This is a genomic window from Streptomyces siamensis, from assembly GCF_039543605.1.
In the GTDB taxonomy this organism is placed as follows: Bacteria; Actinomycetota; Actinomycetes; order Streptomycetales; family Streptomycetaceae; genus Streptomyces; species Streptomyces siamensis.
The window spans coordinates 115,344-171,631 of sequence record NZ_BAABKB010000027.1 but is presented as its reverse complement, the minus strand read 5'-3'; the positions used below and the strand labels follow the sequence as shown (position 1 = coordinate 171,631).

General features: G+C 72.0%; 48 protein-coding genes, 3 tRNA genes and 1 pseudogene (2 of these 52 cut by a window edge). 22 read left to right on the top strand and 30 right to left on the bottom strand.

Annotated elements, in window-relative coordinates; genetic code table 11:
• The 5 genes in view from ABEB03_RS29360 to ABEB03_RS29340 are tightly spaced (at most 8 nt apart) and all read right to left on the bottom strand, a layout consistent with a single transcriptional unit that may run on beyond the window.
• Positions 1–427 carry the start of a glycosyltransferase family 2 protein gene (locus tag ABEB03_RS29360; protein ID WP_425589319.1) on the bottom strand. The gene continues 446 nt to the left of window position 1, outside the view, so only the first 427 of its 873 coding nucleotides appear in the window; it begins with the start codon at positions 425–427; the stop codon falls past the left edge of the window.
• 8 nt (positions 428–435) lie between these two features.
• The gene (locus ABEB03_RS29355) at positions 436–1,215 is read right to left on the bottom strand and encodes a CDP-alcohol phosphatidyltransferase family protein (RefSeq protein WP_345655810.1); all 780 of its coding nucleotides are present in this window, start codon (positions 1,213–1,215) and stop codon (positions 436–438) included.
• On the bottom strand, positions 1,193–2,254 hold the full coding sequence (locus tag ABEB03_RS29350; protein WP_345655808.1) for an iron-containing alcohol dehydrogenase family protein: 1,062 nt from the start codon (positions 2,252–2,254) through the stop codon (positions 1,193–1,195). The genes ABEB03_RS29355 and ABEB03_RS29350 overlap by 23 nt, the downstream gene beginning before the upstream one ends.
• On the bottom strand, positions 2,242–2,994 hold the full coding sequence (locus ABEB03_RS29345; protein ID WP_345655806.1) for a phosphocholine cytidylyltransferase family protein: 753 nt from the start codon (positions 2,992–2,994) through the stop codon (positions 2,242–2,244). The genes ABEB03_RS29350 and ABEB03_RS29345 overlap by 13 nt, the downstream gene beginning before the upstream one ends.
• On the bottom strand, positions 2,991–4,787 hold the full coding sequence (locus tag ABEB03_RS29340; RefSeq protein ID WP_345655881.1) for a DUF5941 domain-containing protein: 1,797 nt from the start codon (positions 4,785–4,787) through the stop codon (positions 2,991–2,993). Before ABEB03_RS29340 ends, ABEB03_RS29345 begins: the two co-directional genes overlap by 4 nt.
• Positions 4,788–5,128: 341 nt before the next feature.
• Here ABEB03_RS29340 and galE point away from each other — a divergent pair, with 341 nt between their 5' ends.
• The 4 genes from galE (at position 5,129) to idi (ending at position 8,422) form a co-directional block, all read left to right on the top strand.
• Positions 5,129–6,109, top strand: a complete 981-nt coding sequence (galE, locus tag ABEB03_RS29335; protein ID WP_345655804.1) for a UDP-glucose 4-epimerase GalE — start codon at positions 5,129–5,131, stop codon at positions 6,107–6,109.
• A 133-nt stretch (positions 6,110–6,242) separates the two neighbouring features.
• The gene (locus ABEB03_RS29330) at positions 6,243–7,181 is read left to right on the top strand and encodes a cation diffusion facilitator family transporter (RefSeq protein ID WP_345655802.1); all 939 of its coding nucleotides are present in this window, start codon (positions 6,243–6,245) and stop codon (positions 7,179–7,181) included.
• Positions 7,178–7,705, top strand: coding sequence for a GNAT family N-acetyltransferase (locus ABEB03_RS29325; protein WP_345655800.1), 528 nt, complete (start codon positions 7,178–7,180; stop codon positions 7,703–7,705). The genes ABEB03_RS29330 and ABEB03_RS29325 overlap by 4 nt, the downstream gene beginning before the upstream one ends.
• A gap of 123 nt (positions 7,706–7,828) precedes the next feature.
• Complete coding sequence (gene idi / locus ABEB03_RS29320) at positions 7,829–8,422, top strand: isopentenyl-diphosphate Delta-isomerase (protein ID WP_345655798.1); 594 nt, start codon at positions 7,829–7,831, stop codon at positions 8,420–8,422.
• Positions 8,423–8,476: 54 nt separating this feature from the next.
• Here idi and ABEB03_RS29315 read toward each other — a convergent pair whose 3' ends face one another.
• Positions 8,477–8,983 carry an ATP-binding protein gene (locus ABEB03_RS29315; RefSeq protein ID WP_345655879.1) on the bottom strand — a complete coding sequence of 169 codons (507 nt, stop codon included), beginning with the start codon at positions 8,981–8,983 and terminating at the stop codon, positions 8,477–8,479.
• Positions 8,984–9,287: 304 nt separating this feature from the next.
• Here ABEB03_RS29315 and ABEB03_RS29310 point away from each other — a divergent pair, with 304 nt between their 5' ends.
• Positions 9,288–10,037, top strand: coding sequence for an enoyl-CoA hydratase/isomerase family protein (locus ABEB03_RS29310; protein ID WP_345655796.1), 750 nt, complete (start codon positions 9,288–9,290; stop codon positions 10,035–10,037).
• Between the two features lie 32 nt (positions 10,038–10,069).
• Here ABEB03_RS29310 and ABEB03_RS29305 read toward each other — a convergent pair whose 3' ends face one another.
• Both ABEB03_RS29305 and ABEB03_RS29300 read right to left on the bottom strand, forming a co-directional pair.
• Positions 10,070–10,705 carry a DJ-1/PfpI family protein gene (locus ABEB03_RS29305; protein WP_345655794.1) on the bottom strand — a complete coding sequence of 212 codons (636 nt, stop codon included), beginning with the start codon at positions 10,703–10,705 and terminating at the stop codon, positions 10,070–10,072.
• A 28-nt stretch (positions 10,706–10,733) separates the two neighbouring features.
• Positions 10,734–11,687: a GlxA family transcriptional regulator gene (locus ABEB03_RS29300; RefSeq protein ID WP_345655792.1), complete on the bottom strand. Its 954-nt coding sequence runs from the start codon at positions 11,685–11,687 to the stop codon at positions 10,734–10,736.
• 112 nt (positions 11,688–11,799) lie between these two features.
• On the opposite strand from ABEB03_RS29300, the gene ABEB03_RS29295 reads away from it, so the two are divergent.
• On the top strand, positions 11,800–12,666 hold the full coding sequence (locus ABEB03_RS29295; RefSeq protein WP_345655790.1) for an SCO6745 family protein: 867 nt from the start codon (positions 11,800–11,802) through the stop codon (positions 12,664–12,666).
• A 167-nt stretch (positions 12,667–12,833) separates the two neighbouring features.
• Entirely contained in the window at positions 12,834–15,215 is a 2,382-nt protein-coding gene (locus ABEB03_RS29290; RefSeq protein WP_345655788.1) for a Tex family protein, read from the top strand.
• Between the two features lie 776 nt (positions 15,216–15,991).
• Here ABEB03_RS29290 and ABEB03_RS29285 read toward each other — a convergent pair.
• Entirely contained in the window at positions 15,992–17,638 is a 1,647-nt protein-coding gene (locus tag ABEB03_RS29285; RefSeq protein ID WP_345655786.1) for an ABC-F family ATP-binding cassette domain-containing protein, read from the bottom strand.
• A 48-nt stretch (positions 17,639–17,686) separates the two neighbouring features.
• Positions 17,687–18,706 (bottom strand): oxidoreductase, encoded by a 1,020-nt coding sequence (locus tag ABEB03_RS29280; RefSeq protein WP_345655784.1) that lies wholly within the window; start codon positions 18,704–18,706, stop codon positions 17,687–17,689.
• A 66-nt stretch (positions 18,707–18,772) separates the two neighbouring features.
• Between ABEB03_RS29280 and ABEB03_RS29275 the strand changes: the two genes are divergently transcribed.
• A complete protein-coding gene (locus tag ABEB03_RS29275; RefSeq protein ID WP_345655782.1) occupies positions 18,773–19,738 on the top strand; it encodes an FAD-dependent oxidoreductase in 966 nt (321 codons plus the stop codon).
• A 211-nt stretch (positions 19,739–19,949) separates the two neighbouring features.
• On the opposite strand, the gene ABEB03_RS29270 is transcribed toward ABEB03_RS29275, so the two are convergent.
• Entirely contained in the window at positions 19,950–21,224 is a 1,275-nt protein-coding gene (locus ABEB03_RS29270) for a M14 family metallopeptidase (RefSeq protein ID WP_345655780.1), read from the bottom strand.
• Complete coding sequence (locus ABEB03_RS29265; RefSeq protein WP_345655778.1) at positions 21,221–23,185, bottom strand: Xaa-Pro dipeptidyl-peptidase; 1,965 nt, start codon at positions 23,183–23,185, stop codon at positions 21,221–21,223. Before ABEB03_RS29265 ends, ABEB03_RS29270 begins: the two co-directional genes overlap by 4 nt.
• A 181-nt stretch (positions 23,186–23,366) precedes the next feature.
• Here ABEB03_RS29265 and ABEB03_RS29260 point away from each other — a divergent pair, with 181 nt between their 5' ends.
• Entirely contained in the window at positions 23,367–24,857 is a 1,491-nt protein-coding gene (locus ABEB03_RS29260) for a M1 family metallopeptidase (RefSeq protein WP_345655776.1), read from the top strand.
• 299 nt (positions 24,858–25,156) lie between these two features.
• Here the strand turns inward: ABEB03_RS29260 and ABEB03_RS29255 are convergent, their stop codons facing one another.
• Both ABEB03_RS29255 and ABEB03_RS29250 read right to left on the bottom strand, forming a co-directional pair.
• Positions 25,157–26,107, bottom strand: coding sequence for an adenosine kinase (locus tag ABEB03_RS29255; RefSeq protein WP_345655774.1), 951 nt, complete (start codon positions 26,105–26,107; stop codon positions 25,157–25,159).
• Between the two features lie 301 nt (positions 26,108–26,408).
• A complete protein-coding gene (locus ABEB03_RS29250; protein WP_345655772.1) occupies positions 26,409–27,875 on the bottom strand; it encodes an amino acid permease in 1,467 nt (488 codons plus the stop codon).
• A gap of 309 nt (positions 27,876–28,184) precedes the next feature.
• On the opposite strand from ABEB03_RS29250, the gene ABEB03_RS29245 reads away from it, so the two are divergent.
• Positions 28,185–28,883, top strand: coding sequence for a MerR family transcriptional regulator (locus ABEB03_RS29245; protein WP_345655770.1), 699 nt, complete (start codon positions 28,185–28,187; stop codon positions 28,881–28,883).
• A 39-nt stretch (positions 28,884–28,922) separates the two neighbouring features.
• Here the strand turns inward: ABEB03_RS29245 and ABEB03_RS29240 are convergent.
• The 7 genes and pseudogenes from ABEB03_RS29240 to ABEB03_RS29210 form a co-directional block, all read right to left on the bottom strand.
• Positions 28,923–29,174: pseudogene (locus ABEB03_RS29240) on the bottom strand (SDR family oxidoreductase); the annotation flags it as partial.
• A gap of 133 nt (positions 29,175–29,307) precedes the next feature.
• Positions 29,308–31,482 (bottom strand): 3-hydroxyacyl-CoA dehydrogenase NAD-binding domain-containing protein, encoded by a 2,175-nt coding sequence (locus ABEB03_RS29235; RefSeq protein WP_345655768.1) that lies wholly within the window; start codon positions 31,480–31,482, stop codon positions 29,308–29,310.
• A gap of 47 nt (positions 31,483–31,529) precedes the next feature.
• A complete protein-coding gene (locus ABEB03_RS29230) occupies positions 31,530–32,744 on the bottom strand; it encodes an acetyl-CoA C-acetyltransferase (RefSeq protein ID WP_095937853.1) in 1,215 nt (404 codons plus the stop codon).
• 21 nt (positions 32,745–32,765) lie between these two features.
• Positions 32,766–33,908 carry an acyl-CoA dehydrogenase family protein gene (locus tag ABEB03_RS29225; protein WP_345655765.1) on the bottom strand — a complete coding sequence of 381 codons (1,143 nt, stop codon included), beginning with the start codon at positions 33,906–33,908 and terminating at the stop codon, positions 32,766–32,768.
• Between the two features lie 15 nt (positions 33,909–33,923).
• Positions 33,924–34,937: an LLM class F420-dependent oxidoreductase gene (locus ABEB03_RS29220; protein WP_345655763.1), complete on the bottom strand. Its 1,014-nt coding sequence runs from the start codon at positions 34,935–34,937 to the stop codon at positions 33,924–33,926.
• A complete protein-coding gene (locus ABEB03_RS29215; protein WP_345655761.1) occupies positions 34,937–36,073 on the bottom strand; it encodes a CaiB/BaiF CoA transferase family protein in 1,137 nt (378 codons plus the stop codon). The genes ABEB03_RS29220 and ABEB03_RS29215 overlap by 1 nt, the downstream gene beginning before the upstream one ends.
• 228 nt (positions 36,074–36,301) lie before the next feature.
• Positions 36,302–36,553: a hypothetical protein gene (locus ABEB03_RS29210; RefSeq protein ID WP_345655759.1), complete on the bottom strand. Its 252-nt coding sequence runs from the start codon at positions 36,551–36,553 to the stop codon at positions 36,302–36,304.
• A 138-nt stretch (positions 36,554–36,691) separates the two neighbouring features.
• On the opposite strand from ABEB03_RS29210, the gene ABEB03_RS29205 reads away from it, so the two are divergent.
• Complete coding sequence (locus tag ABEB03_RS29205; RefSeq protein ID WP_345655757.1) at positions 36,692–37,864, top strand: saccharopine dehydrogenase family protein; 1,173 nt, start codon at positions 36,692–36,694, stop codon at positions 37,862–37,864.
• A gap of 243 nt (positions 37,865–38,107) precedes the next feature.
• On the opposite strand, the gene mmpA is transcribed toward ABEB03_RS29205, so the two are convergent.
• The 3 genes from mmpA to ABEB03_RS29190 all read right to left on the bottom strand — a co-directional run bounded on the left by mmpA (position 38,108) and on the right by ABEB03_RS29190 (position 40,340).
• Positions 38,108–38,254, bottom strand: a complete 147-nt coding sequence (mmpA, locus tag ABEB03_RS29200) for a morphogenic membrane protein MmpA (protein WP_179332655.1) — start codon at positions 38,252–38,254, stop codon at positions 38,108–38,110.
• 138 nt (positions 38,255–38,392) lie between these two features.
• Positions 38,393–39,094, bottom strand: a complete 702-nt coding sequence (locus ABEB03_RS29195) for an endonuclease V (RefSeq protein ID WP_345655755.1) — start codon at positions 39,092–39,094, stop codon at positions 38,393–38,395.
• Positions 39,095–39,248: 154 nt separating this feature from the next.
• On the bottom strand, positions 39,249–40,340 hold the full coding sequence (locus ABEB03_RS29190; protein WP_345655753.1) for a WD40/YVTN/BNR-like repeat-containing protein: 1,092 nt from the start codon (positions 40,338–40,340) through the stop codon (positions 39,249–39,251).
• Positions 40,341–40,621: 281 nt separating this feature from the next.
• Between ABEB03_RS29190 and ssgD the strand changes: the two genes are divergently transcribed.
• On the top strand, positions 40,622–41,038 hold the full coding sequence (gene ssgD, locus ABEB03_RS29185) for a spore wall synthesis regulator SsgD (RefSeq protein ID WP_028798927.1): 417 nt from the start codon (positions 40,622–40,624) through the stop codon (positions 41,036–41,038).
• 48 nt (positions 41,039–41,086) lie between these two features.
• Here the strand turns inward: ssgD and ABEB03_RS29180 are convergent, their stop codons facing one another.
• Together ABEB03_RS29180 and ABEB03_RS29175 are read right to left on the bottom strand one after the other, a co-directional pair.
• Positions 41,087–41,941 (bottom strand): isocitrate lyase/PEP mutase family protein, encoded by an 855-nt coding sequence (locus tag ABEB03_RS29180; protein ID WP_345655750.1) that lies wholly within the window; start codon positions 41,939–41,941, stop codon positions 41,087–41,089.
• Between the two features lie 96 nt (positions 41,942–42,037).
• Positions 42,038–42,697: a GOLPH3/VPS74 family protein gene (locus ABEB03_RS29175; RefSeq protein ID WP_345655748.1), complete on the bottom strand. Its 660-nt coding sequence runs from the start codon at positions 42,695–42,697 to the stop codon at positions 42,038–42,040.
• 315 nt (positions 42,698–43,012) lie between these two features.
• Between ABEB03_RS29175 and ABEB03_RS29170 the strand changes: the two genes are divergently transcribed.
• The 4 genes from ABEB03_RS29170 (at position 43,013) to ABEB03_RS29155 (ending at position 47,779) form a co-directional block, all read left to right on the top strand.
• Positions 43,013–44,680 carry an ABC-F family ATP-binding cassette domain-containing protein gene (locus tag ABEB03_RS29170; RefSeq protein ID WP_345655746.1) on the top strand — a complete coding sequence of 556 codons (1,668 nt, stop codon included), beginning with the start codon at positions 43,013–43,015 and terminating at the stop codon, positions 44,678–44,680.
• A gap of 164 nt (positions 44,681–44,844) precedes the next feature.
• Positions 44,845–45,621, top strand: coding sequence for a dimethylargininase (gene ddaH, locus ABEB03_RS29165; RefSeq protein ID WP_345655744.1), 777 nt, complete (start codon positions 44,845–44,847; stop codon positions 45,619–45,621).
• 210 nt (positions 45,622–45,831) lie between these two features.
• Entirely contained in the window at positions 45,832–46,809 is a 978-nt protein-coding gene (locus ABEB03_RS29160) for an acyl-ACP desaturase (RefSeq protein ID WP_345655742.1), read from the top strand.
• Positions 46,810–46,915: 106 nt separating this feature from the next.
• Positions 46,916–47,779 (top strand): hypothetical protein, encoded by an 864-nt coding sequence (locus ABEB03_RS29155; RefSeq protein ID WP_345655740.1) that lies wholly within the window; start codon positions 46,916–46,918, stop codon positions 47,777–47,779.
• Between the two features lie 97 nt (positions 47,780–47,876).
• On the opposite strand, the gene ABEB03_RS29150 is transcribed toward ABEB03_RS29155, so the two are convergent.
• Positions 47,877–47,952, bottom strand: a tRNA-Trp gene (locus tag ABEB03_RS29150).
• Positions 47,953–48,040: 88 nt separating this feature from the next.
• On the opposite strand from ABEB03_RS29150, the gene ABEB03_RS29145 reads away from it, so the two are divergent.
• Both ABEB03_RS29145 and ABEB03_RS29140 read left to right on the top strand, forming a co-directional pair.
• A complete protein-coding gene (locus ABEB03_RS29145) occupies positions 48,041–49,438 on the top strand; it encodes a DUF2201 family putative metallopeptidase (protein WP_345655738.1) in 1,398 nt (465 codons plus the stop codon).
• A gap of 156 nt (positions 49,439–49,594) precedes the next feature.
• Positions 49,595–51,331, top strand: a complete 1,737-nt coding sequence (locus tag ABEB03_RS29140) for an AAA family ATPase (protein WP_345655877.1) — start codon at positions 49,595–49,597, stop codon at positions 51,329–51,331.
• A 19-nt stretch (positions 51,332–51,350) separates the two neighbouring features.
• Here ABEB03_RS29140 and ABEB03_RS29135 read toward each other — a convergent pair whose 3' ends face one another.
• From ABEB03_RS29135 to ABEB03_RS29125, 3 genes are all read right to left on the bottom strand, one after another.
• Positions 51,351–52,682 carry an SDR family oxidoreductase gene (locus ABEB03_RS29135; protein ID WP_345655736.1) on the bottom strand — a complete coding sequence of 444 codons (1,332 nt, stop codon included), beginning with the start codon at positions 52,680–52,682 and terminating at the stop codon, positions 51,351–51,353.
• A 34-nt stretch (positions 52,683–52,716) separates the two neighbouring features.
• Positions 52,717–52,788 (bottom strand) — tRNA-Gly (locus tag ABEB03_RS29130).
• Positions 52,789–52,875: 87 nt separating this feature from the next.
• Positions 52,876–52,947: transfer RNA gene (locus ABEB03_RS29125), tRNA-Ala, on the bottom strand.
• A gap of 490 nt (positions 52,948–53,437) precedes the next feature.
• Between ABEB03_RS29125 and ABEB03_RS29120 the strand changes: the two genes are divergently transcribed.
• The 4 genes from ABEB03_RS29120 to ABEB03_RS29105 form a co-directional block, all read left to right on the top strand.
• Positions 53,438–53,995, top strand: a complete 558-nt coding sequence (locus tag ABEB03_RS29120; protein WP_345655734.1) for a toxin-antitoxin system, toxin component — start codon at positions 53,438–53,440, stop codon at positions 53,993–53,995.
• A 3-nt stretch (positions 53,996–53,998) separates the two neighbouring features.
• On the top strand, positions 53,999–55,201 hold the full coding sequence (locus ABEB03_RS29115; RefSeq protein WP_345655732.1) for an MAB_1171c family putative transporter: 1,203 nt from the start codon (positions 53,999–54,001) through the stop codon (positions 55,199–55,201).
• The gene (locus tag ABEB03_RS29110; protein WP_345655730.1) at positions 55,198–55,617 is read left to right on the top strand and encodes a hypothetical protein; all 420 of its coding nucleotides are present in this window, start codon (positions 55,198–55,200) and stop codon (positions 55,615–55,617) included. The genes ABEB03_RS29115 and ABEB03_RS29110 overlap by 4 nt, the downstream gene beginning before the upstream one ends.
• 500 nt (positions 55,618–56,117) lie before the next feature.
• A protein-coding gene (locus ABEB03_RS29105) for an FAD-dependent oxidoreductase (RefSeq protein ID WP_345655728.1) crosses the window boundary here: on the top strand, positions 56,118–56,288 show its start. 1,227 nt of this gene lie beyond the right edge of the window; the window shows 171 of its 1,398 coding nt (coding positions 1–171); the start codon lies at positions 56,118–56,120; its stop codon lies off the right edge, out of view.

The following is a 56,288-nucleotide window of genomic DNA, read 5'->3' as shown; positions in this document are numbered from 1 at the left end:
GCGAGGAGCGCATCGGGTCGGAGGCGCGCAGCCGCGGCACGTGGCGGCGCTGCGTCCGGCCGGTGGCCGGGTCGGCGATGCGGAAGCTGATGATGCCGAGCTCGGGGTCGTCCGCGAAGGCCTGCCGGCACAGCTCGGCGGTGTCGTGCTGCGCCAGCAGGCCGTCGTCGTCGAGGAAGAGGATGACGTCCACGTCGGTGCCGCCGGGGCCGAAGGCCTCGATGCCGACGTTGCGGCCGCCGGGTATGCCGAGGTTCTCGGGCAGCTCGACCGTCCGTACGCCCGCGGGGACGTCGGGGACGGGCGAGCCGTTGCCGACGACGACGACCTCGACCCGGTCGCCGTCCTGCTTGGCGACGGAGTCCAGCAGGGCCCGGAGCTCGTCGGGGCGGTTGCCCATGGTGATGATGACCGCGCCGACCTTCATCGCCGTACTCACTTCAGCCTGCTGGAGGCGAGGATGGACACGAGGTGCAGCACGGTCTGCAGGAGCGCGATCCCGGCGAGCACGGCGGTGCCGAGGCGGGTGAAGAAGAGGTCGCCCCTGGCCTGGTCCGCGATCGCGAGGACCAGGATCAGCAAAGACGCCTCGATGCCGAGGATCAGCCGGTGGAACTTGAGCGCGCCGGCGGCCCTGCGGGCCAGCGCCATGCCGGAGGAGCGGGGCTCGGACGCGGCCTCCTTGACCGGCGGCAGCCCGCCCTGGTGACGGGCGACGCCGACGAGGTCGGTCTCCGCCTTGACCAGGATCGCGCCCAGGGCGGCCAGGGTGCCGAGGAAGGCCCACAGCCAGTCGATCCGCCCGTCGCCCCACAGGTCCGCGGCGCGCAGGCCGAGGCCGACCAGGACCGCCGCGTCCGTCAGATAGGCGCCCACCCGGTCCAGATAGACCCCGCCGAGCGAGTACTGCTTCTTCCAGCGGGCGATCTCGCCGTCGACGCAGTCCAGCAGCAGGTACAGCTGGACCATCACCACGCCGAGCACCGCGCCGACGATCCCCGGCACCAGCAGGGCCGGGGCCGCGAGCACGCCGCATACGGTCATCAGGTAGGTGAGCTGGTTGGGCGTGATCCTGGTGTTCACCAGGTAGCGGTCGACCCGCAGGGACACCTCACGCATGTAGAGGCGTCCCATCCAGTGCTCACCGCTGCGCCGGTCCTTCACCCCTGGGGGGTGGACGACGGGGCGGAGTTCAGCTACCGATGGCCTTGGCATAGTCGGAGTAGATGTCCTTGATCTGGTCGGTCTTCAGGTCGAGGTGTTCGAGGATCGTGTAGCGGCCGGGCCTGGTCCTGGGAGCGAACTCCACGACCTGGACGAACTCGTCCACGGTGAAGCCGATCTCCTCGGGCAGCACCGGCAGCCCGTGGCGGCGCAGCACCTCGGCCATGTACGCGGCTTCCTCGGTCGCCCCCCGCAGATGCATCGCGAAGGCCGCACCCAGCCCGCACTGCTCGCCGTGGCTCGCCGCGCGCTTGGGGAAGAGGAGGTCGAAGGCGTGGTTGATCTCGTGGCAGGAACCCGAGGCGGGCCGGGAGTCGCCCGAGATCGACATCGCGATTCCGGTGAGGACCAGCGCCTCCGAGAGGACCTGGAGGAAGCCGTTCTCCCCGATGCCGCCGGGGTGCCGCAGCACGGCCTCGCCCGCCTGGCGCGCCATGGCCGCGGCCAGACCGTCGATCTTCTCGCCGGTGACCCGGTTGGCGAGCTCCCAGTCGGCGATCGCGTTGATGTTGGAGACGGCGTCACCGATGCCGGCGCGGACGAACCGGACCGGGGCCTCACGGATCACGTCCAGGTCGATGACGACGGCGATCGGGTTCGGCACACCGTACGATCCGCGGCCCGCGTCGTTGTCGAGGGTGGCGACGGGCGAGCACAGACCGTCGTGCGCGAGGTTCGTCGGCACCGCCACCAGCGGCAGGCCGACCCGCGCCGCGGCGAACTTGGCACAGTCGATGATCTTGCCGCCGCCCAGGCCCACGACCGCGTCGTAGTGCCCGGCCCGCATGTCACCGGCCAGCCGGACCGCGTCGTCCAGGGTGCCGCCGCCGACCTCGTACCAGGTGGCTCCCGGCAGTGCCGGGGCGATCCGCTCGCGCAGGCGCGCCCCGGAGCCGTTGCTGACCGCGACGGCCAGCTTGCCGGAATGCGAGATGCGCTCGTCGCTGAGCACACCGGCGAGGTCCTCCAGGGCACCCGGGCGGATGTCCACGACGACCGGAGAGGGGATGAGCCTCGTCAGTACTGGCACGCGATCTCACGCCCCTTGGCGAGGTCGTCGTGGTTGTCGATCTCGACCCACCGGACCTCACCGATCGGTGCCACGTCGATCTTGAAACCGCGGTTCACGAGCTCCTGGTAGCCGTGCTCGTAGAACTGCTGCGGGTCGGTCTCCCACACCGTCTTCAGCGCGTCGGCCAGCTCGGCGGCGGCCTCGCCCTCGATGAGGGTGACGCCGATGTACTCACCGGTGGCCTCGGAGGGCTCCATGAGCTTGGTGATCTTCTGCACGCCCTTGTCGGGGTGCACGACGACCTTCATCTCCTCGTCGGCGAGCTTCTTCACCGTGTCGAGGGCGAGGATGATCTTCTTGCCGTCGCCGCGGGCGGCGAGCAGCGTCTTCTCGACCGAGACCGGGTGCACGGTGTCGCCGTTGGCGAGGATCACACCGTCCTTGAGGGCGTCACGGCCGCACCACAGGGAGTACGCGTTGTTCCACTCCTCGGCCTTGTCGTTGTCGATCAGCGTGATCTTGAGGCCGTACTTCTCCTCGAGGGCCGCCTTGCGGTCGTACACGGCTTCCTTGCGGTAGCCGACGATGATGCCGACCTCGGTCAGACCGATCTCGGCGAAGTTGCCGAGGGTCAGGTCGAGGACGGTGATGCTGTCCTCCATGCCCGCAGGGCCTACCGGCACGAGAGCCTTAGGGAGGCTGTCGGTGTAGGGACGCAGACGCCGTCCGGCGCCGGCGGCCAGCACGAGGCCGATCATGCGGGTTCTCCTTCATCGTGTACGGCGGGGGCCCCGGAGGACACCCAGAAGCGGATGCTCTCGACGAGCACAAGCAGGGCGACGGCCACGGCGAGCGCCGTGAGCGCGATCTTGAACTGTGTGGCGGCGAGGAGCGCGGCCAGTACGGTGACCAGCAGCGTCCTGCCTTCGTGCCCGCCGATCGCCCGGACCAGCCAGTGCGGGGGCGCGCCGGCGTTTCCGCGAATGCGGTACACCGTGTCGTAGTGATGGTAGGCGACGGCGGCCACCAGGCCGAAAGCCGCCGGAAGTGCTCCGTTCACGTCGGCCTTGACGGCCAGTACCAGAACGGTGAGGTATTCGGCGGCACGGTAGAAGGGCGGGACCAGCCAGTCGAGGGCGCCCTTGAGGGGACGGGCGAGCGCCACGGGCGACAGCAGCACGTAGATCACCGCGCCCAGGACCGGCCACCAGCTGCCGTACGGCGCGAGCGCGGCACCGAGGACGACGAGGGCGCCGGCGGCGAAGGCGACGGCCGCGGGGCCGCGGCGCACCGCCCCGCGGGAGAGGCGGTTCAGCGCCTCGGCGAGCGGGCCGGAGTCGGTGAGGTCGGCGAGCGCCCGGGCCGCGCGGTCCGTGCGCCGCGCCTTGCGGGTGAGCGAGCGCAGCACGCGGCCCGCCGTGGTGTAGGTGGCGGCGAAGGCACAGCCGACCAGCAGGGCGTAGAAGGTGATCCGCGGGGTCGTCAGCGCGGTGAGCACGGCGATCATCGCCCAGCGCTCGCCGATGGGCAGCACTATCATCCGGCGCACCCAGACCGTCCAGCCGACGCTGTCGAGGCGGTCCGACAGGGCCGCGGTGGGGCTGGTGTTGGCGGTGGCGTCGTGGTTCGCCTCGTTGAAGGAGAAGTCGACGACGTGGCGGCAGGTCTGCAGGATCATCGCGCCGAGGGCGAGGGCCCAGACGTCGTCGCCGCCGCGGGCCGCTCCGAGGGCGAGGCCCGCGTAGTAGGCGTACTCCTTGGCGCGGTCGAAGGTCGCGTCGAGCCAGGCACCGAGGGTGGAGTACTGCAGGGAGTAGCGGGCGAGCTGTCCGTCCGTGCAGTCGAGGACGAAGGAGAACAGGAGCAGCAGGCCGGCGGCCACGAAGCCGACGCGGGTGCCGGTGGCGGCGCAGCCCGCGGCGATCAGGGCGGTGATCAGTGAGGCGGTCGTCACCTGGTTCGGGGTGAGGCCGCGGCGGGCGCACCAGCGTGCGATGTAGCGCGAGTACGGGCTGATGCAGTAGGTGGTGAAGAAGCCGTCGCGGGCCTTCACGGCGCTGCGCAGCCGTACGGCCTCGTCGTCCACGGCGGAGACGGCCTGGCGGGCTTCGTTGCGTTCCTGCGGGTCAGCGGGGACGGCGGCGACGAGCGTGCCCAGTTCGGGGCGGTGCACCGCGACGCCGTCGGCGTCCAGCGCGGCGGTCAGGCGTTCGGCGAGATCGTCGGTGGCGACGGCGAGACCGCCGACGGCGGAGCTCTCGCGGGCCACGGCCCGGGTCAGCGCGCGGCGGGCCTCGGGCTGCACGGATATGGCCCCGCGCAGCGCGGCGGCGGCGAAGCGCGGGTCGGTGAGGCCGAGCCGCAGGGCGTGCAGGTGCCCGACGAAGCGGGCGTCGACGACGGCCACGCGCTGGTCGGCCGGTACGGCGGCGAGCAGTGTCTCGGCTTCGCCCGCGTCAGTGGCGAGCCGCACGTCGAAGCCGAGCGACCGCAGATCGCCCTCGAGCGACGATCCGGGGACCGGCTGGCCGGTGAGGATGGCGGTCGACAGCGAACTCACTCCCTGGGTGCCGGCGCGGGGGCACCGGGCAAGTGCGTGATGGGATGCCCCTGCCTGCGGCGGCCGGGCGGCATGTCGGCAGAGGCTATCGGATGAATGGAAGCAGGCGTTCATCGCCCGTTCACGGCCCGATCAACCGGTTCTGCCTGGCCGCCTCCGCCGCGATCATCATGGGTGATGCGGGGGCCGCGCCACAAACCGTGCCGGGGGACCGGTGCATTCCGGGTGGCGCGGGCGGCATGCGGCGCACCGCTCCGGAGCGGGACGAGCCGGGCGCCTCCGCGGGACCGGGCAGGACCGGCGCCGGAGGGGTCCGCATAGGGTGGGCGTCCATGACATGGCTGATCACAGGCGGAGCCGGATACATCGGGGCACACGTGGCGCGGGCGATGGCCGAGGCCGGGGAGCGCGTCGTCGCCCTCGACGACCTCTCGGCCGGGGTACCGAGCCGGCTTCCGGAGGGCATACCCCTGGTGCAGGGCTCGTCGCTGGACGGGGATCTGCTGAAGCGGGTGCTCGCGGAGCACGCGGTGACGGGTGTGGTGCACCTCGCGGCGCGCAAGCAGGTCGGCGAGTCCGTGGCCCAGCCGACGCGTTACTACCAGGAGAACGTGGGCGGTCTCGCCACGCTGCTCGACGCCGCCGCCGGGGCGGGCGTGCGGCGGTTCCTGTTCTCCTCGTCGGCCGCCGTCTACGGCAACCCCGACGTGGACCTCATCACGGAGGACACGCCCTGCGCCCCGATGAGCCCGTACGGCGAGACGAAGCTCGCCGGGGAGTGGCTGGTCCGGGCCGCGGGGCGGGCGCACGGGATCGCGACGGTGTGCCTGCGCTATTTCAACGTGGCGGGCGCCGCCGCACCGGAGCTGGCCGACACGGGCGTCTTCAACGTGATCCCGATGGTCTTCGACCGTCTCACCCGCGACGAGGCCCCGCGGATCTTCGGCGACGACTACCCGACCCCGGACGGCACCTGCGTCCGTGACTACATTCACGTCGCCGATCTCGCCGAGGCGCACCTGGCGGCGGCCCGGCGGCTGACGGGCGACGTGTCCGGCGACCTGACCGTGAACATCGGGCGCGGTGAGGGCGTCTCGGTCCGCGAGCTGGTCACCCTCATCGGCGAGATCAGCGGGGACGACCGGGCGCCGGTCGTCGAGCCGCGCCGCCCGGGTGACGCCCCGCGCGCGGTCGCCTCGGCCGGGCTGGCGGCGCGGGAGCTCGGCTGGACCGCCCGGCGCGGGGTGCGCGAGATGGTCGAGTCGGCGTGGGAGGGCTGGGTGCACCACCACCCGCGGACGCCGTCCGAATGATCACGTCAGGGCTCTGACCTGCGTATCGTTTCCGCAGGTCAGAGCACATGACAACGGTGTTCAGTGCCGCGTTGCCCGATGCTCCTCGCCCGTAGTTCACTGTGATCCCGGGCAGAGCACAGGAGGCAGACCCATGGGGGCCGGACACGATCACGGGCACGCGCACGGCGCTCCCCCGACGGGGACGGCGGCAGCGGCGTACCGCGGGCGGCTGCGCGTAGCGCTGTCGATCACGCTCACCGTCATGGTGGTGGAGATCGTCGGCGGCGTCGTCGCCGACTCGCTCGCGCTGATCGCGGACGCCGCGCACATGGCGACGGACGCGCTGGGTCTGGGCATGGCGCTGCTGGCGATCCACTTCGCCGCCCGTCCGCCGAGCGAGACCCGCACCTTCGGCTACGCGCGCGCCGAGATCCTCGCCGCGCTCGCCAACTGTCTGCTGCTGCTCTGCGTCGGCGGATACGTGCTGTACGAGGCGATCCAGCGGTTCCTGACGCCCGCCGACACCCACGGCGGGCTGACCATCGTGTTCGGCACGATCGGCCTGGTCGCGAACATGATCTCGCTGACGCTGCTGGTACACGGCCAGAAGGAGAGCCTGAACGTGCGCGGGGCCTTCCTGGAGGTGGCCGCGGACGCGCTGGGCTCGCTGGCCGTCATCCTCTCCGCCGTGGTGATCATGACCACGGGCCGGCAGGCCGCCGACCCGATCGCCTCGATCCTCATCGGCCTGATGATCGTCCCGCGCACCTGGAAGCTGCTCCACGAGACGCTCGACGTGCTGCTGGAGGCTGCCCCGAAAAATGTCGACATGGCGCAGGTGCGTGCCCATATCCTGGCGCTGCCCGGCGTCGAGGACATCCACGACCTGCACGCCTGGACCATCACCTCCGGCATGCCGGTCCTGTCCGTCCACGTGGTCGTCAGCTCCGACGTCCTGAACGCGATCGGCCACGAGAAGATGCTCCACGAGCTCCAGGGCTGCCTGGGTGACCACTTCGACGTCGAGCACTGCACCTTCCAACTGGAGCCCAGCGGACACGCTGAGCACGAGGCGAGGCTTTGTCATTGACCGGCACTGAACCCACCTCCGTCTGGCGCACGCGCCGGGAGACCGCAGCCGACCGGGCCGCGGTGCACGCCGTGAACGCGACGGCGTTCGAGCGGGCGGACGAGGCCGACCTGGTGGACGCCCTGCGCACCGACCCCGAGGCGTGGCTGCCGGACCTGTCGTACGTGGCCGAGGCGCCGGACGGCACGGTCGCGGCGTACGCCCTGATCACCCGCTGTCATGTCGACGCCGGTGAGGCGGCGGCGCTGGCACCGGTGGCCGTACGGCCGGAGCACCAGCGCGGCGGCGCCGGATCGGCCGTCGTACGCGCGGTGCTGGAGGCGGCACGCGCGCGGGGAGAGCGACTGGTCCTCGTACTGGGGCATCCCGGGTACTACCCGAGGTTCGGCTTCGTGCCCGCTTCGGAGTACGGCATCCGGCCCGGATTCGACGTGCCGTCCGAACATCTGATGGCCCTCGTCCTGGACGGTTCCTCGGCGGTGGCACCGGGCACGATCAGGTATCCGGCCGCTTTCGGCGTCTGACGCGTGTCGGCCGCGGGTCCGGCTCCGTCGCCGCGGAGCGGGACATGCGGGAGTCGCGAAGTGCCGGGAGTGCCGGTTTCGTACGGCAGACTTGGGGCTCGAAGACCGATGCGAAGGATGGGTATGCCGATCACACCTGCCACCGCGACGCACAGTTCGTCGAACGGCACCGTTGAAGCGATCTTGCTGGAGCTGGTCGACGAGGACGGCAACACGATCGGTACGGCGGAGAAGCTCGCCGCCCACCAGGCGCCCGGACAGCTGCACAGGGCGTTCTCGGTGTTCCTCTTCGACGAGCGCGGCCGGCTGCTGCTCCAGCAGCGCGCCCTAGGCAAGTACCACTCCCCCGGCGTCTGGTCGAACACCTGCTGCGGCCACCCCTATCCCGGGGAGGCGCCGTTCGCGGCGGCGGCCCGGCGGACGTTCGAGGAGCTCGGAGTGTCCCCGTCGCTGCTCGCGGAGGCGGGCACGGTCCGCTACAACCACCCGGACCCGGCGTCGGGGCTGGTGGAGCAGGAGTACAACCACCTCTTCGTCGGCATGGTCCAGTCGGCGCTGCGGCCCGACCCGGAGGAGGTCGGCTCGACGGCCTTCGTGACGGCGGGCGAGCTGGCGGAGCGGCACGCGAAGGACACGTTCTCCGCCTGGTTCATGACCGTGCTGGACGCGGCCCGTCCCGCGATCAGGGAGCTGACGGGCCCGTCCGCGGGCTGGTGACCCGGAGGGTGCCGTTCGGATCGGACCGGGTCCGCCCTGATCCGGACGACATCCCTAGACGACGCCGGCAGTGAGCGGCAGGGCGGCCCAGATCACCTTGCCGCCGCTCGCCGTGTGCTCGACGTCGCACACCCCGCCCGATTCCCGGGTCACCTCCCGCACCAGCAGGAGCCCGCGGCCACCGGTCTGCCCGTGGTCGGCCTCCAGGGCGGTCGGGCGGTACGGGTGGTTGTCCTCGACGGAGACGCGCACCCACTCGGCACCGACGGCGACCTCCACCGCGAGCATCGGCGACAGCAGCGCCGCATGCCGGACCGCGTTGGTGACCAGTTCGGAGACGATCAGCAGGAGTCCCTGGACGAGGTCGTCCGAGACGGGTACTCCCTGCCGGAACAGCAGATCACGGACGGCGTGCCGTGCCTGCGGCACCGATGCGTCGACGGCGGGAGCGGTGAACCGCCACACCCCCTCGTACGGCAGCGGGACGGTCGCTCTCCGGTCCGGAGACACGTTTCCGCCGACTTCAGGGCTCGGGTCGGACCCCCGCCCGAGGTTGTCCATCGTCCGGTCGCCACCCTTGCGCTCGATTGTCACCACGCATCGAGTGTTGATAGCGCACCGGTCCGTACCTGATGACTGAACAGAAGTCAGCAAGTATCGACGGTTTCTGATCGTCGGCGTATGACACGGTCAGTTGTGAGACTGCTCCTGTCTCCGTTGTGCCGACTTCGAGAACTATTCGGGTTGTACGGGTTTGGCACCGACTCGGGCAGCCCGTTCCGGGTGTTCACGCCGTTCACCGGCGCCCCGGGGCCGCCCCCCCTTCTTGATCGCGCACCCGGGGAGTGCGGTTAGCATGCGGCCTATGGAGCCGCAGCTGTTGCACCACGTCGGCGACGGCGTCGCCACCGTCGTCGTCCACCATCCGGCGAAGCGGAACGCCATGACGACCGGCATGTGGCGGGCGCTGCCGCCCCTGCTCGACGCCTTGAGCGCCGACGACCGCGTACGCGTCCTGGTGCTCACCGGTGAAGGCGGGACGTTCTGCGCCGGGGCCGACATCTCGACGCTGCGCGGCTCCCCGGACGAGGCGCAGGGGTTGGCCGTGCGCGCCGAGGAGGCGCTCGCCGCCTTCCCGAAGCCGACGCTGGCCGCGATCCGCGGCTACTGCGTGGGCGGCGGGTCCCAGCTCGCGGCGGCCTGTGATCTGCGGTTCGCGGAGGAGGGCGCGCTCTTCGGGGTGACCCCGGCGAAGCTGGGGATCGTCTACCCCGCCTCCTCGACCCGACGGCTGGCCTCGCTGGTCGGCCCGGCGGCCGCCAAGTACCTCCTGTTCTCCGGCGAGTTGATCGACACGGAGCGGGCACTGCGCACCGGGCTGGTGGACGAGGTGCTGCCCGAGGGGGAACTCGACAAGCGGGTCGGCGAGTTCACCCGCGTCCTGACCGGGCGCTCGCTGCTGACCCAGGCCGCGGCCAAGGAATTCGTGAACGGGCGCACGGACCGGGACTCCCACTGGGCGGAACAGGCACGCCGCGGCGGCGACACCGCGGAGGGGGTCGCCGCCTTCCTGGAGCGTCGGCAGCCGCACTTCACCTGGACCACGCCGGGATGACGCGGTTGTGCACGCATCGGTTCGGTCTGTGACTACATCAGGCTGAAACGGCTGTTCGTGCGAAACTCCTCGACCAGGTGGGCGGGCGCCTTGTGCGGGGCCCCGGCGTCGTAGGGCGGCTGCGGGTCGTACTCGGTCAGCAGCTGCACGGCCTGGGCGTGTTCGTCTCCCGCGATCCGGCCGAGCAGGGTGAGCCCCATGTCGATGCCGGACGAGACTCCGGCGGCGGTCACGTACTTGCCGTCGAACACGACCCGCTCCCCGGTGGGCTCGGCGCCGTACTCCTTGAGGAAGTCCAGGGCCAGCCAGTGGGAGGTGGCCCGGCGGCCGTCGAGGAGCCCGGCCGCGGCGAGCAGCAGGGAACCGGTGCACACCGAGGTCGTCCAGGTGCTGGTGGCGTCGGCCGCGCGCAGCCAGTCCAGCAGGACCTCGTTCTCCATCTGCGAGAACTGGCCGGGGCCGCCCGGCACCACGACGATGTCCGGTCCCGGCACCTCGGCCAGGGTCCGGTCCGCGGTCAGTGCCAGCGCACCGGTGTCACTGCGCACGGGTCCGGTGCGCTCGGCGACGAACACGACCTCGGCGTCGGGCAGCCGGCCGAGGGTCTCGTAGGGGCCCACGGCGTCGAGAGCCGTGAAGCGGTCGTAGAGGACGATGGCGATCTGCATCGGGATTCCTTTCGGTGGGCAGGCCGGATCAGGATGTGGAGGCCGGGCGGAAGCGGCGCCGGTACTCCGCGGGTGCCGAGCCGAGCGCCTTCACGAAGGCACGGCGCATCGCCTCCGGGGTGCCGTAACCGCAGGCACGCGAGATCTCCTCGACACCGTCGCCGGTGTCCTCCAGCAGGCGCCGGGCCTGTTCCAGACGGACGCGCTCGACGTACCGGCCGGGTGTCGTGCCGGTCTCGGACCGGAAGGCGCGGGCGAAGTGCCGGGGCGAGAGCCGGGCGCGGGCGGCGAGCGACTCGACGCTCAGGTCGTCGTCGGGATGCTCGGTGATCCACTGCTGGACCTCGCGCAGAGGTTCGCGGCGCGCGGTCTGGGCGGCGAGCTGTGCGCTGAACTGGGCCTGGTTGCCCGGCCGCCGCAGGAAGACGACCAGATGCCGGGCGATCGCGAGAGCGGTCTCGCGGCCCAGGTCCTCCTCCACCAGGGCGAGGGCCAGGTCGATGCCGGAGGTGACGCCCGCCGAGGTGGAGACCCGGCCGTCGCGCACGAAGATGGGATCCGGGTCGACCTCCACGGCGGGATGGTCACGGGCCAGTTTGTCGCAGTAGGCCCAGTGGGTCGTGGCCCGGTGCCCGTCCAGGAGGCCCGCCTCGGCGAGCAGGACGGCACCGGTGCAGACGGAGACGAGACGCTCGGCCCGCGGGCCGTGGCCGCGCAGCCAGTCGGTCAGCCGGCGGTCCGGGTGCCGGGTGCCCCGGCCGCCGGGCACGAGGAGCGTGTGCGGGGCGGGCGCGTCGTCGAGCGCGTGGTCCGGTACGAGGGTGAGTGCGCTGGAGGTGCGTACCGGCACGCCGTCCGGGGACGCGGTCAGCACGCGGTACGAGCCGCCGTGCCAGGCCTCGGCGCCCGCGAAGACCTCCAGGGGGCCCGTGACGTCGAGGCTCTGCACGTCGTCGAAGAGGACGATCAGAACGGTTCGCATGTCTTCGATTCTTGGCCCGCCGGGAGATGGCCGCAATGTCGAGCACCCCACCATTCCTGCCATCGCGTCCGCGGCGGTTCCCCACGTACCGACCAGTCGGTAACCTGCGTGCATGACCACTCCACTGCCGGAGCGCGCCGGGCGGCGCTGCCACAACGTCCTCAACCCTCTGCACTCGACCCACTACTTCTCGCCCGACCTGGGCCGGGAGATGTCCGCCGTCGGCGTCGAGGACAGCAGGGCCGCGTACTTCGCGGTGCGCGCCGCCGCACTGGGAGCGGTCGGTCCCGGGACGGTCACGGCGACGTTCTACAACTTCAGCCACGAACTGGTCGCACGCCATCTGCCCCAGGTGTGGCGCACGGTCTCCCCGGAGACGGTGCTCGCGGCACGCGCGCGTGCCGTCGACGCCACGCTGCGGCGGCTGCTCGGCGAGGAACTCGTCGCCTCCAAGGAGATGGCCGAGGCCGCCGAGCTCGCCCTGCGCGCCACCGAGGCCTGCGTCAGGACCGCCCGCCCGCTGTACGCCGGCCACGCCGATCTCCCCGTGCCCGACGCCCCGCACCTCGCGCTCTGGCACGCGGCCACACTGCTGCGCGAGCACCGCGGCGACGGCCATCTCGCGATCCTCCTCGACGCGGAACTCGACCCTGTCGAAGCCCTGGTGAGCCACACCGCCACCGGCAAGGGCATGGCCCCGAAGTGGGCCCTGTCCACGCGCGGCTGGTCCCGCGACGACTGGGAGGCGGCCTCCGCACGCCTGCGCGACCGGGGACTCCTGGACACGGAGGGCGAGTTGACCAAGTCCGGCGTGGCACTGCGCCAGGACATCGAGGACCGGACCGACCGGCTCGACCGGGCGCCGTACGAGCACCTGGGCGCCGCGGGCGTGGAGCGGCTCACCGAGCTGGCCAAGGGTGTCCTCATGACGGCCCTGGCCGCCGGCGCCTTCCCGGGAGACATGATCGGGAAGGCCTGAGCGCCGGTCGGCGTCGTCCCCGCACGGCGCCGGCCACCCGGACGCACCGCGTACGACCGCTCCGATTCTCGACGCGGTGCGCGGCACGACGGTGCCCTGATCCCCCGTTGTCGGCGCCACCTGCCACAATTGCCGCGCAACCTCAGTGGAGAAGGCGGTACGGGATCGTGACGACACCCCTCGTAGGGTCCATCGAAGGCAGGATCGCCGAGGAACTCGGCGTACGGGAGCGGCAGGTCAAGGCCGCCGTCGACTTGCTCGACGGCGGATCGACGGTGCCCTTCATCGCCCGCTACCGCAAGGAAGCGACCGAGATGCTCGACGATGCGCAGCTGCGCACCCTCGAGGAGCGGCTGCGCTATCTGCGGGAGCTGGAGGAGCGACGCGCCGCCATCCTCGACTCGGTGCGCGAGCAGGGCAAGCTCACCGACGAGGTCGAGGCGCAGATCAGGGGCGCCGAGACGAAGGCGCGCCTGGAGGACATCTACCTGCCGTTCAAGCCGAAGCGGCGCACGAAGGCGCAGATCGCGCGCGAGGCCGGCCTGGAGCCGCTGGCCGATGGCCTGCTCGGTGACCCGGCGGTCCAGCCGGTAGCGGCCGCCGCGGCCTTCGTCGACGCCGACAAGGGCGTCGCCGACCCGCAGGCCGCCCTGGACGGCGCGCGGGCCATCCTCACCGAGCGCTTCTCGGAGGACGCCGACCTCATCGGCGAGCTCCGCGAGCGCATGTGGGTCCGGGGACGGCTCGCCGCGAAGGTGCGCGACGGCAAGGAGGAGGCCGGCGCCAAGTTCGCCGACTACTTCGACTTCGCCGAACCGTTCAAGGAACTTCCCTCGCATCGCATCCTGGCCATGCTGCGCGGCGAGAAGGAAGAGGTCCTCGACCTCGTCCTGGAGCCGGAGGAGCCCACCGACGGACCGTCGTCGTACGAGGGGATCGTCGCCGGGCGGTTCGACATCGCCGACCGGGGCCGTCCCGCAGACAAGTGGCTCACGGACACCGTCCGCTGGGCCTGGCGCACCCGCATCCTCGTCCACCTCGGCATCGACCTGCGGCTGCGGCTGCGCACGGCCGCCGAGGACGAGGCGGTGAACGTCTTCGCGGCGAACCTGCGCGACCTGCTGCTCGCCGCCCCCGCCGGCACCCGCGCGACGCTGGGCCTCGACCCCGGCTTCCGTACCGGCGTCAAGGTGGCCGTCGTCGACGCCACCGGCAAGGTCGTGGCGACCGACGTCATCCACCCGCACGTCCCGGCGAACCGGTGGGACGAGGCCATCGCCAAGCTCGCGCGGCTCGCCGCGGAGCATTCGGTCGAACTCGTCGCCATCGGCAACGGCACGGCGTCCCGCGAGACCGACAAGCTCGCCGGTGACCTCATCACCAGGCACCCGGAGCTGAAGCTCACCAAGGTGATGGTGTCCGAGGCGGGCGCGTCCGTGTACTCGGCGTCCGCGTTCGCCTCGCAGGAGCTTCCCGACATGGACGTCTCGCTGCGCGGCGCGGTCTCGATCGCCCGCCGCCTCCAGGACCCGCTCGCCGAACTGGTGAAGATCGACCCGAAGTCCATCGGCGTCGGGCAGTACCAGCACGACCTGTCCGAGGTGAAGCTCTCCCGTTCGCTGGACGCGGTGGTCGAGGACTGTGTGAACGGCGTGGGGGTGGACGTGAACACCGCCTCCGCACCGCTGCTCGCCCGCGTCTCCGGCATCACCTCCGGGCTCGCGGAGAACATCGTGGCCCACCGCGACGCCCACGGCCCCTTCCGCGCGCGCACGGCGCTCAAGGACGTGGCGCGGCTCGGCCCCAAGGCGTACGAGCAGTGCGCCGGCTTCCTGCGGATCCGGGGCGGCGACGACCCGCTCGACGCGTCCAGCGTGCACCCCGAGGCCTATCCGGTGGTGCGGCGCATGGTGAAGACGGCGGGCAGCGAGGTCGCGGGGCTGATCGGCAACACCGGCGTGCTGCGCTCGCTGAAGCCCGGGGACTTCGTGGACGAGACGTTCGGTCTGCCGACCGTCACGGACATCCTGAAGGAGCTGGAGAAGCCCGGCCGCGACCCGCGTCCGGCCTTCAAGACGGCCACCTTCAAGGAGGGCGTCGAGAAGATCTCCGACCTGGCGTCGGGGATGGTCCTCGAGGGCGTCGTGACGAACGTGGCCGCGTTCGGGGCGTTCGTGGACGTCGGTGTCCACCAGGACGGGCTCGTGCATGTGTCCGCCATGTCCAAGACCTTCGTCAAGGACCCGCGGGACGTCGTGAAGCCCGGCGACATCGTCAAGGTCAAGGTGCTGGACGTCGACATCCCGCGCAAGCGGATCTCGCTGACCCTGCGGCTCGACGACGAGGCCGCGCCTCAGAGCGAGCAGCAGGCCGCTGGCCGGCCCCAGCGGGGCGGGCGGCCGCCGCAGCAGCGGGGGCAGCAGCGTCAGGGCCGCGGCGGCGGCGGTGGCGGCGGCGGTTCCCGCCAGGCGCCGGCACCGGCCAACAGCGCGATGGCGGACGCGTTGCGCCGCGCCGGGCTCGTGGACCCCAAGCGGGGGCGGGGCTGACGGCTGCCGGTACCGCGGCGGGGCCTGCCTGCTGAGGCGCCCCGCGCCGGTGCGAGCCGTGCCGGGGCCTGCCACGCGAGGAGCAGCCCGGCGCCGCCGAGGTTGATGCCGGGGTGTCCCTGACGGGGCACCCCGCGCCGGTGCGAACCGTGCCGGGGCCTACCGCGCGAGGAGCAGCCCGGCGCCACCGAGGTTGATGCCGGGGTGTCCCTGACGGGGCACCCCGCGCTGGTGCTCGGCTCGGGGTGGTCGCGCGGCTCGGCGCTGACGAGGTGCCGCTGCGCCCACCCGTGCCGCCCTGGCGGCACGATTGCCCGCAGTTGACGGCGCGGGGCGCCTCGGCCGCGCTGCTCAGCGCTGCTGCCCGCAGCCGGGGCGGGTGCGGGGGCTGCGGTGCGCAGGCACTGGACCGGACCGCAGCCCACAGCCAGGGCGGGTGGGTGGGCAAACAGAGCCCCGCGGCANGGGGGGGGGGGTGGGTGGGCAAACAGAGCCCCGCGGCAGCGAGCACCGGCAGCGAGCACCGGCCGGTGGGCAGGCAGAGCTCCGCGACAGCGGACCCGCACCCGCGAGCACCGGCGCACGGGCACGCAGCGGACCGGACCGCAGCCCACAGCCAGGGCGGGTGGGTGGGCAAACAGAGCCCCGCGGCAGCGAGCACCGGCCGGTGGGCAGGCAGAGCTCCGCGACAGCGGACCCGCGGCTGCGGGCGCCGGGGCTGGTGGGCGAGTGGAGCCGGGCGGCAGTGGACCCCGGCTGCGAACGCCGCGGAGCGGTTACGCGGGGAGTTCCGTGACCTTGCCGGCGGCGACCTCCAGCCGCCGGTTCGTACGCACCGCGTCCAGCATCCGCCGATCATGAGTGACGAGAAGCAACGTGCCCTCGTACGCGTCGAGCGCGGATTCGAGCTGCTCGATCGCCGGGAGGTCGAGGTGGTTGGTCGGCTCGTCCAGGACAAGGAGGTTGACGCCCCGCCCCTGGAGGAGGGCCAGCGCCGAGCGGGTGCGCTCGCCCGGGGACAGCGTCGCGGCGGACCGCAGGACGTGATCCGCCTTGAGGCCGAACTTGGCGAGCAGGGTGCGGACTTCGCCCGGCTCGGTGTCGGGCACGGCGGCGCAGAACGCGTCGAGCAGCGACTCGGAACCGTGGAACAGCTTGCGGGCCTGGTCGACCTCGCCGACGACCACGCCCGATCCGAGCGCGGCGTGCCCGGCGTCCAGCGGGACACGGCCGAGCAGCGCCCCGAGCAGCGTCGATTTGCCCGCGCCGTTCGCTCCGGTGACGGCGACCCGGTCGGCCCAGTCGATCTGCAGTGTCGCGGGGCCGAAGAGGTAGTCGCCGCGCCGCACCTCCGCGTCGCGCAGGGTGGCGACGACCGCGCCGGACCGCGGTGCCGCCGCGATCTCCATGCGCAGCTCCCATTCCTTGCGCGGCTCGTCGACGACGTCGAGCCGTTCGATCATGCGCTGGGTCTGCCGGGCCTTGGCGGCCTGCTTCTCGCTGGCCTCGCTGCGGAACTTGCGGCCGATCTTGTCGTTGTCGTTGCCGGCCTTGCGCCGCGCGTTCTTGACGCCCTTGTCCATCCAGGAACGCTGCATCTGGGCGCGGCCCTCCAGCGCGGCCCGCTTGTCGGCGTACTCCTCGAAGTCCTCGCGGGCGTGCCGGCGCGCGGTCTCGCGCTCCTCCAGGTAGGCCTCGTACCCGCCGCCGTAGAGGGTGATCTGTTGCTGTGCGAGGTCGAGTTCGAGGACCTTGGTGACGGTGCGGGTCAGGAACTCGCGGTCGTGGCTGACGACGACGGTCCCGGCGCGCAGCCCGCCGACGAAGCGTTCGAGCCGTTCCAGGCCGTCCAGGTCGAGATCGTTCGTGGGCTCGTCGAGCAGGAAGACGTCGTAGCGGGAGAGCAGCAGCGATGCGAGTCCGGCCCGAGCGGCCTGGCCGCCGGACAGGGAGGTCATCGGCTGGTCCAGGTCGACGGCGAGCCCGAGGGAGTCGGCCACCTCCTCGGCCCGCTCGTCGAGGTCCGCGCCGCCGAGGGCGAGCCAGCGCTCCAGGCTCGCCGCGTAGGCGTCGTCCGCGCCGGGCGTTCCGTCGACGAGGGCCTGCGTCGCCTCGTCCATCACCCGCTGGGCCTCGGTGACCCCGGTGCGGCGGCCGAGGAACGCGCGGACGGTCTCACCCGCGCGCCGCTCGGGCTCCTGCGGCAGGTGCCCGACGGTCGCGGAGGGCGGCGACAGGCGCAGCTCGCCCTGTTCCGGGGTGAGGAGTCCGGCGAGCAGCCGCAGCAGGGTGGACTTGCCTGCGCCGTTGGCACCGACGAGCCCGATCACGTCGCCGGGCGCGACGACGAGGTCGAGCCCGGCGAAGAGGGAGCGGTCGCCGTGGCCGGCGGCGAGGTTCTTGGCGACGAGGGTGGCAGTCATCAGGACGCCGATCCTAACGGGCCGTACTGCCGTGCCGCGCCGGAGATCTCAGTGGGCCATCGCCTCCACCAGCACGCTTCCCGAGGTCCTGGCCACGATGAACGACTCCCCCTTCACCGCCTTGGCGTCCAGTGCGACCCGGTGGCGGCCCGCCTCCAGGATGCCGTCGAAGACGTCGTGCGCGTGGGTGCGGGAGAGCCGGTCGAGCCGGTACGCGGTGAGCTGGACACGGCAGGTGGAGGTGACCTCGATGCCCGCCTCGCCGTCGGCCGCGACGAGCCGGGTGAGCCGGCGCTGTTCCCGCGGGCTGCGGTCGAGCGCGTGCTCGATCTGGGCGACGAGGAGGGGGACGATGGGAGCGAGTCCGTCCACGTACGCGACGTCGACGGAGGCGTCGCGAAACGACGCGCGTGTGGCGGCCCGTTCGGGTTCGCCGACGGTACTGCCGAAGACCACGGCGCCGTAGGCGCGCAGTTCGTCGGCGGGGACGTCGGCGGCGTCGCGGGTGATGTCGGCGCCGATGCCGATGGTGCGCAGGGCGGCGGCGAGCCGGGCGAGCAGGGCGACCCGGGCGCCGATGAGCAGGACGCGGCGGCGGGGTTCCGAGTCGCCGTCGAGGAGGGAGTGGAGTGCGCTGCGGTATTCGGCGCCGCGGAAGCGGAACGGCCCTATGCCGTGGTAGCCGTTGAGTTCGAGATCGGCGGGTTCACCGGTCTGCCAGGCGAAGTCGCGCCACACGTAGTCGTCGTCGTCCCGCTCGATCACGGCGGTGACGGCGCCGCATTCGAGGCTCGCGCACTCGGGGCAGCCGTAGATGACGTAGCGGTCCCCGTCGAGCGGGGCCTCGGCCTCCAGGAGGAGGCTGCGCACCTGGGCGGTGAAGATCGCGGGTGGTACGTCGGAGGCGAGGGGGGACACCGCGTCGAGGTCGGAGAGGCGGAACAGCAGCGGGCGGCCGTCGACGATGAAGTCCACGAAGTCCCGGTGCACTTGGTAGTCACCGTTGGCGAGGACTCCACCGGCACGCATCGCCGGTGCCAGGCCGAAGGTCGCGTACTCGGCAGACATGCTGTGAGTATTCCCGCACTGAGGGTGATGTGAGCACGGCATGACGTATTCCGCTAACGTCCCCGCGTGGAGAGCGCTCGCAGTGGTGATGTGATCGTGGTCGGCAGCGGGGTCGTCGGTCTGACGACGGCGGTCGTACTGGCAGAGGACGGCGCACGGGTACGGGTGTGGGCGCGCGAGTCCGCGCAGCGGACCACCTCGGCCGTCGCGGGCGCCCTGTGGTGGCCGTACCGCATCGAGCCGAAGGAGCTCGCCCGCGCGTGGGCCCTGCGATCGCTGTCCGTGTACGAGGAGTTGGCCGGGCGTCCGGAGGAGACGGGCGTACGGGTGGTCGAGGGTGTACTCGGTGAGACGCGTCTGGACGAGCAGGCGCCGTGGGCTGCCGAGCGGCTCGCGGGGCTGCGGGCGGCGACGTCCGCGGAGTACGCGGGGCAGGGACTGTGGGCCCGGCTGCCGCTGATCGACATGCCGGTGCACCTGGGGTGGCTGCGCGAGCGGTTCCTACGGGCGGGCGGGGTGTTCGAGGAACGTACGGTGACGGATCTGGCGGAGGCGGCGGCTCCGGTCGTCGTGAACTGCACGGGGCTCGGCGCTCGGGAGCTCGTGCCCGATCCCTCGGTGCGGCCGGTGCGGGGGCAGCTGGTGATCGTGGAGAACCCGGGAATCCACGAGTGGGTCGTGTCGACGGACGCGTCCGCCGGGACGACGACGTATGTCTTCCCGCAGCCGGACCGGGTGGTCCTGGGCGGCACCACCGACGAGGACGACTGGTCCCTGACGCCGGACCCGGAGGTGGCGGCGTCGATCGTCGCGCGGTGTGCCGCGCTGCGTCCCGAGGTCGCCGGGGCGCGTGTGCTCGACCACCGGGTGGGGCTGCGGCCGGTGCGCGACGAGGTCCGGCTGGAGCGCGAGGTGCTGCCGGACGGCAGGGTCCTGGTGCACAACTACGGGCACGGTGGCGCGGGAGTGACGGTGGCGTGGGGGTGTGCGCGGCAGGCGGCCGGGCTCGCGCACCCGGCCGCCCCCGCGTGAACGCCCACCTCAGTGGAAGCGGCCACCACCGTGGGAACCCGCCTCCGTAGGGGAACGGCCACCTCCGTAGGGGAACAGCCGCCCCGTGGAGGTGGCCATCTCCGTGGCGGAACGGCCACCTCCGTAGGGGAACAGCCGCCCCGTGGAAGCGGTCACCTCCGTGGAGGCGGCCACCCCCGTGGAGGCGGCCGCCCCCGTGGACGCGCCGCTCTCAGCAGTCCGGCGCGGGTTCCGCGGCGGTGAGGTGGTACGGCGCGCGCTCGTCGAGGAGCAGGGGGACGAGGGCGCGCAGGGACTGGCGCAGCGGGACGAGCACGCCGTCGGCGCCGCGCCGTACGCGTACGCCGTGCAGGGCGAGTTCGTCGCCGACGTCCGCGTACTGGTCCGCGGTGAGCCGGTACCCGCAGGGCGGGTCCTGGATCACCTCGGCCGGTTCGGCCGGGTCGTTGTCGGCGCCGCCGAGGTAGACCGGGCCGGTGTCGCGGTGGCCCGCGGCGCGGGCGGCGGCGGTGGCTTCCGCGACCCGCCCGCCGCGCTCCCGGGTGAATCCGAACAGTCCGCCCAGCGCGGCGAGCTGGGACTCGACCCGGCGACGGTTGTTCGCGGGTTCCGCGCTGTCGTCGAGCGGTTCCACCCGGCTCTCGATGAGCAGGCCCACGGAGTGTTTGACGCCGGACATGTTCCGCAGGATGCGTTCCTGTCCGTCGCCCGCGGTCTGCTTGACGGGATCGCCGGTCACGGGGTCGGTCCAGATGCCGTACGTGCCGGTGGAGTACCCCCCGGCCCGGGCGGCGGACCGTACGTACTCCCCCGACAGGGTCTGCGCCTCGTCGTGCACGGCCGTGTCCGTGTTGAGATTGCGCGGCCAGAGGTCGAAGAGGTCCTTGTCGTAGTACTTCGGGGTGGCGCCGTACTCGTGGAGGTCGTAGACGACGTCGGGTCTGCGGTCGCGCAGGACCGCGGCCGTCGCGCGGGCCTCGGCGGTCGTGAGGGCGAGGTGGTCCCGGTTGATGTCGACGCCGTCGGCGTTCCCCCGGGTGTCGGCGGCGCGGCCGTCGGGGTTGGCGGTGGGCAGGACCAGCACGGTGGTGCGATCGAGCAGGCGCCGGGTCGGCCCGTCCTCGGCGAACGCCAGGTCGCGGACCGTGCTGAGGCACGCCTCGCGGCCCGCGGGTTCGTCGCCGTGCTGGCTGCACACCAGCAGCACGGTCGTGGGCGTGCGGTGCGTGCCGACGCGGACGAGCCGGAGGGGGCGGCCCTGTCCGGTCGTCCCGATCCGGGTGACGGAGACCCTGTCGCTCGCCCGGTCCACGGCGGCGAGGAAGTCCCGCTCCTCACGCTCGCCGGTCCAGCGCGCTCCCCCGCTGGCTTCGAATCCGGTGCGCGGCGCGGTGTCGGCCGCGTGTGCCGGCGCGGTCAGCAGGGGCGCCGCCAGGGCCGTGGCGGTGACCGCCACGGCCAGGGCTCGTGCGCGTAAGGCGCTCAACGGGCCTCCCCGGGCACCGGGAGTGCGGTGCGGGGCGCGCCCACGCCGTCGAGGACGGACGGGCGGGGTGCCGCCGCCGTCGCGCCCGCCGTCGCCCGTGCGAAGGCGTCGGAACCGCCGACCAGCGGGACCCTGGCCGAGGCGCGGGACAGGTCGAGGGTCAGGGTCGGTGTGCTCGACGGTGGGTCGATGAGGTCCTTGTCGGTGCCCGCGACGATCAGTGCGAGCCGGTGGCCCTCGGGCACGACGTGGTCGGTGGCCGCCAGATCGAGCGTGATGGTGTAGGCGCGGCCGGGGGTCAGGGGGACGCCCTTCGTGTCGGAGGCGTGATTGCCGAGGTCGGCCCAGCCGCGGCTGAACACCGTGTAGTCGACGTCGGTCTTCTTCGCCTCGGTGCCCCTGAAGCAGGCGCTGTCGCCGGCCGTGCTCGCGCCCCAGCAGGTGCGGTCGGTGAGGGTGGTGATGCCCTCGCCGCCGGCGGCGTAGTCGCGGATGGTGTCCGGCCCGAGGTCGACGAGGACGGCGGAGAGGTGGGCCGTGGACGTGGTGGGGGTGGCGGTGACGGTCACCTTGGAGGAGCCGGAAAGCCTGAGGTCACGGGTGAGCGGCTCGGTGACGAAGCCGGCCTTCTCGGCGGTCGGCGCGTCGATGTGCGCGGCCCAGTCGGTCTCGCTCAGCGCCGGGTTGTCGGTGAAGGTCTCGGTTCCGGAGCCCGTCCGCAGGCCGAGGGTGCCGACGCCGGCCTGGGTGCCGGTGTCGGGCCGCAGGGTCGTCGTGCTCGTGGCGCGCGGCGGCCACACGCTCGACGTGACCCACTGGTCGGGGTGCCGTTCGATGTCGGCCATGGGTTCGTCGTCGATGCCGTTGTCGTAGCCGAGGAGTTCGTGGTCGAACCAGCGGTGCAGGGTGTCCGTCCAGGTGGCGCGGCGGAAGTCGAAGGGGTCGACGTGGCCGGTCTGGGAGAGCCAGATCTTGCGCTCGACGCCGTTCCTGGCGAGGGCGTCCCACCACTGGCCGAAGTGCTTGGTGCGGACGTTGAGGTCCTGCATGCCGTGGATCAGGAAGACGCTGGCCCTGACCTTGCTCGCGTCCTTCACGTAGTCGCGTTCGGTCCACAGCGGCGTCCAGTCGCCGGTGCGCGGTGCCTGGTCGACGAGCTTCTGCTGCACGGCGGCGCACTTGGCGCGGGCGTCGGGGCTGTCGACGTAGTCGGAGAGCCAGTCCGGGCCCGAGTCGTAGAGCGGGGCGCCCTTGGCGAAGTAGTAGTCGTACCAGGAGGAGATGGCACTGATCGGCACGATGGTCTTCAGGCCCTTGACACCGGTGGCGGCGACGCCGTTGGCGATGGTGCCGTCCCAGCTCTTGCCGATCATGCCGGTTCTGCCGTTGGTCCAGGTGGCCTTGGCCGAGGTGGTGCCGGTGCGCGTGGTGTACGCCCTGGCCCGGCCGTTCAGCCAGTCGACGACCGCCTTGGCGGACTGGATGTCGGAGTGTCCGCCGACGTCCACGCAGCCGTCGGAGCGGTTCGTGCCGGCGAGGTCGACGCCGACGAAGGCGTAACCGCGCGGGACGAAGTAGTTGTCGTAGAAGAGCGGCATCTGGACAACGTTGCCGTTCGCGTCGTACGTCTTCTTCTGGCTCTCGTTGCCGCGTCCGCAGCAGGAGTAGTACGGGCTGGCGTCCATGATCACGGGTATCTTGCGGCCCTGCCGGGCGAGTTCGCGCGGCCGGACGACGTCGACGGCGACACGGTCCGTCTTCCCGTCGCCGTCGCCGTCGAGTCCGGTGTCGACCCAGACCGATTCGCGGATCGCGTTGTCGTACGAGTAGACGGGGGTGCTCTCGCGCGGGGCGCTGTGTGCAGCGGCGGGGGCGAGGAACGAAGCCATCAGGGCGGCCGTGGCGGCCGTCGCGAGCGATCTCCAGGTCGTGAAGCGCATGCGGCGCACTGGTATCGGCATGCGCGGAAGGTACCCCGGTCGACTCCGGTGCAAAAGAGGGTCGGTGAAAGGTCCATGAGGCACCGTCAGTCGTGTCGGCCGAATGGCGATCGTGTGACAGGGGTGGCTGTGGACACGCCTCGGGCACAGGGACTGAATAGGCTCCGGACAGACTCCATGCCCCTACCACTTGGAGCTTGACGTGCACCGCAGACTCATCGCCCCGGGCGCGCTCGCGGCCTCCCTGCTGCTGGCGATCCCGGCATCGGCGGCAAGCAGTTCCCCGGGGGCGCCGGGCATCGGCGACCCCTACTACCCGGCCTACGGCAACGGCGGATACGACGTCTCGCACTACGATCTGCGGCTCACGTACCAGCCGCGGACGGACGAACTGGAGGGAACGGCGACCCTCCTGGCCACCACCACGCAGGACCTGTCGCGGTTCGACCTGGACTTCCTGCTCGACGTGAGCGAGGTGCGGGTCAACGGCGCGAAGGCGTCGTTCGCGACGTCCGGGCAGCACGAGCTGGAGATCACCCCGGCGAAGCCGCTGCCCAAGGGGACGCCGGTCACGGTCGTCGTCCGGTACAGCGGGGTGCCGTCCACGAAGAGCGCGTACGGCTTCTCGACCTGGCACCGCACCCCCGACGGCGCGGTCGCGGCGGACGAGCCCGAGGCGGCCTGGTGGTGGTACCCGAGCAACGACCATCCGCTGGACAAGGCGACGTACGACGTGTCGGTGGCGGTGCCCGACGGCACTCAGGCGATCTCCAACGGCACGCTCCAGTCGACGAGTTCGCGCCTGGGCTGGACCCGCTACAACTGGCGCTCGAACAAGCCGCAGGCGACCTATCTCACCACGCTCGCGGTCGGGAAGTTCGACATCACCACCGGCACGTCCGAGGGCGGTGTGCCCGTCGTCAACGCGTACAGCAAGGACCTCGGCGACAACGACGGCGCGGCGCGGGCCAGTGTGGAGCGGACCGGGGAGCTCGTCGACTGGCTGAGCGGCTACTTCGGGCCGTATCCCTTCAGTTCGGCGGGCGGCTACGTGCCCAACACGACGACCGGGTACGCGCTGGAGACGCAGACCCGCGTGTACTACAGCCCCAAGCAGTTCGCGAACGGCTCGAACACGTCCGTCGTCGTGCACGAGCTGGCGCACCAGTGGTACGGCGACGACGTGTCGCTGAAGGGCTGGAAGGACATCTGGATCAACGAGGGCTTCGCCCGCTACGCGCAGTGGCTGTGGTCGGAGCACGAGGGCGAGGGCACGGCCCAGGAGCTCGCGGACTACGTGTACGCCTCGCACCCGGCGGACGACGCGTTCTGGGCGGTCGAGCCCGGTGACCCGGGCCCGGACGACCAGTTCGACATCGCGGTCTACGACTGGGGCGCCCTCGCCGTGCAGGCGCTGCGCAACGAGATCGGGGACGACGCGTTCTTCGCCGTCCTCAAGGGCTGGCCGAAGAAGCACGCGTACGGCAACGCTTCGGTCGACGACTTCCGGAAGTACGCCGAGCAGGTGTCCGGCAAGCAGCTCGCCGCGTTGTTCGACACGTGGTTGTTCCAGCCCTCGAAGCCGGCTGTGTCCGCGGCGCGGGGTGTGTCCCTCGCCCGGGGCGAGGGGGTTCCGGCGCGGCCCAAGTCGTGGAAGCGGATCGCTGCGACGGACTCCGTCCACGGCCACTGAGTGACGGCGGGCCGGTCGGTCGGCCCGGCGTCAGGGCGCTCCGCTGCCCGTTCGCCCCGCTGCGGGCGGACGGGTCTGCGGGCGCCGTGCCGTGGCGGCCGGTGCCCTTCGCGCCTCTGACGAGGCACACCGCCCGGACGCGCGCCTGCGGATTCGTGGGGGCTGGGCACGCCGTTCCCCGCGCCCCGGACGGAGCACACCGCCCCGCACAACCGCGGCCCCGTGGTGGCTGGGCGCGCCGTTCCCCGCGCCCCTGACGGGGCGTGACCGGGGCCGGTGCGGGAGAGGGCTCGGGTGTGTCACGCGGAGGGGACGGTCGCCGTGGTTGTGGTGGCGTCCTGGTCGTCCAATTCCTTGACGCGGGCCAGGAGTTCGTCGCGGCCGATGGCGTCGGCCCGGGTCGAGGGCACCGTGCAGGCGTACGCTCCGGCCACCACGCCGTACAGCGCGCACCGCAGTGGTGGTTCCCCGGCGAGTCGGCCGAAGAGGAAGCCGGAGGCGAAGGCGTCGCCCGCGCCGTTGGAGTCCACGACCGGTGCGGGAGGGGTGACCGCGGGGATGTGCGTCACCTCGCCGTCCACGAGCAGATACGCGCCGTCCGCCCCGGCGGTGGCCGCCACGACCTGGGCCCTGCCCCGTTCGACGATCCGGCGCATGGCCCGCTCGGGGTCGGCCAGCGCGGTGGTGGACAGGAAGACGACGTCCGCGGCATGGGCGAACGGCTCGTGGTACGGGTTGTCGCCGTCCCAGTTGTGCAGGTCGGTCGAGAGCGTCAGGCCCGCCTCGCGCAGTACCGGCAGGGCGGCGGAGCACGGGTGGGTGATGACGACGTGGGCGTGGCGGCTCGCTCCGGCCAGCGCGCGCACCGTCTCCTCGGGCAGCCGGTCCGTTTCCCTGGAGCGGCTGTCGTCGTACAGCGACAGCCTCCGTCCCTGCGGGTCGACGAGGTTGACCGCCCGCTTGGTGCCGCCGGGCTGGAGGACGTCGGTGAGCGGGATGCCCCGGTCGCGGTGGAGGGCCCGGACGAGCTCGCCCTCGTGGTCGTCGCCGATCATGTCGAGGTGGTGCGTGCGCAGGCCCAGGGCGTGCGCGCCGAGCGCGACGAAGTCCCCGCTCTGTCCCGCCCGGGTCTCGATGCCGGGCCGGATCATGTAGCTGTCGGCGAACGGGAGCGGCAGTTCGGGGACGTGGACGATCGTGTCCACGCCCGCGCCTCCCAGGACGAGGACGTCGATCTCGGGGCTGCTCATGGGTGTTCCTCTCGCTCCACGCTCGGTCGGCTGCGCCTGTCGGCACGTGAGTCAAGCAGCGCCGCGACAGCCCTGGCAATGGCTTGCAGCATCTTTCTGCAAGCCATTGCGGTCGGGCTCGCCTGCCGGGAGCAGGAGTTGGCAGGCGGGGCGGTCGCGGCCGGTCGACGGCAACAGAGTGGCCGGTAGACGGCAAGAGAGCGGCCGGTCGACGGCAAGAGAAAGGGCGCCGTCCCGCACACACGAGATGTGCGGGACGGCGCCCTCGCGGGCGCGGCCACCGTCGGTGGCCGCGGGGCCGCTACTTCATGAGTTCGCCGAGCTCCCGGTCCTCGGCCTGCGAGACACGGCGCCGGACCGCGAACCAGCCGCCGACCAGCAGGGCCCCGATCACCGGGATGAGCAGGAGCGTCTTCCGGCCGACCTCGGGGTCGTTCCACATCAGGCCGAGCACGGCGACCAGGAAGACCACGGTGACGATCTCGGTGAACGGGCTGCCCGGCAGGCGGAACGAGGGACGCGCCACCAGCCCCTCCTTGGCCCGGCGGACGAACATCAGGTGGCAGATCATGATGATCACCCAGGTGCTGATGACACCGAGCGACGCCACGTTCAGGACGATCTCGAAGGCCTGGCTCGGCATGAGGTAGTTCAGGCCGACACCGAGCACGCACACCGCGCAGGTGAGCAGGATGCCGCCGTACGGCACCTGGCTGCGGTTCATCTTCGCGGTGAACCTGGGGGCCGAGCCCGCCGAGGCCATCGAGCGCAGGATGCGGCCGGTGGAGTACAGGCCGGAGTTCAGCGAGGACATGGCGGCCGTGAGGACGACCAGGTTCATCACGTCGCCGGCGGCCGGGATGCCGACCTTCGACAGGACCGTGACGAAGGGGCTCTCGTCGGCGGAGTAGACGGAACCGGGCAGCAGCAGCGCGAGGAGCACGACCGAGCCGACGTAGAAGAGGCCGACGCGCCACATGATCGAGTTCACCGCGCGCGGGACGACCTTCTCCGGCTCGGCGGTCTCGCCCGCGGCGACACCGACCAGTTCCAGCGCGGCGTACGCGAAGATCACGCCCTGCATGACCAGGACGACCGGCATCACGCCGTGCGGGAGGAGCCCGCCGTGGTCCGTGATGACACCGACCCCGGGCGTCCGCCCGCCGACCTGGTGCTGCGTGGCGAGCAGGAAGATGCCGATCAGCATGAACGCGACGAGCGTGGCCACCTTGATGATCGCGAACCAGAACTCCATCTCGCCGAAGATCTTCACCGAGATCAGGTTCACGGCGAGGACCACGGCGAGGGCGACGAGCGCCAGCACCCACTGCGGGATGTCGGTGAAGAAGCTCCAGTAGTGCGTGTAGAGCGCGATCGCGGTGATGTCCGCGATACCGGTCGTCGACCAGTTCAGGAAGTACATCCACCCGGCGACGTAGGCACCCTTCTCGCCGAGGAACTCGCGCGCGTACGACACGAAGGACCCGGAGGAGGGCCGGTAGAGGACCAGCTCACCGAGGGCGCGCACGACGAAGAAGGCGAAGACGCCGCAGACGAGGTAGGCGATGGCGAGTGCGGGGCCCGCGTTGTGGAGGCGCCCGCCGGCTCCGAGGAAGAGTCCGGTGCCGATCGCGCCGCCGATGGCGATCATGTTGACGTGGCGGGCCTTGAGGTCCTTGCTGTAGCCGGCGTCGCCCGCGTCCGCGGGCGCGCGGGTCGCATCGGTGAGGGATGCGGCCTTGGCCGTGTCTACGGCTTCCTTGGTCACGGGTGGATCTACTCTCTGGTGCGCCCGACGCACCGGGGGCTCGGGGTCCGGATGTGCCACGGTCCGCGCCTCCTGACGTGGTGCGGACCAAGGCGCCACCTTCCCCGAGAGCTCATGGGCATGCGATGACCCATGCCACACAGCGGAACATCTCACATGGTGATCAAGGGCTGTAAAAGCGGCGATCAAGGCGATATCAGGCCTCACGAGCACTTTCACAAGGTTGGTGAGACAGTAATACTGTTGCACCGTGTCCTCGTCCGTCCCGGAGGGCGGGCGCCGCACCACCCGGAAGGTGAGGGACCTGCCATGACCACGGACACCGAGGAGTCGACGCTCACCGTCGACGAGCTGGCCGCGCGGGCAGGCGTCACGGTCCGGACGATCCGCTTCTACAGCGCGAGAGGCCTGCTCCCGCCGCCCGTGATCGGCCCGCGGCGCGTGGGGCACTACAGCCGGCAGCACCTGGCCCGGCTGGCTCTCATCGAGGAACTGCAGCACCAGGGCATGACGCTGGCGGCGATCGAGCGCCATCTGGCGCAGCTGCCGCCCGGCCTGAGCGCCCACGACCTGGCCATTCACCGCGCCGTGGTGGCCTCCTGGGCACCCGACGCGGTGGAGGTGGTGACGCGCGAGGAGCTGGAGCGGCGGGCGGGACGGTCTCTGTCGGACGAGGACCTGGACCGGCTGGCCGCCATGCAGATCGTCGAGCGGACCTCGGACTCCTTCCGCGTGGATCCGGCGCTGCTGCGGCTCGGCGTGGAGCTGCTGGACGTGCCCATCGCCCACGAGGCGGTCCTCGCGGCGCGGACGGTCCTGCTGGAGCACTCCCGTGCGGCGGCCCGCGAGCTGTCCGCGCTGCTGCGCGACGCGGTGGGCGAGCAGGAGTCCGTCGCGGCGGTGAAGTCGCTGTCCGCGCACATGGAGCCGCTGGTCGTGCAGGCCCTGCTCACGTCGTTCCAGCGCTCGCTGAAGGAGGAGCTGCGGGAGTGGCTCAAGCAGGCCTGACCTGCCCCTGCTCCCCCGCCCGGGGTTCCGGCGGTCCGGTCACAGGTAGGCGGATCCGCCGGCCACGTTGAGGGTCTGGCCAGTCAAGAAGCCGCTGCCCGGGTCGGCCACGTACAGCAGCGTGGACAGCAGGTCGGACGGTTCCTGGGTCCTCGGCACGGCCTGCTGGGCGCGGACGTGCTCGAAACCGCCGCCCGCTCCGACGGTCCGTGCGGCGGTGGCCGTGCGCACCATGCTCGGCGCGATCGCGTTGACCGTGATGCCGTACGGGCCGAGCGCCGACGCCGGCGCGCGCGTGAAGCCGACCCGCGGTGGGGGGCGGGGACCGGTTCGCGGTCAGCGTCCGGTCCCCGCCCCCGGGGAGCAAGCCCCGCATACCACTCAGCGGTACGTCGGGTACGGCCGGGGCGGCGGGTGTGTGCGGTTACTTGTCGCTGAACCGCTCGCCCTTCTCCGCCTTCTCGACGAGCAGCGCGGGCGGCGTGAACCGCGTTCCATAGCGGTCGGCGAGCTCGCGCGCGCGGGCCACGAAGCCGGGCAGGCCGCCTTCGTAGCCGTTGATGTACTGGAGGACGCCACCGGTCCAGCCGGGGAAGCCGATACCGAAGATGGATCCGATGTTGGCGTCGGCGACGGACGTGAGGACGCCTTCCTCCAGGAGCCGGACGGTGTCCAGCGCCTCGGAGAAGAGCATGCGCTCCTGCATGTCCTGGAAGGGGATCTCGTGTCCCGCCTTGGTGAAGTGCTCGCGCAGGCCGGGCCACAGCTTGCCGCGCCTGCCGTCCTCGCCGTACTCGTAGAAGCCCGCTCCGCCGCTGCGCCCGGTGCGGCCGAACTCGTCGACCATGCGGTCGATGACGGCCTCGGCCGGGTGCGTCTGCCAGGTGCCGCCGGCTTCCTCGACGGCCTGCTTCGACTCCTTGCGGATCTTGCGCGGCAGGGTGAGCGTGAGCTCGTCCATCAGGGAGAGGACCTTGGCGGGGTAGCCGGCCTGCGCGGCGGCCTGCTCGACCGACGCGGGCTCGATGCCCTCGCCGACCATCGCGACGCCCTCGTTGATGAAGTGGCCGATGACGCGGGAGGTGAAGAATCCGCGGGAGTCGTTGACGACGATCGGGGTCTTCTTGATCTGGCGCACCAGGTCGAAGGCGCGTGCCAGTGCCTCGTCGCCGGTCCGCTCACCCTTGATGATCTCGACGAGCGGCATCTTGTCGACGGGCGAGAAGAAGTGCAGGCCGATGAAGTCGTCCTGCCGCTCGACGCCTTCGGCGAGGACGGTGATCGGGAGGGTCGAGGTGTTGGAGCACAGCAGTGCGTCCGGCTCGACGATGTTCTCGATCTCCTGGAAGACCTTGTGCTTGAGGGAGGTGTCCTCGAAGACGGCCTCGATCACGGCGTCGCAGCCGGCGAGGTCGTTCGGGTCGGCGGTGGGCGTGATGCGGGCGAGCAGCTCGTCGGCCTTCTGCTGGGTCGTACGTCCCCGGGAGACGGCCTTGGCGCAGAGCTTCTCGGAGTAGGCCTTGCCCTTGGCCGCCGCATCCGCCGAGACGTCCTTGAGGACGACGTCGATGCCGGCGCGGGCGCAGGAGTAGGCGATGCCCGCGCCCATCATCCCGGCGCCGAGGACGGCGACCTTGCGGACCTGGCGCGGCTCGATGCCCTGGGGCCGGTTGGCGCCGGAGTTGACGGCCTGGAGGTCGAAGAAGAACGCCTGGATCATGTTCTTCGAGGTCTGCCCCGTCACCAGCTCGGTGAAGTAGCGGGCCTCGATGACGAGCGCGGTCTCGAAGTCGACCTGGGAGCCCTCGACCGCGGCGGCGAGGATGTTGCGCGGGGCCGGGTAGGGGGCGCCGCCCAGCTGCTTGCGCAGGTTGGCCGGGAAGGCGGGCAGGTTGGCGGCGAACTTCGGGTTCGACGGCGTGCCGCCCGGGATCTTGTAGCCGGGCTTGTCCCAGGGCTGCTGCGACTCGGGGTTGGCGTCGATGAAGGCGCGGGCCTTGGCGAGCATCTCCTCGGGGGTGGCCGCGACCTCGTGGACCAGGCCGTTCTCCAGGGCGCGCTGCGGGGAGTACTGGGTGCCCTGGAGCAGCACCTTGAGGAGGGCGTCGGTGATGCCCATGAGGCGGACGGTGCGGGTGACGCCGCCGCCCGCGGGCAGCAGGCCGAGGGTGACCTCGGGCAGGCCGATCTTGGAGCCGGGCGCGTCGAGGGCGACGCGGTGGTGGGAGGCGAGGGCGATCTCGTAACCGCCGCCGAGCGCCGCGCCGTTGATGGCGGCGACGACCGGCTTGCCGAGGGTCTCGATGCGGCGCAGGCAGCCCTTGATGTCGGTGCCCAGGTCGAAGGCCTGCTGGGCGTCCTCCGGACCGGCCTTGATCATGTCCTTGAGGTCGCCGCCCGCGAAGAAGGTCTTCTTCGCGGAGGTGTAGATGATGCCGCGGATGGAGTCCTTCTCGGCCTCGACGCGGTCGGCGATGGCCGCGATCGAGTCCTTGAAGGCCTGGTTCATCGTGTTGGCGGACTGGTTGGGGTCGTCGAGGACGAGGGTGACGACGCCGGTCTCGTCCTGTTCCCAGCGGATGGTGGTGCTCTCGGTCATGGGGAGGGTCTCCGGTCTCCGTTGAAGTCTGTCGGTCCGCTGGGGAGTTACAGGCGCTCGATGATGGTGGCGATGCCCATGCCGCCGCCGACGCACAGCGTGGCGAGGCCGTAGCGCTTGTCCTGGCGCTCCAGTTCGTCGACGAGGGTGCCGAGGATCATCGCGCCGGTCGCGCCGAGCGGGTGGCCGAGGGCGATCGCGCCGCCGTTGACGTTGACCTTGTCCAGGGACAGGCCCATGTCCTTCACGAAACGCAGCACGACGGCCGCGAAGGCTTCGTTGATCTCGACGAGGTCGATGTCGTCGATGGTGAGTCCGGCCTTGGCGAGCGCCTTGCGGGTGGCGGGCGCCGGGCCGGTGAGCATGATGGTGGGCTCGGAGCCGGAGACCGCCGCGGAGACGATCCGCGCGCGCGGGGTGAGTCCGTAACGCTCGCCGACCTCCTTCGAGCCGATGGCCACCAGGGAGGCTCCGTCGACGATGCCGGACGAGTTGCCCGCGTGGTGGACGTGGTCGATCTCCTCGACCCAGTGGTACTTCTGCAGGGCGACCGCGTCGAAGCCGCCCAGTTCGCCGATGTCCGCGAACGACGGCTTCAGCTTGGCCAGCGAGTCGGCGGTGGTGCCGGGGCGCAGGTGCTCGTCGTGGTCGAGGACGACGAGCCCGCTGCGGTCCTTCACGGGGACGACGGACTTCTCGAAGCGGCCGTCCTTCCAGGCGGCGGCGGCGCGCTCCTGGGACAGTGCCGCGTACTCGTCCACGTCGCGGCGGGAGAAGCCCTCGATGGTGGCGATCAGGTCGGCGCCGATGCCCTGCGGCACGAAGTTGGTGGCCATGTTGGTCATCGGGTCGGCGAACCAGGCGCCGCCGTCCGATGCCATCGGCACCCGCGACATCGACTCGACGCCGCCCGCGAGCACCAGGTCCTCCCAGCCGGAACGGACCTTCATCGCGGCCATGTTCACGGCTTCCAGGCCCGAGGCGCAGAAGCGGTTCTCCTGGACGCCCGCGACCGTGTCGGGCAGTCCGGCGGCGATCGCGGCGATGCGGGCGATGTCGGAGCCCTGGTCGCCGACGGGTCCCACGACGCCGAGCACGATGTCGTCGACGGCGGCCGGGTCCAGGCCCGGGAAGCGCCGCTGGACCTCGTGGATGAGGCCGACGACCAGGTCGATGGGCTTGGTGCCGTGCAGGGCGCCGTTCGCCTTGCCGCGGCCGCGCGGGGTGCGGATCGCGTCGTACACGTACGCTTCGGTGCTCACTGGTAAGCCTTTCGAGGAGGGTTAGCCGAGCAGGGAACGACCGATGATCTCCTTCATGATCTCGGTGGTCCCGCCGTAGATGGTCTGGATACGTCCGTCGGTGAAGGCCTTCGCGACGCGGTACTCCGTCATATAGCCGTAACCGCCGTGCAGTTGGAGACAACGGTCAGCTACCCGCTTCTGCAGCTCGGTGGCCCACCATTTGGCCATCGAGGCGTGCACTGCGTCGAGTTCGCCGTTCGCGTGGTCGACGATGCAGCGGTCGAGGAAGGTGCGGGTGACGGCGCACTCGGTGGCCATCTCGGCTATCTCGAAGCGGATGTGCTGGAGCTTGGACAGCGGCCTGCCGAAGGCCTCGCGTTCCTTGACGTACTCCGTGGTGATCTCCAAGAGGTGCTCGGCGGCCGCGATCCCGGCGACGGCTATGGCCATGCGCTCCTGTGCCAGGTTCGTCATCAGGTGGACGAAGGCGCCGTTCAGCTCGCCGAGGAGGTTCTCCTTGGGCACGCGTACGTCGTTGAAGAACAGTTCGGCCGTGTCCTGCGCCTTCTGGCCGATCTTGTCGAGGTTGCGGCCGCGCTCGAAGCCCTCCGCGCCGCGCTCCACGACGAGCAGGGAGAGTCCGTGGGCGCCGCCCTCGGGGGTCGTCCTCGCGACGACGACCACGAGGTCGGCGAGGATCCCGTTGGAGATGAAGGTCTTGGAGCCGTTGAGCAGCCAGTGGTCGCCGCGGTCCTCGGCGTGGGTCTTGATGCCCTGGAGGTCGGAGCCGGCGCCCGGTTCGGTCATGGCGATCGCGGTGATCAGCGAACCGTCGCAGAAGCCGGGCAGCCAGCGCCGCTTCTGTTCCTCGGTGGCGAGGCCCGTCAGATACGGTCCGATGATGTCGTTGTGCAGTCCGAGCGCGAGTCCGGAGGCGCCCGCGCGCGTGAACTCCTCGGCCAGCACGGCGCTGTAGCGGAAGTCGGCGTCGCCGCCGCCTCCGTACTCCTCGGGGACCGCGAGTCCGAGCAGGCCCTGTCGTCCTGCCGCGCGCCAGGCGTCGCGCGCGACGATCCCGTCCTTCTCCCACTGTTCGTAGTGGGGCAGCACCTCCTTGGCGAGGAAGGTGCGCACGGTGTCGCGGAACGCGTCGTGCTCGGCGGTGAAGATCTGCCGCTTCATGCGGGAAACGCCCTCCTAGAGCCAGCTCTTGACGGTTTCGATGAGGCGGGCCGGTTCCGGGCCGACGGGGATGACGTTGAGCATGGTCACCCCGGCCTCCCGGAAGGCCTCGACGCGCTCGCGGACGTAGCTCTCGGGCCCGCACAGCGACATGAGTTCGCAGAACTCGTCGGGGACCGCGGCCTCGGCCTCCTTCTTCCGCCCGGACAGGTACAGCTCCTGGATGAGGCGGGCTTCCTTCTCGTAGCCGTAGGCCACGGCGAGGTCGTTGTAGAAGTTCTTCCCGGGCGCGCCCATGCCTCCTACGTAGAGGGCGATCCTGGGGCGTGCGAGGTCGCGGGCGGCCGCCGCGTCCTCACCGATGGCGAGCAGTCCGCCCGCGACGGTCCGCAGCGGGCCGAGAGCGGGGTCGCGGCGCGCGGCGCCCTCGGCCAGCGCGGTGCCCCACACCTGGTGGGCCTTCTCGGGGATGAAGAGCGTGGGCAGCCAGCCGTCGGCGATCTCCGCGGTCATCCGTACGTTGGCGGGGCCGAGCGAGGCGACGTACAGGGGAACGTCGGGCCGCACGGGCTTGGTGAGGATCTTCAACGGCTTGCCGAGGCCGCCGGGGCGCGGCATGTCGGTGATGCCGTGGTGGTCGATCACCTCGCGGCGCAGGATGCGGCGGGTGAGCTCGACGGCCTCGCGGGTCCGGCCGATCGGCTTGTCGTACGCCTTTCCGTGCCAGCCCTCGACGACCTGCGGGCCGGAGGCGCCCAGTCCGATGGCGGCGCGCCCGCCGGAGATCGCGTCGAGCCCGGCGGCGGTCTGCGCGATCAGCGCGGGGGTGCGCGAGTAGACGTTGAGGATCGCGGCGCCGATGGTCATGCGCTCGGTGCGGGCGGCCAGGTAGCCCATGATCGTGGGCGAGTCGAAGCCGTAGGCCTCGGCGACCCAGACGGCGTCCAGGCCCGCGGACTCCAGCGCGGCCACCTCGTCCACGGCCTGCCGGGGGTCGCCCGCGTAGTCGAGCGGGAGGGAGAGCTCCATCAGTCGCCGTCCTTCATGAGGTGGGGCAGGCCCCAGTCGCGGGCCACGTCCGCGGTGTCGGCGCCCGGCTGGGCGGGACCTCCGCGGACGGCGGTGGGGGTGAGGGAGAAGCGCGGAGCGGGCGCCGGCTGGGTGATGCCGCCGTGGTCGACGAAGGTACCCCGCGCGGCGAGGTGGGGGTGTGCGGGTGCCTCGCGCAGTGAGAGGACCGGTGCCACGCAGGCGTCGGAGCCCTCGAAGACGGCGGTCCACTCCTCGCGCGTACGGGTCCGGAAGCGGGCCGCGACCTCTTCCCGCAGTTCCTCCCAGCGGGCCAGGTCCTTGCGGGCGCCGGCGAGTTCCCCGATGCCGAGCAGGGTGACGAACTCGTCGTAGAACTGCTGCTCCAGGGCGCCCACCGCCATGTACTGGCCGTCGGCCGTCTCGTAGGTCCCGTAGTAGGGGCAGCCGCCGTCGAGGAGGTTGGCGCCGCGGCGGTCCTGCCAGCCGCCGGCGGCGAGCATGCCGTGGATCATCGCGGAGAGGTGCGCGGTGCCGTCGACGATGGCCGCGTCCACGACCTGTCCGGTGCCGGTCGCGCGCGCGTGGTGGAGCGCGGCGAGGACGCCCACGACGAGGTAGAGCGAGCCGCCCGCGTAGTCCCCGACGAGGTTGGCCGGGACCGCGGGCGGCTCGCCCGGTGCGCCGATCATGCCGAGGGTGCCGGTCAGGGCGATGTACGCGATGTCGTGGCCGGCGCGCTGGGCGAGCGGGCCCTCCTGTCCCCAGCCGGTCATACGGCCGTAGACCAGTGCGGGGTTGCGGGCGTGGCAGGCCTCGGGGCCGACGCCGAGGCGTTCGGCGACGCCGGGGCGGTATCCCTCGACGAGGACGTCGGCCCGCTCGATGAGATCGAGGACGTGCGACGGGCCGTCCTCGGCCTTGAGGTCGACGATCACCGACCGCTTGTTGCGGTTGGTGATGTCGTACTCCGGATCGATCGCCAGTCCGGGGCCGCCCGGCCGGTCGACGCGGACGACGTCCGCGCCGAGGTCGGCGAGGAGCATGGCGGCGAACGGTCCGGGACCGATGCCCGCCAGCTCGACCACGCGCACCCCGGCGAGCGGGCCGTGTCCCGGCCTTCCTGCCTCTGCCATCGAGCCCCCAGCACTGTGACACCACTGATGTGACATCAGTGATGTTAAGAACGTGTTCCACGTCGGGCAAGCCCTTGACGAGCAAGCGCTTAGTCTAGTTTCCCGGCGCCCGATCATGACGTAACGGGACGAGAACGCCCATGCGGGGCGGCGTCATGGCGACGGGGAACCGCCCGGAGAGCCGTACGGACGGGTCCGCGAGTCGAGTGCCGTCACTGTGCGGCACCGTCAGCGCCGGCCCAGCTCCGCGACCGGCATCTCGGGCGCGACGACCCGGTGACTCTCCTCGGCCCGGTCGCACAGCAGCCCCGCCGCGCGGGCACAAGACCGCTCCAGGGGTATGCGCACCCACCCCGATCCGCCGGGGCCGTACGCCGCGGGCTCGGCGCCCGGGGAGGTGAGGGCATGCGCGTGCGGCAGTCCGAGGGCGAACTCGCGCACCTTCTCCCACTTTTTCAGGGCGCTTTTCGGAACGGCCACGGTCACCTCCGGCCTCTTCGCCCGACCTCGTCGTCCGGCTGCTCGTTCCTCACGCTAGCCTCAGCCACCGACAACGGCGCTTCGCGTACGGCAGCGGGGGCACCGCCCGCTCCGGTGCGGCCGAGAGTGGGGAATGTCATGAGCAGGCTGAACGGAACGGAGCGGACCTACGACGTCGTGCTCTACGGAGCGACCGGGTTCGTCGGGACGCTGACCGCGGAGTACCTGGCCGCCCACGCGCCGGAAGGGCTGCGCTGGGCGATCGCCGGACGCAGCGCCGAGAAGCTGGAGCGGCTCAGGGAACGGCTCGGCGGCGGCCCCGACGTGGTGCGGGCCGACGCGGACGATCCGCGGGCGCTCAGGGAACTCGCCGACCGCGCGCGCGTGGTCGCCACGACGGTGGGACCGTATCTCCACCACGGTCAGGAGCTGGTGGCGGCCTGCGCGGACACCGGGACCGACTACGTGGACCTGACCGGTGAACCCGAGTTCGTGGACCTGATGTACGTCCGGCACGACGCACGGGCGCGGGAGACCGGCGCGCGGCTCGTGCACGCCTGCGGCTTCGACTCGATCCCGCACGACCTCGGCGCCTACTTCACCGTGCGTCAGCTGCCCGAGGGCGTACCGCTGCGCGTCGACGGATTCGTGCGCTCCGAGGCGATGTTCTCGGGCGGCACCTTCGCCTCCGCCCTCAACCAGTTCGCCCGCGGGCGGCACATGGCCGCGGCGGCGCGCGACCGCCGGCGTCACGAGCCGAGGCTGATGGGCCGGCGGGCACAGGCGCCCCTCGGCGCCCCGCGGTTCGCCAAGGAGGTCGGAGCCTGGGCGCTGCCGCTTCCGACGATCGACGCGCAGGTGGTGCAGCGGTCCGCGCGCGCCCTGGAGCGCTACGGGCCCGACTTCCGCTACCGCCACTACGCGGCGGTCGAGCGGCTGCCGTTCGCCGTGGGCGGCGTCGCCGCCGTGGGTGCGGTCTTCGCGGCGGCCCAGGTACCGCCGGCCCGCCGCTGGCTGTCCGACCGGATCAGGCCGGGCGAGGGGCCGAGTGCCGAGCGCCGCGCGAGGAGCTGGTTCACGGTGCGGTTCGTGGGCGAGGGCGGCGGCCGTCGCGTCTTCACCGAGGTCTCCGGCGGCGATCCGGGCTACGACGAGACCGCGAAGATGCTCGCCGAGTCCGCGCTGTCCCTCGCCTTCGACGAACTGCCGAAGACGTCCGGGCAGGTCACGACGGCGGTGGCGATGGGCGACGCGCTGACGGAACGGCTCCGCCGCGCCGGGATCACCTTCCGCGTGGCGGCCACCCGCTGACCGACGGTCCGGTCCTGGACCGATCCGTCACCGTCCGGGACCGGACCGATCCGTCACCGTCCGGGACCGGATCGGTCCGGCCGTCCTCCGGACCCGGATCAGCCTGCCCCGTCCGGACCCGGATCAGCCTGCCCCGTCCGGACCCGGATCGATCCGAACGGTCGCCGGGCCGGGACCGGTCGGGCCGACGGCCGGACGGTTCGTTCCGCGCGTTCGGACGTCGCCCGACCGGCCGAAAAGCGGTCAGAAGGTCCATCCGGTGACCGTGTAGATCATCCCGCAGATCCAGGCGAGCCCGGCGACCGCGGCGAGGACCAGTGCGGCCGTCACCGCCCGCTCGACGGGCTGGGCGGGAGCGGCGGTGGGCTTCGGTGCACGATGCGTCGTCATGCGCCCGAGCCTGCCGGGCACCGCGGTGCCGAGACATCCGTACAGGTACTCAGACGGACCCCGGGCGGGTACCGGGTACGGCGGGTAGGTCCGGGAAGGCCGCCGTGCCGGCGCGGCCGGCCGGAAGGCCGCGCCCCGTCAGGGAGTTGCCTCCTTCAGGGCCCGTCGGCAGAGGGAGTCCGCAAGCCGCGTGGACTCCGGCAGGCGGTACCTGGGCGTGAGCGCGAGCGTGTGCGCACACGCGTTGTCGAGGCCGACCCGATGGCCCACGGACACGAACACCGGCTTGACGCCGTCACGCGTGCGCAGGGCGCGGCCGACCTCCTCCTCGCCCGTGGGTCCGTGCGCGAGCAGCGGGGACGAACTGCCGCGGAGGGCGCCGGGTTCGTCGTAGGAGAAGGTGAACGGGTTCTTGGCGACGCCGATCGTGGGCAGCCCGGTGAGGACGCCGAGGTGGCCGGCCAGGCCGAAGCGGCGCGGGTGCGCGCGGCCGTATCCGTCGCAGACGACGAGGCCGGGCGCGCAGGGCAGGGCGTCGAGCGCGGCGAGCACCGTCGGGATCTCGCGGAAGGCCAGCAGCCCGGGCACGTACGGGAAGGAGACCTGCCCGACGGCGGTGGCCTCGGCGACGACGTCGAGGCTCGCCGCGTCGAGCACGACGGCCGCCGCGACCACGAGGTCGCGCTCGTCGTCGTAGGCGACGTCGACGCCCGTCACCCTGCCGGTGCCCGGCGGTGGTCCCGCCTCGTCGAGCACCACCCGCCCCCGCAACTCGTCCTGCACCGCACGGGCCTGCTCCTCGGTGGCGGGCCAGCCCGCGGGAATCCTCACGCTCGTCATGGTGGTCACGAGCCTAGGCGGCCGCCGGGCGGCCCGGGCGCTCAGGGGTGCGCCCGGCGGCCGGACCCTTCGTCGGTCGTGCCGGCCGGGCACCGGAGCCGCTCCCGTCGGTGACCGGACCGGCTCCGGTGCGCGGCCGGCCTCGTGGCACGGCTCAGCGCTCCAGCCGGGCCACCCGTCCCTTCTCGCCGGAGGCCCAGCAGCCCAGGTCGGGGGTGCAGTCCACGGTGTCGTACGAGCCCGTGTCCAGGGTGCGCCAGGTGCGGCCGCCGTCGGTGGTCAGGTCGGTGCCGGTGGGGCCGACCGCGAGCGCGACAGAGCGGCTGTGCGGGAGCCAGGTGACGCCCGAGCGGTAGGCGGGCGGAGGGTGCGCGGCGGGCGTCCAGGTCCGGCCGCCGTCCGGGGTGGTGGCCGCCGCCTGCGGTGAGGCCTGGTCGGCGCGGTAGTCGCCGCCGACGGCGAGGCCGTGGGTGCGGTCGCGGAACGCGACGGCGAACACCCCACGCGCCGGGTCCCCGGCCGGGATCGGCGTGTCGGCCGCGGTCCAGGTCAGTCCGCGGTCCCGGGAGTGCAGCACGCGGGCGCGTGCGCCTCCGCCGGTGGCCAGCCACACGTCCCGCGGCCCCGAGGCGACGAGGCACTGCCCGCTCGCCGCGAAACCGGCCTCGCCGTCCTGGGCGGCGGGCATGCCGTCGGCGGGCAGCACCTTCCAGGAACGGCCGCCGTCACTCGTCGACAGAATGCGGAAGCGGCCGTCCACCGGATCACTCATCGCCAGGCCGTGGCGCCGGTCGAGGAAGGTGATGCAGTCGTAGAAGGCCTTCGCGTCGGTGTTGCGGAAGGACTCCGTCCAGGTCGCGCCGCCGTCGTCGGTGTGCAGCACCCGGGATGCCTCGCCCTCGCCGATGGCGAGCACCACCGCACGGCGCGCGTCGAACGCCTCGATGTCCCGGAACTCCAGGTCCGCCGCGCCGGGCGGCGACACGTTCCGCCAGTGGGTGCCGCCGTCGGTGGTGCGCAGCACGGTGCCCTTGGAACCGGCCACCCAGGCGGTGTCCCGGCTGACGGCCGAGAGCCCGCGCAGTCGCACGTCCGTGCCGCTGTCCTTGAGTTCCCAGTGCGGCGTCTTCGCGTCGCCCCGCGCCTGAGCGGGCACCGCCCCCGCGAGCGCGGCGGCGAGTGCCGCCGCGCACAGTCCCACGGTGACCGTCCGACTCGTACGCCTCGACTTCCCCAAGCCCCTCATGGCGGGCGAAGCTAGCCCACTCCCCCGGTGCCGTCCAGATGGCCTTCCGCGGGAACCTCGGAGCCCTTACCGAGTGTCCTCCCGGTTGTCCGGTGAGCGCGTGCCGGAGCCCGGGGGGCCGGGGCGACGGGGGGATCACGGGGTGGGCCGCCACAGCACATGGATTCGGTGACAGAGGTCACTCGGGTCCCAGGTGCACGCAGTGGCTCATTTCTTCGTCTCTTTCAATGACCGGCCTCATTCGCCCGCAGTCCGTCCAGTCGTCACAAGGGAGCAAGGCGTTGTCCACCCTCATCGAGCAGCCCGTAGAGGCCCGCCTCGTCGCCGCCGCGCCGCGGATGCCGAGCATTCCCGCCACGCTCCACTACGACCGGAGCGATCCCTTCGCCGTGCGCATGTCCTTCCCCGCCCCCGCCACGCTGGAGGGCGTGGACGTGTGCTGGATGTTCGCGCGCGAGCTGCTCGTCTCCGGGCTGGAGGAGTCGGTGGGCCACGGCGACGTGCGGGTGCGGCCGTACGGCTACGACCGCACCGTCCTGGAGTTCCACGCCCCCGAGGGCACCGCCGTGGTGCACGTGCGCTCCGGTGAGGTGCGGCGCTTCCTCCAGAGCACCATGGAGCTGGTGCCGCTCGGTCTCGAACACCTCCAGGTGGACCTGGACCACGATCTGGCGGAGCTGATGCGGGGCACCTGCTGAGGCCGGCACACCGCACCGGCGTGCCGCCCGCCGGGCGGTACCCCGCCCTCAGCGGTCCCCGCTCATCAGGGCGTTGAGCTCCGCGTAGTCGAAACCGCCGGTCAGCGAGTCGTAGGTCCCCGCGTCCAGCAGCTCCCGCGCGGCCCGGAGGACCACGGCATGTGCCGCCTGCGCGATGCTCGAACCCGCGCTGACCCGCGCCACGCCGAGCGCGGCCAGCTCGGAGACCGTGGGTGCCCCGGGCCCCACCAGGATGTTCAGCGGGCCGTCGACGCCGTCGACGAGCGCCTTGACGGTCACCGGGTCGGTGGCTCCCGGTACGAAGACACCGTCGGCCCCGGCGGCCAGGTAGGCCGCGGCCCGCTCCAGGGTCTCGTCGACGCCTCCCGCGCCCCTCAGGTACGTGTCGATGCGGGCGTTCACGTACAGCGGCACGTCCGCCGCGTCGGCGGCCGCGCGGGCCGCCGCGATGCGTTCCGCCTGGTCGCCGACCGGACGCAGCGGGGCGCCGCCCTCGTACAGCGCGTCCTCGATGTTCACGCCCACGGCACCCGCCGCGAGCACGGCGCGGACCGTGTCCCCGACGCCCTGCGCGTCCCGTGCGTATCCGCTCTCGATGTCCGCGCTGACCGGGACCCGGACCGCGGCGGAGACCCGCGCGACGGCGCCGAGCGCGGCGTCCCTGTCCAGCCGGTCCCCGTCCGGCCTGCCCAGCCCCCAGGCGAGCCCCGCGCTGGTCGTCGCGACCGCCGGTGCGCCCGCCTCCTCGACGATCCGGGCACTCGCCGCGTCCCAGGCGTTCGGCAGGACGAGCGGACGGCCGGGCACGTGCAGGGCGCGGAAGGCCGCGGCGGTCTCGCGCAGGGAACCGAGCTGCGCACCGGTGAGGTTCGTGTTCGTCATGACGGCAACTCAAACACGGGGCGCGGCAGGGGAGCTGGCAGGAATTCGACATGTACGTGAGGGCTGGAGGCCGGGCGCCGGGAGCGTGCGGCGGCCTCAGCGTCCCGGCGCCGGCGACGCGACGGCCAGCGCGTCACGGACCTCCCGGACGGCCTTCATCAGAGCCGGCGCCTCGGCGCCGGCGCGGCCGGCCAGTTCGTCGACGCGGCCCGGGGGGACCTGCCTGCGGTCCGGCGGTCCCGGCGTGCGCAGTCCGGCCGCGGCGGCGAGGACGACGAGCGCCGCGTCGCGGCCGGGGACCTCGGCCGCGGGCTGCGGGCCCACCAGCACCTGCCGGGCCCGGGCGTGCAGCGCCTCCACGGCGGAAACCCGCGCCAGGCCGTAGTCCACCGAGGAGAAGAGGCCGAGGACCCGTCTTCGCTCCGCCCGCAGATATCCCTCGGCCGCGAGCTGAGCGCGTACGGCGTCCAGGGTGAGGCGTGCCCGCGACGACACCCACTCGGGCCATGTCCGCGGGCGGGACTCCGCGACGAGTTCGAGGAGCTCGTCGAGGACCGTGTCCCCGGAGCGGGAGTCGGCGTCGGCGGGGGTGACGATGCCGCCGTCGTCGACGAGCAGTCCCCGCCCCGCGAGGTCGGCGAGGGCGCCGGCGCGCACCAGGCGGTCGAGGCCGGGCGTGTCGCCGAGGCCGGGTTCCCCGGGGTCCTGGGCGAGCAGGTAGAGCCGGGCGGGCAGCGAGAGGGGGCCGTTTCGCACGGGATCTCCCTGGGGTCGTCGGGGCGACGTTAATCCTTTGACGGCGTCCGCGGCCGCCCCTACGGTGTACAGCGGTTCTGTTGCCGTCGATTGGAGAAGGACGTTGCTCGTCTGAGGTCTGAGACACCGCGTCACACACAGCCGCTTCCTGCCGGCATCCGTGTGCGCAGCGTGCGACCTCGGCGTACGAGCCGTCCCCCGGTACGGGACCTTCCCTGATCTCTCCTGAGCGGGGCTCCCTCCGAACCGGATCGTCGTCACCTCGCGGTGTCCCCACGCGTACCCACGACCGCATCCAGCAACCGCGAGGCCCTCATGTCTACCTTCCCCGCTTCCATCACCTGTACCTCCCTCTCCTTCGCCTGGCCCGACGGCACCACCGTCTTCGACGGGCTCCAGGTCGCCTTCGGCCCGGGCAGGACGGGACTCGTCGGTGTCAACGGGTCAGGGAAGTCGACCCTGTTGAAGCTGATCGCCCAGCAGCTCTCCCCCACGGACGGCACCGTCCGGATCGCGGGCGAGGTGGGCCATCTGCCGCAGAACGTCACCCTCGACACCGGCCTGCGGGTGGACGAGGCGCTCGGCATCGCCGAGATCCGCGCCGCGCTGCACGCCATCGAGGCGGGCGACGTGGCCGAGAAGCACTTCGACACCGTGGGCGACGACTGGGACGTCGAGGAGCGCGCTCGCGCGACCCTCGGTGAACTCGGTCTCGGCCACATCGGGTTGGACCGCACGATCGGCGAGGTCTCGGGCGGCGAGTCGGTGCTGCTGCGACTGGCCGCGCTGCTGCTGCGCCGCCCCGACGTCCTGCTGCTCGACGAGCCCACCAACAATCTCGACCTGTACGCGCGACGGCGGCTCTACGCGGCCGTCGAGGCCTGGTCGGGAGTGATGGTGGTGGTCAGCCACGACCGCGAACTCCTGGAACTGGTCGACCAGATCGCCGATCTGCGGTCCGGGGAGGTCACCTGGTACGGCGGGAACTTCTCCGCCTACGAGGCGGCGCTCGCCGGCGAACAGGAGGCGGCGGAGCGCATGGTGCGCGTCGCCGAGGCCGATGTGAAGAAGCAGAAGCGTGAACTCGTCGACGCACAGGTCAAGTTGGCCCGCCGCAAGCGGTACGGCCAGAAGATGTTCGAGCAGAAGCGCGAGCCGAAGATCGTGATGGGTGCGCGCAGGCGGGCGGCGCAGGAGTCCGCGGGCAAGCACCGCATCATGCACGAGGAGCGGCTCACGGAGGCGAAGGAGCGTCTCGACGAGGCGGTGGAGGCCGTGCGGGACGACGACGAGATCCGCGTCGACCTGCCGCACACGGCCGTGCCGCCGGGCCGCGACGTACTGACCCTCCAGGACCTGGAGATGCGCTACGGCGCGCGGGTCATCGGCGGGCTCGACCTGCGCGGGCCGGAGCGGATCGCGCTGATCGGACGCAACGGCTCGGGCAAGACGACGCTGCTGCGCACGATCGCCGGGGAGCTGGACGCGGTGTCCGGGGAGGCGCGCGCCCATGTGCCGCTGCGGTTCCTGCCCCAGCGCCTGGACGTGCTCGACGACGAGCGGACGGTCGCCGAGAACGTGGCCCGCTACGCACCGGCCGCGACCAACAACCGGATCCGGGCGCGGCTGGCCCGGTTCCTGTTCCGGGGGGCGAAGGCCGACCAGCTCGCGTCGACGCTCTCCGGCGGCGAGCGTTTCCGGGCCGCGCTCGCGGCCCTGATGCTGGCCGAGCCGGCCCCGCAGCTGCTGATGCTCGACGAACCGACGAACAACCTCGACATGGCGAGCGTCCGGCAGCTCACGACGGCCCTGGAGTCCTACGAGGGCGCCCTGATCGTGGCGAGCCACGACACGCCGTTCCTGGAGTCGATCGGGATCACCCGATGGCTGCTGCTGGAGGAAGGCGAACTGAGTGAGATCGCGCCCGATTCCGTCGGGTACTCCGTCGGAGCGGAACCGGACGAGCGGAGGCAGTCCGACTGAGGGCGTCTGCGGGGGTCGGGCCGGCGGCGGAGCCCACCGGCCCGGGCGAGGAGGCCGACCGGGCCGGCATGGGGGCGGACCGGCCCGATGTCAAGGGGTTTCGTGCCGCCGGACCGGCGCTGCATGATGTGCGCCGACACCCCCTGCCGATTCGGAGACCCCACGTGCCGAGCCAGAAAGCTCTGATCCGCCGACCCAGCCCTCGCCTGGCCGAGGGCCTGGTGACGCACGTCGAGCGCACGGAGGTGGATGTCGATCTCGCGGTCGAGCAGTGGGAGGCGTACGCGGAGGCCCTGCGCACGCACGGCTGGGAGACCGTGGAGGTGGACCCGGCCGACGACTGCCCGGACTCCGTGTTCGTCGAGGACACCGTGGTCGTCTGCCGCAACGTCGCCCTGATCTCCCGTCCGGGTGCCGAGTCCCGGCGCGGCGAGACCGCGGGGGTCGAGGAGGCCGTGGCCCGCCTGGGCTGCTCGGTGAACTGGGTCTGGGAACCGGGCACCCTCGACGGCGGTGACGTCCTCAAAGTCGGCGACACGGTGTACGTGGGCCGCGGCGGGCGCACCAACGCGGCCGGACTCCAGCAGCTGCGGGCCGCCTTCGAACCGCTCGGCGCGCGCGTGGTCGCGGTTCCCGTGAGCAAGGCGCTGCACCTGAAGTCGGCGGTCACCGCACTGCCGGACGGGACGGTGATCGGGTACGAGCCTCTGGTGGACACACCGTCACTTTTCCCCCGCTTCATGCCGGTGCCGGAGGAGTCCGGCGCGCACGTCGTGCTCCTGGGCGGCGGCAAACTGCTCATGGCGGCGAGCGCCCCGAAGACGGCGGAGCTGTTCGCCGACCTCGGCCACGAACCGGTCCTCGTCGACATCAGCGAGTTCGAGAAGCTCGAAGGCTGTGTGACATGCCTCTCGGTGCGGCTTCGGGGGCTGTACGCCTGACGGGTGAACAGGACACCCTGCCGCCGCCGGGACCTGGGCATCCGGAACGGTTCGGGCATACGCCGTGGAGCCCGCTCCCCTCGGGGGCACCCCCGCTGATCAGCGGTCTTTACGAGGAACTTAACCTACGGCTTCGTAACCTACGGAGTCGTAGCCTACGATGCCGTAGGTTCCGTCCCCGCTCGTTGTACACGTCCCCCTGGAGCACCCGTGACGATCACCTCTCCCCACCTCGCAAGCCCGTCGGCCGCCTGGACCGACGCCCGCCTGCTGTACGCGCTGGAGGAAGTGGTCGAAACCGAGCTCAACCGTCACCTCAAGGTGGCCAAGGACTGGATGCCGCACGAGTACGTGCCCTTCAGCGACGCCCGTAACTTCCCCGGCATCTTCGAGGACGGCGAGGCCTGGGACAAGGAGCAGTCCAAGGTCACCGAGATCGGCAGGATCGCCCTCGTCGTCAACCTCCTCACCGAGGACAACCTGCCGAGCTACCACCACGAGATCGCCACGCTCTTCGGCCGCGACGGCGCCTGGGGCACCTGGGTGCACCGCTGGACGGCCGAGGAGGGCCGGCACGGCATCGTGATGCGGGACTACCTGCTCGCCTCGCGCGCCGTCGACCCCGACAAGCTCGAGGCGTTCCGCATGGCGCACATGAGCGAGGGCTTCGAGTCGGACAACCGCCACTCGATGCTGCACTCCGTCGCGTACGTCGCCTTCCAGGAGCTGGCGACCCGCATCTCGCACCGCAACACCGGTCACCAGTCGGGCGACCCCGTCTGCGACCGCATGCTCGCGCGCATCGCGACCGACGAGAACCTGCACATGGTCTTCTACCGCAACCTGCTGAAGGCCGCGTTCCAGCTGGCCCCCGACCTGACCATGCAGGCCGTGCGCGACGTCGTCGTCAACTTCCGGATGCCCGGTCACGGCATGCCCGGCTTCGAGCGCGCCGCCGCCCAGATGGCCATCGGCGAGGTCTACAACCTGCGCATCCACCACGACGACGTGCTCCAGCCCGTGCTGCGCCACCTGAAGGTCCTGGAGATCGACGACCTCGGCCCCGAGGGCCTGCGGGCCCAGGAGGAGCTCGGCTTGTTCATGGGCGGTCTGGACGCGGAGGCCGCCAAGTTCGACGAGAAGCTCGCCGCCCGCAAGGCCCGCTTGGCGGCCCGGGCAGCGGGCTGACGCCTGCCGCGCCCGCGGACTCCCGGCTCACGGTCGTGCCCCGGCACGGCCGTGAGCCGTACTTTTTCCGGTGCGGACGCGCGCGTCCCTCGGGCATCATGCGGCCATGCATGACGACAGCGCGCCGGACGGGCCGGTCGGGTTCCTGCTGGGGCTGATCGAGGACGAGGACGCCGCGCGGGTGCGGCGACGGATCGGCCGCCCGCAGCCGGTCACCCCGCAGGCCACGCCGGGTTGGGGGTCCCCCGGCGCGCTGCGCGCCCACTGCTCCTGGTGGACACAGACGCCCGTCCCCTCCTCCATGCTGCTGTGGGTCCTCCAGGAGGACGACCCGGAGCTCAACGCCGTCGTGTGGCGGCATGTCTCGGCGGACGACGCGATGCGCCGGGCGATCGTGCACGGGATACCGCACGGCCCCGGTCGCACCCACGCCGTACGCGTGGCCGAGCCGTTGAGCCGGAACGACGAACCTCCGGTGCCCGGATCCTTCAGCCTGTTCGGTCTCGTCGGCGCGCTGCGCGCGGCCACCACGATGAAGCCGGCCAGGCAGGCCGCCTCCATGGTCCTCGGCACCCCCGGCTGGCAGGCGGTCGCCGGGGCGGACGCGGAGCGCCCGCTGCCGGGTTACACACGCTGGGCCCTCTCCGTACGTCCCGACTGCCCGCCGGAGCTGCGTGCCCGGTTCGGTTCGCACGCCAAGTTCACCCACCGGCTCAGGCAGGCCGGTGTCATCGACGGACCGGCGCGCTACGCGACCGAGTGGCGCCCGGCGGACCGGGTCCTGCGGGTGCTCGCCCTGGGCCGGACACTGTTCCCGACGCGCCTTTGTGAGGCCGAGGACGCCCTCCGGCCGCTCGTGCGGGCCCATTTGGGCGGCCGTGAGGACGCCTGGGCGGTCCTGGCACAGCTGGTGGGGAACTACCACGGGACCGTTCCCGAGCTGGTCGTCATGGCCGGCGCCATCGCCTGAACCGGCCCCGGCCGGGCGGGTCGTGGCGGGCATGACGCGCGGGCGGACCGGCGGGGCGAGCGGGTGGGCCGCGGGTGCCCGACGGCCATAAAAGGGGGGCGGGGCGGCCGGATTCGAACCGGCGTGTTCCGGTTCTGGAGACCAGTGCGCCTGCCTCTGCGCTACGGCCCCGCCCTTGGCACCGAGCCTAATGCCTTGGCCCTGTGTCCGTGGGACCTGGTACCAAGGGGGTACGGGGGAAGATCGGACACGGGGGCGGGCATGGCGTACGGAGAGCGCGGGCGGCGGCCGGTCGTCGACCTGGCCGACCGCAGGGCACTGGAGCGGTTCCGGCCGGCCGACGCCGAGACCGTCGCGGAGGCACGGCGGCTCAAGGAGGCCGCCCTGCTCGACTTCGGACTGACGCAGTCGGCGGTCGCCTCGTGGCTGTACGCGAAATGCCACCACCAGCTGGCGACGACGGCGGTGGACACCGCGGCCGTGGTGGCCTCCGGGGACGGCTCGTGCCTGCTGCTGTACAACCCTGACTTCTTCGTCGGGCTCGGCCTGGACGGCGTGAAGTTCGTCCTCTTCCACGAGGCCCGCCATCTGATGCAGCGCCATCTCTTCGCCGATCCCGAACTGCGGGTCGACCCCGTGTTCGAGGTGGCCACCGAGGTGTCGGTCAACCATGTGGCACTGGTGCGGCTCGGCAGCCCCGGTCTGCCCCTCCTGGACGGCCGGCCGGTCGGCGTCGACCCGCGCGCGGTGCACGAGTCGTACCGTGCGGACCTGCTCGCGCAGGAGCTGGAGCCCGTCTCGTACGAGGACTTCACCCGGACCGACATGACGGTGTACGGCGAACTGAAGCGCATGCGGCAACCGCCCGTCCTGGCACCGTCGTTGTGCATCCACCTGGAGTGCGCGGTGCCCGCCGACCAGGAGACCGTCGACGAAGTGGCCTCGTCGTCGCTGCTCAACGCGCTGCTCGCGGCGCGCCGCGGTCATGCGGGCGCCGAGCAGGAACTGCTGGACCTGATGGGCCGCACCGAGGACGGCTCGGCGCGGGCCGCGAAGATCTGGGGGCAGCTCGGCGCCGGTGTGCTGCGCGGCGAGACCGTCGCGACGCGGAAGATCGACTGGTGGCAGCGCTGGCTGGTCGACGTGCTCGGCTCCAGACTCCGCGACGGCGAGCGGCTGGTGTACCCGAAGAAGCGCGGTGCGCTGCTCGCCGCGCTCGGTCAGGACCCGATGCTGTCGCGGCGCGGCCCGGTCCGCGACAAGGTCCTCGTCATCGCCTACGACACGTCGGGTTCCATGCCCGACCGCGTGGTCGAGTGGCTCACCGACCTCGTCGGCAGGATCGACGGGGTCGAGGCGCAGTGGCTGTCCTTCGACGCGGTGGTCATGCCCTTCGAGCCGGGCGGCCGCGTGCTCGGCGGAGGCGGCACCAGCTTCCAGGCCGTCGTGGACTACGTGGAGGGCCGCACCGAGGTGGGCGGCCGGCGCTTCGAGGACCGCCCGGACGCCGTGGTGATGCTCACCGACGGGTACGCACCGCCGGTCACGCCCGCCGAGCCCGACAAGTGGATCTGGCTGATCACCGAGGGCGGCAGCGAGTGGCCGGAGGGCCACACCCCCGCGATGGCCTGCCATCGCGTCACGACCGGATCGTGGTAACCCACCAGCACAGGACCAGGACTGATGACGACCACCACCCATCCCGACCCCGGCTCCGCCGACCGCGCCGTGCCCGCGCGCTCGACCGTGCCGGCTCCCGCGGACTCCGGCGTGCCCGCGCCCTCGCCCTCGCGCCTGGAGGCGTTCATCGACGCGATGATCGACATGGGGCAGACGGGCCAGATCTTCGGCGAGCACGGCATCGGGAAGACGGCGACGTTCTTCTCGCACATCGCGCGCGCCCACCCGGACGCGACGCTGGTCTACGTGCCCGCGGCGAACCTCACCCCGGACGACCTCCTCGTCAACGCGCCGGTGCGGGACCCGCACACCGGCGAACTGGTGCTGCGGCAGCTGGTGATGAGCCAGCTCAAGCCCGGCACACCCTTCGTGCTGCTCGTCGACGACTCGCTCCAGGCCGGTGAGACGATCCAGTCGCAGCTGATGCAGATCGCCTGCAACTGGACGCTCGGCGAGCACGACCTGCGCGCCCTGGGCTGCGTCGGCGTCTTCCTCACGGACAACGAATCGCTGGCGGAGACCTCGGCGCGGCGCAGCGACCTCGCGCTGCTGGACCGCATGGTCACCATGCGGATCACCGCCAACGACACGTCGTGGCGGCGCCATCTCGCGGCCAAGTACCGGGCGTGGGACCTGGCTCCGGTCTTCTCCCTGTGGGCGTCCCTGTCCCCCGCGCTGCGTGAATCGCTGTCGCCGCGCACCCTGGACCATGTCCTGGCCTGTGCCGCGGAGGGGTTCCCGCTCCGCTGGGCCCTGCCGCTGGTGGGCGGCGAGCGGCTGCGCCTCGTCGAGCCGCGCGCCGACGGCACCCCGGGCCAGAACCGCACGGCGGAGATCCTGAACCGGATCGCCGAGTACGTCGGTGTGTCCAACCCGGCCACGCTGCCCGATCCCGTGCGTCAGGTGGTGCGGGCCGCACTGCGCAACCGCTGGACCGTGCTGCTCCAAGGTCCGCCGGGCTGCGGCAAGACGGAGCTCGTCCGGGAGACGGTGCGCGAGGGGCTCGGCCGGGAGCCGCTGTACTTCTCCCTGCCCGTCACCAATGTCGAGGACCTGTGCGCCCCGGTGCCGTCCGCGGACGGCACCCTGGACAACCTCCTCGCCGCGAACTTCACCGGTCCCGAGCCGAAGGCCATCGTCTGGGACGAGTACAACCGTCCCAAGGACAAGGCCGCGTTCGCCAAGCTGATGGAGATCACCCAGGAGTGGTCGCTCGCGGGGCGCCGGATCGAGAATCTGCGGGCCCAGATCGCGGTGCAGAATCCGCCGTACCACCTGGGCCGCAAACTCCTGGTCTCCCGCAACAACATCGCGCAGGCGAGCCGGTTCACGGTCTCGCTGACGGTGGAGCCCGAGGACATCCCGGCCAACGAGTGGCTGCTCGCCCGCTACGGCACCGACGCCGAGACCGTCCTGGAGTGGTGGAAGCACGACATCGACGACGACGGCCGCGCCTGGATCACCAAGCGGACCCTGGAGCGGCTCGTCAAACTGCACCGGCACGGACTTCCGTTGGAGATGGCGACGGTCTACCTCGGCGACGGCGAGTACGCGCCCGTGCCGCTGACGGCGCTCGTGGACCGGCTGCGCGGCCGTCCGGTGACCGGTCTGCGGGAGCTCGCGCGTGAGGCGGACGCCTGGGAGGCCCGGCTGCGCCGCGCGGCGGACCGCTCGGACGAGGGGGCCGACGACAGCGACGTCGTCCACCAGATCCTCGCCAACGCCGAGCTGTCGCAGTTGAAGAAGCACCGCGCGGTGGTGGCCCGACTGGTGCCGCTCCTGCCGCCGAAGCTGCGCGCCACCTATCTGGTCGGGGCGACGGCGGACCAACAGCGGTTCTGGACGGAGATATTCGTGTCGATGAGCCGCTGAGCACCGGTCCGGCCGGTGCTCACCACTCCGCCTCCCGGTAGTCCTTCAGGAACACCCCGGACACGGGCGCGCCGGCCTCACCGCGCACGATCGGGTCGTACACCCGGGCCGCGCCGTCCACGATGTCCAGCGGTGTACGGAACCCGGCCCCCGCCATGCGTTCCTTCTTGGGGGCGGGGTTCTCGTCGGTGATCCAGCCGGTGTCGACGGCGCACATGTGCACGCCCTGCTCGGCCAGTTCGGCGGCGCTGGTGCGGGTGAGCATGTTCAGGGCCGCCTTCGCCATGTTCGTGTGCGGATGGCCCGCCATCTTGTTGCGGACGGCGAAGCGGCCCTCGACGGCGGTCACGTTGACGACGTAGCGGCGGGGGTGCGGCGAGGCGAGCAGCAGGGGCAGCAGCCGGTCGCAGAGCAGTGCCGGGGCGAGCGCGTTGACCAGTTGCGTCTCCAGGACCTCGGCCGGGTCGAGTTCGCCCAGCCGCGCGGACCAGGAGTTGTCGGGCGAGGGATCGGGAAGGAGTCCGGCCTCGTCGGCCTCGCGCAGGATCACCGGCAGGGCCGACGGACCGCCCTCCAGGGCCGTCATCGATGTGAAGCCCGGTGCCGCACGGACGCCCTCGGGCAGCCCGAGGTGCTCTCCGGCCGCCAGCAGCGCGTAGGACTCGGGGGGACGGCGTACCGTCTGCGCGGCGTTGTTCACGAGGATGTCGAGCGGCTCGCCCTCCTGGCCGAGCTGTTCGCACAGGCCGAGGACCTGTCGTGGGTCACGCAGGTCGACGGCCAGCACGGTGAGGCGGTCGAACCATGCGTCGCTGCCCGGTTCGGCCCGGAAGCGGCGCACCGTGTCATACGGAAAACGACTGGTGACCAGGAGTTCGGCTCCGTCGCGCAGCATCATCAGGGCCAACTGGAAGCCGATCTTCACCCTGCCTCCGGTGAGCAGGGCACGGCGGCCGCTCAGGTCGGTGCCGAGCGCGCGCCGGGCGGTGTTGTCGAGGGCGCAGTCCGGGCAGAGCCGGTGGTAGAAGGAGTCGACCTGTCGATAGGGCGTCTTGCAGACGTAGCAGGCACGGGGCCGGACGAAGACACCGGCCGAGCCGTCGGAGGTGAGCGGCGCGTCCTCCCTGCGGTCGAGCGCGCCCGTCGCGGTGGCGGCCATCGCGGCGGCGTCGGCGGCGGACAGTTCGGCGCCGCGCGCCTTCCGCCGCCGGGTCCGGCCGTCACGTGCGAAGGAGGCGGCGACCTGTTCGGCCCGCAGCCGCACCGGATCGTCGACGGGCAGCGCGCGCAGCCGCCCGACCGTGCGGTGGAACGCCGCCAGTTCCTCGTCGGTGATCCCGCCGCCGTCCATGTGTTCCCGCCCCGCGTGTCCTACGTGTTCCGTGTGGTCCCGGCCGGATTCGAACCGGCGTATCCGCCTTGGCAAGGCGGCGAGTCTGCCTCTGCTCTACAGGACCCCGTGTGCGCTCGTCCCCTTCGGGGGACTGCCCCGTCCCCGGTCGTGTCCGCAGGCCCGGCGCGGCGGCCCATGGCGGAGGACGTCGCCCGGACGACCGGATTCGAACCGGCGTATCCGTCTTGCCAAGGCGGCGAGTCTGCCTCTGCTCGACGTCCGGGCGCGCCCTCCGGATCCTAACCACAGGGGTGCCCGGACGACGCACCGGTGAGCGGACTTGCCCGCCCGGCGGGCCCCGGCGTCGTGCCGTGCCCTCCGAACGCGTCCGAGGATGCGGCCGCACAGTCACCGGGCCCCCTTCCCGCCGCTGTCCCGTGAACCGGGGCGGCACGACGGGATTCAGCCAGCGGGCCACTCGCCCCCTCGTCGCATGAGTCAGCTTTTGTCAGTTTTGATCAGCATCACGGTGCCCCCCAGGATGTTCCCTTCGGGCCAATTCCCCTGCAGAGTGAGGTCGGATTTGGCATAGCCTGCTGGCTGACCGCCCTCAGGCCCGCCGGCCGTGGGCGTCGGCCATAAGCTGACGCGCCGGGTGGCAGGGGTGGGTCCGTCATCGGTGTGCACAGTTCTGCGGACGTCGGCAGGCACAGCGCGAGGAACTCCGGCACGTCGCCGAGGAGTTCCCGCACGTGAGGTTCTTGGGGAGAACAGTGCGCAAAGCGAAGGTCATGCGTCGCCTCATCGACGAGCTCGTCGACGACCTCGGTCTGCCGGTGCCGGCGGAGCCGGACGATCTGTTCGTCGCCCTGGTCGATCTGGTGAGCAGGCGCACGGGCCGGGAACTCGTGCTCCTCCAGGAGGAGTTCCCGTACCGCACGGCCAGCGGCCTGTGGCTCGACCTGCCCGACCGGGACGTCATCGTGGTCGACAGACGGGCCACCCCGCTGCACAAGCTGGCCATCTTCTTCCACGAGGTCTGGCACATGCTGGACGGCGCGTGCGGCCATCACGCCCCGGGCGGGACCGTGGCCACCGGGCTCCTCTCGGCGCGCGCCGACCTGCCCCGGCCCGACGAGACGGTGCGCAGGGTGGCGGCGCGCACCGAGTTCGACCACCGCGAGGAAGCCGCCGCGGAGAAGTTCGGGCTGCTGGCGGTGACCCGGTTCCGCGTCTGGCTGGAGGGGGAGCCCGACGGCACGCCTCCCGACCGCGGCGAGATCGCCGGGCGTATCAACGCATCACTGGGCAACCGGCGCCGGAAGGTCTGAGCCGTGGACTCCTCGGACTACTACATACCGGCCGCCGCTCTGTGGCTGTGCCTGGCCGTCAAGCTCCCCGCGCTGCTGAAGGCCTGGCGCGACCCGCTCGTGCGGACCGTCTGCCTGGTCATCGCCCTGGGAGGCGCCGGTTTCGTCTTCGCGGCTCCCCCGACCATCGCCGCCGTGAACCGCATCAGCGGTGTACCGAACGCCTCCAGCCTGCTGGTGTACGTCATCATCAGCGCGTTCAGCGCCTCCTGCCTGCTACTCATCGTCCACTGGCGCGGTGGTCCGCCCGAGTACGTCCAACGCGTCTCCCGGCGCTGGCGGATCGGCTACATGCTGGTCATCACCGCTCTGGTCGCCCTGTTCCTGCTCGGCGACGCCCCGGTGGAGCGCCGTACCGACTTCGACACGTACTACGCGTCGGCGCCGTTCATCGGCGAGATGATCCTGTTGTATCTGCTGGCGCACATGACCGCCGCCCTCGTCACCACCGTGCTGTGCTGGCGCTGGGCCCTCCAGGTCCACGGGTGGCTGCGCGCGGGCCTGTGGACCCTGTGCCTCGGCTGGCTGCTGAACCTCTCGTTCAGCTCCCTCAAGCTCGCGGCGGTGGCCGCCCACTGGAGCGGCCAGGACTGGGACATGCTCAGCACCACCCTCTCCCCGCTCTTCTCGGCCCTGGCCGCACCCTGCGCCACCATCGGGTTCCTCCTGCCGCTGATCGGGCCCAGGACGGCCGCGGTCGGACGTGCTCTCGCCGCGTACCGCCGGCTCGGGCCGCTGTGGAGCGAACTCAGCAGCGCCTCACCCCGCTCCTCGCTCGCCGCGCCCATCCCCTGGTACGCCTCTCCGCATGTGCACCTGACACGGCGTGAGGCAGGCATCCAGGACGGGCTGAGCCTCGTACGGCCCCACCTCGACGACGCGGTCCGCGCGTGCGCGCGGTCGACCGCCGAGGCCGCCGGGAGCAGCCGGGCGGAAGCCGATCTCGTGGGCCTCGCCGCCATGGTCTCCGCGGCGGCCCAGGCCACCCGCCTCGACCGCGCGGAGACCCCGCTCGTCCCCGGCGACTCCGCCGTCGCGGCGGTGCGTGCGTCGCTGGTGGGCGTCTCACGCACGCTGCGCACCTCACCCGTCGTCGCGGCGGTGCGTTCCGACGCCGCGAAGTCGTCGCCCCTCTCCGTCAAGGACGGCGAGAAGTCCCCCACATGACCACACGAGTCGGCACGACCCCGTCCGACGCCGGTATCGCGTCCGACCCGCCTCGCTCCGGTGTCCCGTCCGAACCCGGTGACTTGCCGGTGCCGGGCGTCCCCCCGGCGCCCAATGTCCTGGGCCCGGACCGCCCGGCCTTCACGCCGGGCGCCTCCGAGCAGGCCCCCACACCGGTGGACCGGATGATCAACCGGCTCTCCGGGCGCCTGGCCAGGACGGCCGCGGCCTCCTCGTACGTCGCGAACGCGCTCACGCAGGTGACGACCATGGAGGCCGGCGCGACGCGGCTGCTGTGGCCCGACATGCTGATCGCCCTCGCCTGCGGACCGCTTCGACGGCCCCTGGCGGGTCCGCCTCTTACGGCGGCGGAGAGCCGGCTCCTCGAACCGGTCGGACCCGCCCGCGCCGACTGACCGCGCGGGGCGGGCGGGGCGGGCGGGGGCCCGGCGCGTCCGGCGGGCGCCGGTCCGCGCGACCGACTCGACGCAACCCAGGGGGACTTGACCGGTTCCATAACGAATGCCCCGGTGGCGGCTCACGGGAAAGCCACAAGTGCGCGTGGTGTGGGGTCATCCCGATGTGCACACGGCCCCTCCGGCCTGATCATGAGCCGTGTACGGACCGAAGGGACTGGTGACGATGGCCCGAGCAGGAGGCGGCACATCCGACGCCCTCCCGTGCCCGGGCCCGGCCGTGCGCGAGGCGGCTCGGCACGGCGGCGGCACCCCCTCCCCCGCCCGCGACGCCCTGGCTCTCGTGCCGCCGGCGCGATGTCCGCCCGCTTCCGCCCGCGACGGCCGTCACCGTGACGGACATCATCCGCACCATTCCGAACTCCTGCGTCCCTGCTGGCGTTTACTGCCTTCCAGGGGCCTTCACGGCCGAACGGCCGACAGAGAGGGTGCTTCCGCCAATGCCTGAGAGAACGTCCGGTCCACGGCCGTCCGCGCTCGTGATCGGGGGAGGGACGACCGGCATGCTCGCCGCCGCCGTGCTCCGCGACCTCGCGCACGTCACGGTCGTCGAGACCGACGTCCTGCCCGAACAGCCCGCTCCGCGCAAGGGACTTCCGCAGGCCCGGCAC

What these genes read in the sequence shown, in the direction of transcription:
- ABEB03_RS29285 (WP_345655786.1), bottom strand. Translation starts at nt 17,638, where the DNA reads ATGACTGCCACCCTCGTCGCCAAGAACCTCGCCGCCGGCCACGGCGAC.
- ABEB03_RS29195 (WP_345655755.1), bottom strand. Translation starts at nt 39,094, where the DNA reads ATGACGAGCGTGAGGATTCCCGCGGGCTGGCCCGCCACCGAGGAGCAG.
- ABEB03_RS29245 (WP_345655770.1), top strand. Translation starts at nt 28,185, where the DNA reads ATGACCACGGACACCGAGGAGTCGACGCTCACCGTCGACGAGCTGGCC.
- ABEB03_RS29170 (WP_345655746.1), top strand. Translation starts at nt 43,013, where the DNA reads ATGTCTACCTTCCCCGCTTCCATCACCTGTACCTCCCTCTCCTTCGCC.
- ABEB03_RS29110 (WP_345655730.1), top strand. Translation starts at nt 55,198, where the DNA reads ATGACCACACGAGTCGGCACGACCCCGTCCGACGCCGGTATCGCGTCC.
- ABEB03_RS29235 (WP_345655768.1), bottom strand. Translation starts at nt 31,482, where the DNA reads ATGACCGAGAGCACCACCATCCGCTGGGAACAGGACGAGACCGGCGTC.
- ABEB03_RS29300 (WP_345655792.1), bottom strand. Translation starts at nt 11,687, where the DNA reads ATGCGAACCGTTCTGATCGTCCTCTTCGACGACGTGCAGAGCCTCGAC.
- ABEB03_RS29215 (WP_345655761.1), bottom strand. Translation starts at nt 36,073, where the DNA reads ATGGCAGAGGCAGGAAGGCCGGGACACGGCCCGCTCGCCGGGGTGCGC.
- ABEB03_RS29355 (WP_345655810.1), bottom strand. Translation starts at nt 1,215, where the DNA reads ATGCCAAGGCCATCGGTAGCTGAACTCCGCCCCGTCGTCCACCCCCCA.
- ABEB03_RS29315 (WP_345655879.1), bottom strand. Translation starts at nt 8,983, where the DNA reads ATGGACAACCTCGGGCGGGGGTCCGACCCGAGCCCTGAAGTCGGCGGA.
- ABEB03_RS29295 (WP_345655790.1), top strand. Translation starts at nt 11,800, where the DNA reads ATGACCACTCCACTGCCGGAGCGCGCCGGGCGGCGCTGCCACAACGTC.
- ABEB03_RS29225 (WP_345655765.1), bottom strand. Translation starts at nt 33,908, where the DNA reads ATGAAGCGGCAGATCTTCACCGCCGAGCACGACGCGTTCCGCGACACC.
- mmpA (WP_179332655.1), bottom strand. Translation starts at nt 38,254, where the DNA reads ATGACGACGCATCGTGCACCGAAGCCCACCGCCGCTCCCGCCCAGCCC.
- ABEB03_RS29145 (WP_345655738.1), top strand. Translation starts at nt 48,041, where the DNA reads ATGGCGTACGGAGAGCGCGGGCGGCGGCCGGTCGTCGACCTGGCCGAC.
- ABEB03_RS29310 (WP_345655796.1), top strand. Translation starts at nt 9,288, where the DNA reads ATGGAGCCGCAGCTGTTGCACCACGTCGGCGACGGCGTCGCCACCGTC.
- ABEB03_RS29190 (WP_345655753.1), bottom strand. Translation starts at nt 40,340, where the DNA reads ATGAGGGGCTTGGGGAAGTCGAGGCGTACGAGTCGGACGGTCACCGTG.
- ABEB03_RS29265 (WP_345655778.1), bottom strand. Translation starts at nt 23,185, where the DNA reads ATGCCGATACCAGTGCGCCGCATGCGCTTCACGACCTGGAGATCGCTC.
- ABEB03_RS29140 (WP_345655877.1), top strand. Translation starts at nt 49,595, where the DNA reads ATGATCGACATGGGGCAGACGGGCCAGATCTTCGGCGAGCACGGCATC.
- ABEB03_RS29345 (WP_345655806.1), bottom strand. Translation starts at nt 2,994, where the DNA reads ATGATCGGCCTCGTGCTGGCCGCCGGCGCCGGACGGCGTCTGCGTCCC.
- ABEB03_RS29180 (WP_345655750.1), bottom strand. Translation starts at nt 41,941, where the DNA reads ATGACGAACACGAACCTCACCGGTGCGCAGCTCGGTTCCCTGCGCGAG.
- galE (WP_345655804.1), top strand. Translation starts at nt 5,129, where the DNA reads ATGACATGGCTGATCACAGGCGGAGCCGGATACATCGGGGCACACGTG.
- ABEB03_RS29135 (WP_345655736.1), bottom strand. Translation starts at nt 52,682, where the DNA reads ATGGACGGCGGCGGGATCACCGACGAGGAACTGGCGGCGTTCCACCGC.
- ABEB03_RS29255 (WP_345655774.1), bottom strand. Translation starts at nt 26,107, where the DNA reads ATGAGCAGCCCCGAGATCGACGTCCTCGTCCTGGGAGGCGCGGGCGTG.
- ABEB03_RS29220 (WP_345655763.1), bottom strand. Translation starts at nt 34,937, where the DNA reads ATGGAGCTCTCCCTCCCGCTCGACTACGCGGGCGACCCCCGGCAGGCC.
- ABEB03_RS29205 (WP_345655757.1), top strand. Translation starts at nt 36,692, where the DNA reads ATGAGCAGGCTGAACGGAACGGAGCGGACCTACGACGTCGTGCTCTAC.
- ABEB03_RS29155 (WP_345655740.1), top strand. Translation starts at nt 46,916, where the DNA reads ATGCATGACGACAGCGCGCCGGACGGGCCGGTCGGGTTCCTGCTGGGG.
- idi (WP_345655798.1), top strand. Translation starts at nt 7,829, where the DNA reads ATGCCGATCACACCTGCCACCGCGACGCACAGTTCGTCGAACGGCACC.
- ABEB03_RS29305 (WP_345655794.1), bottom strand. Translation starts at nt 10,705, where the DNA reads ATGCAGATCGCCATCGTCCTCTACGACCGCTTCACGGCTCTCGACGCC.
- ABEB03_RS29330 (WP_345655802.1), top strand. Translation starts at nt 6,243, where the DNA reads ATGGGGGCCGGACACGATCACGGGCACGCGCACGGCGCTCCCCCGACG.
- ABEB03_RS29280 (WP_345655784.1), bottom strand. Translation starts at nt 18,706, where the DNA reads ATGTCTGCCGAGTACGCGACCTTCGGCCTGGCACCGGCGATGCGTGCC.